Source organism: Gracilibacillus alcaliphilus (assembly GCF_016909015.1).
Lineage (GTDB): Bacteria > Bacillota > Bacilli > Bacillales > Amphibacillaceae > Gracilibacillus > Gracilibacillus alcaliphilus.
The window spans coordinates 57,672-115,342 of the sequence record NZ_JAFBFA010000003.1; the positions used below are offsets into that span (position 1 = coordinate 57,672).

At 39.0% G+C, this 57,671-nt stretch carries 51 protein-coding genes (2 of these 51 cut by a window edge); 12 read left to right on the forward strand and 39 right to left on the reverse strand.

The features are described 5' to 3' along the window. From cysC to JOD18_RS03250, 3 genes are all read left to right on the forward strand, one after another. Window positions 1-1,054: the 3' portion of an adenylyl-sulfate kinase gene (gene cysC / locus JOD18_RS03240; protein WP_204667504.1), read on the forward strand. 776 nt of this gene lie to the left of the window's left edge; the window shows 1,054 of its 1,830 coding nt (coding positions 777-1,830); its start codon lies beyond the left edge, outside the window; it ends in the stop codon at window positions 1,052-1,054. A 128-nt stretch (window positions 1,055-1,182) separates the two neighbouring features. Continuing rightward, window positions 1,183-2,460, forward strand: a complete 1,278-nt coding sequence (locus tag JOD18_RS03245; RefSeq protein WP_204667505.1) for an SLC13 family permease — start codon at window positions 1,183-1,185, stop codon at window positions 2,458-2,460. A 289-nt stretch (window positions 2,461-2,749) separates the two neighbouring features. Then, window positions 2,750-4,153 carry a sulfatase family protein gene (locus tag JOD18_RS03250; RefSeq protein ID WP_204667506.1) on the forward strand — a complete coding sequence of 468 codons (1,404 nt, stop codon included), beginning with the start codon at window positions 2,750-2,752 and terminating at the stop codon, window positions 4,151-4,153. 220 nt (window positions 4,154-4,373) lie between these two features. Here the strand turns inward: JOD18_RS03250 and JOD18_RS03255 are convergent, their stop codons facing one another. From JOD18_RS03255 to JOD18_RS03315, 13 genes are all read right to left on the reverse strand, one after another. Continuing rightward, a complete protein-coding gene (locus JOD18_RS03255; RefSeq protein ID WP_204667507.1) occupies window positions 4,374-5,744 on the reverse strand; it encodes a sulfatase family protein in 1,371 nt (456 codons plus the stop codon). A gap of 27 nt (window positions 5,745-5,771) precedes the next feature. Beyond that, window positions 5,772-6,692: a helix-turn-helix domain-containing protein gene (locus JOD18_RS24750; protein ID WP_204667508.1), complete on the reverse strand. Its 921-nt coding sequence runs from the start codon at window positions 6,690-6,692 to the stop codon at window positions 5,772-5,774. Between the two features lie 21 nt (window positions 6,693-6,713). Further along, a complete protein-coding gene (locus tag JOD18_RS03265) occupies window positions 6,714-7,724 on the reverse strand; it encodes a Gfo/Idh/MocA family protein (protein ID WP_204667509.1) in 1,011 nt (336 codons plus the stop codon). 3 nt (window positions 7,725-7,727) lie between these two features. Then, window positions 7,728-8,549, reverse strand: a complete 822-nt coding sequence (locus JOD18_RS03270; RefSeq protein ID WP_204667510.1) for a sugar phosphate isomerase/epimerase family protein — start codon at window positions 8,547-8,549, stop codon at window positions 7,728-7,730. A 427-nt stretch (window positions 8,550-8,976) separates the two neighbouring features. Next, window positions 8,977-9,816 (reverse strand): sugar phosphate isomerase/epimerase family protein, encoded by an 840-nt coding sequence (locus JOD18_RS03275; protein WP_204667511.1) that lies wholly within the window; start codon window positions 9,814-9,816, stop codon window positions 8,977-8,979. Further along, window positions 9,813-10,883, reverse strand: a complete 1,071-nt coding sequence (locus JOD18_RS03280) for a Gfo/Idh/MocA family oxidoreductase (protein ID WP_204667512.1) — start codon at window positions 10,881-10,883, stop codon at window positions 9,813-9,815. Before JOD18_RS03280 ends, JOD18_RS03275 begins: the two co-directional genes overlap by 4 nt. Further along, window positions 10,876-11,625 carry a TIM barrel protein gene (locus JOD18_RS03285; RefSeq protein ID WP_204667513.1) on the reverse strand — a complete coding sequence of 250 codons (750 nt, stop codon included), beginning with the start codon at window positions 11,623-11,625 and terminating at the stop codon, window positions 10,876-10,878. The genes JOD18_RS03280 and JOD18_RS03285 overlap by 8 nt, the downstream gene beginning before the upstream one ends. Window positions 11,626-11,646: 21 nt before the next feature. After that, complete coding sequence (locus JOD18_RS03290) at window positions 11,647-12,756, reverse strand: Gfo/Idh/MocA family protein (RefSeq protein WP_204667514.1); 1,110 nt, start codon at window positions 12,754-12,756, stop codon at window positions 11,647-11,649. 926 nt (window positions 12,757-13,682) lie between these two features. After that, a complete protein-coding gene (locus JOD18_RS03295) occupies window positions 13,683-14,069 on the reverse strand; it encodes a DUF4309 domain-containing protein (protein ID WP_204667515.1) in 387 nt (128 codons plus the stop codon). 506 nt (window positions 14,070-14,575) lie between these two features. Continuing rightward, on the reverse strand, window positions 14,576-15,403 hold the full coding sequence (locus JOD18_RS03300; protein WP_204667516.1) for a polysaccharide deacetylase family protein: 828 nt from the start codon (window positions 15,401-15,403) through the stop codon (window positions 14,576-14,578). 98 nt (window positions 15,404-15,501) lie between these two features. Beyond that, entirely contained in the window at window positions 15,502-16,377 is an 876-nt protein-coding gene (rsiV, locus tag JOD18_RS03305; protein WP_204667517.1) for an anti-sigma-V factor RsiV, read from the reverse strand. Further along, window positions 16,361-16,894, reverse strand: coding sequence for an RNA polymerase sigma factor (locus JOD18_RS03310; protein ID WP_204667518.1), 534 nt, complete (start codon window positions 16,892-16,894; stop codon window positions 16,361-16,363). The genes rsiV and JOD18_RS03310 overlap by 17 nt, the downstream gene beginning before the upstream one ends. A gap of 649 nt (window positions 16,895-17,543) precedes the next feature. Then, window positions 17,544-17,714, reverse strand: coding sequence for a hypothetical protein (locus JOD18_RS03315; RefSeq protein WP_204667519.1), 171 nt, complete (start codon window positions 17,712-17,714; stop codon window positions 17,544-17,546). 136 nt (window positions 17,715-17,850) lie between these two features. Between JOD18_RS03315 and JOD18_RS03320 the strand changes: the two genes are divergently transcribed. Next, complete coding sequence (locus JOD18_RS03320) at window positions 17,851-18,771, forward strand: SDR family oxidoreductase (protein WP_204667520.1); 921 nt, start codon at window positions 17,851-17,853, stop codon at window positions 18,769-18,771. Between the two features lie 140 nt (window positions 18,772-18,911). On the opposite strand, the gene JOD18_RS03325 is transcribed toward JOD18_RS03320, so the two are convergent. Together JOD18_RS03325 and JOD18_RS03330 are read right to left on the reverse strand one after the other, a co-directional pair. After that, on the reverse strand, window positions 18,912-19,385 hold the full coding sequence (locus JOD18_RS03325; protein WP_204667521.1) for an SRPBCC family protein: 474 nt from the start codon (window positions 19,383-19,385) through the stop codon (window positions 18,912-18,914). 202 nt (window positions 19,386-19,587) lie between these two features. Continuing rightward, on the reverse strand, window positions 19,588-20,376 hold the full coding sequence (locus JOD18_RS03330) for a DUF3891 family protein (protein WP_204667522.1): 789 nt from the start codon (window positions 20,374-20,376) through the stop codon (window positions 19,588-19,590). A gap of 208 nt (window positions 20,377-20,584) precedes the next feature. Here JOD18_RS03330 and JOD18_RS03335 point away from each other — a divergent pair, with 208 nt between their 5' ends. Further along, on the forward strand, window positions 20,585-22,078 hold the full coding sequence (locus JOD18_RS03335) for a BCCT family transporter (protein ID WP_204667523.1): 1,494 nt from the start codon (window positions 20,585-20,587) through the stop codon (window positions 22,076-22,078). 318 nt (window positions 22,079-22,396) lie between these two features. On the opposite strand, the gene JOD18_RS03340 is transcribed toward JOD18_RS03335, so the two are convergent. Further along, window positions 22,397-24,364 (reverse strand): ABC1 kinase family protein, encoded by a 1,968-nt coding sequence (locus tag JOD18_RS03340; RefSeq protein WP_204667524.1) that lies wholly within the window; start codon window positions 24,362-24,364, stop codon window positions 22,397-22,399. A 114-nt stretch (window positions 24,365-24,478) separates the two neighbouring features. Further along, window positions 24,479-25,990: a sulfatase family protein gene (locus tag JOD18_RS03345; RefSeq protein ID WP_204667525.1), complete on the reverse strand. Its 1,512-nt coding sequence runs from the start codon at window positions 25,988-25,990 to the stop codon at window positions 24,479-24,481. Between the two features lie 128 nt (window positions 25,991-26,118). Here JOD18_RS03345 and JOD18_RS24755 point away from each other — a divergent pair, with 128 nt between their 5' ends. After that, complete coding sequence (locus tag JOD18_RS24755; RefSeq protein ID WP_204667526.1) at window positions 26,119-26,880, forward strand: AraC family ligand binding domain-containing protein; 762 nt, start codon at window positions 26,119-26,121, stop codon at window positions 26,878-26,880. Beyond that, the gene (locus JOD18_RS24950) at window positions 26,832-26,969 is read left to right on the forward strand and encodes a helix-turn-helix domain-containing protein (RefSeq protein WP_204667527.1); all 138 of its coding nucleotides are present in this window, start codon (window positions 26,832-26,834) and stop codon (window positions 26,967-26,969) included. The genes JOD18_RS24755 and JOD18_RS24950 overlap by 49 nt, the downstream gene beginning before the upstream one ends. Before the next feature lie 8 nt (window positions 26,970-26,977). On the opposite strand, the gene JOD18_RS03360 is transcribed toward JOD18_RS24950, so the two are convergent. Beyond that, window positions 26,978-27,652, reverse strand: coding sequence for a helix-turn-helix transcriptional regulator (locus tag JOD18_RS03360; RefSeq protein ID WP_204667528.1), 675 nt, complete (start codon window positions 27,650-27,652; stop codon window positions 26,978-26,980). 201 nt (window positions 27,653-27,853) lie between these two features. Between JOD18_RS03360 and JOD18_RS03365 the strand changes: the two genes are divergently transcribed. The 4 genes from JOD18_RS03365 (at window position 27,854) to JOD18_RS03380 (ending at window position 32,659) form a co-directional block, all read left to right on the forward strand. Next, a complete protein-coding gene (locus JOD18_RS03365; protein ID WP_204667529.1) occupies window positions 27,854-29,311 on the forward strand; it encodes an ABC transporter substrate-binding protein in 1,458 nt (485 codons plus the stop codon). 223 nt (window positions 29,312-29,534) lie between these two features. Next, window positions 29,535-30,335, forward strand: a complete 801-nt coding sequence (locus JOD18_RS03370) for a carbohydrate ABC transporter permease (RefSeq protein WP_204667530.1) — start codon at window positions 29,535-29,537, stop codon at window positions 30,333-30,335. Then, window positions 30,328-31,155 carry a carbohydrate ABC transporter permease gene (locus JOD18_RS03375; RefSeq protein WP_239587895.1) on the forward strand — a complete coding sequence of 276 codons (828 nt, stop codon included), beginning with the start codon at window positions 30,328-30,330 and terminating at the stop codon, window positions 31,153-31,155. The genes JOD18_RS03370 and JOD18_RS03375 overlap by 8 nt, the downstream gene beginning before the upstream one ends. A gap of 43 nt (window positions 31,156-31,198) precedes the next feature. Further along, window positions 31,199-32,659 carry a sulfatase family protein gene (locus JOD18_RS03380; RefSeq protein ID WP_204667531.1) on the forward strand — a complete coding sequence of 487 codons (1,461 nt, stop codon included), beginning with the start codon at window positions 31,199-31,201 and terminating at the stop codon, window positions 32,657-32,659. 287 nt (window positions 32,660-32,946) lie between these two features. On the opposite strand, the gene JOD18_RS03385 is transcribed toward JOD18_RS03380, so the two are convergent. The 5 genes from JOD18_RS03385 to JOD18_RS03405 all read right to left on the reverse strand — a co-directional run bounded on the left by JOD18_RS03385 (window position 32,947) and on the right by JOD18_RS03405 (window position 37,440). After that, a complete protein-coding gene (locus tag JOD18_RS03385; protein WP_204667532.1) occupies window positions 32,947-33,912 on the reverse strand; it encodes a S66 family peptidase in 966 nt (321 codons plus the stop codon). Window positions 33,913-34,068: 156 nt separating this feature from the next. Then, a complete protein-coding gene (locus tag JOD18_RS03390; protein WP_204667533.1) occupies window positions 34,069-34,641 on the reverse strand; it encodes a GNAT family N-acetyltransferase in 573 nt (190 codons plus the stop codon). A gap of 352 nt (window positions 34,642-34,993) precedes the next feature. Continuing rightward, the gene (locus JOD18_RS03395) at window positions 34,994-35,935 is read right to left on the reverse strand and encodes an LCP family protein (protein WP_204667534.1); all 942 of its coding nucleotides are present in this window, start codon (window positions 35,933-35,935) and stop codon (window positions 34,994-34,996) included. A gap of 23 nt (window positions 35,936-35,958) precedes the next feature. Then, window positions 35,959-36,579 (reverse strand): helix-turn-helix domain-containing protein, encoded by a 621-nt coding sequence (locus tag JOD18_RS03400; protein ID WP_204667535.1) that lies wholly within the window; start codon window positions 36,577-36,579, stop codon window positions 35,959-35,961. Between the two features lie 195 nt (window positions 36,580-36,774). Further along, window positions 36,775-37,440, reverse strand: a complete 666-nt coding sequence (locus JOD18_RS03405; protein WP_204667536.1) for a YoaK family protein — start codon at window positions 37,438-37,440, stop codon at window positions 36,775-36,777. Window positions 37,441-37,977: 537 nt separating this feature from the next. Between JOD18_RS03405 and JOD18_RS03410 the strand changes: the two genes are divergently transcribed. Beyond that, window positions 37,978-38,505, forward strand: a complete 528-nt coding sequence (locus JOD18_RS03410) for an HdeD family acid-resistance protein (protein ID WP_204667537.1) — start codon at window positions 37,978-37,980, stop codon at window positions 38,503-38,505. Window positions 38,506-39,073: 568 nt separating this feature from the next. Here JOD18_RS03410 and mmsB read toward each other — a convergent pair. The 16 genes from mmsB to JOD18_RS03490 all read right to left on the reverse strand — a co-directional run. Next, a complete protein-coding gene (mmsB, locus tag JOD18_RS03415) occupies window positions 39,074-40,234 on the reverse strand; it encodes a multiple monosaccharide ABC transporter permease (protein ID WP_204667538.1) in 1,161 nt (386 codons plus the stop codon). After that, entirely contained in the window at window positions 40,234-41,769 is a 1,536-nt protein-coding gene (gene mmsA, locus JOD18_RS03420) for a multiple monosaccharide ABC transporter ATP-binding protein (protein WP_204667539.1), read from the reverse strand. Before mmsA ends, mmsB begins: the two co-directional genes overlap by 1 nt. Window positions 41,770-41,854: 85 nt before the next feature. Next, window positions 41,855-42,949: a multiple monosaccharide ABC transporter substrate-binding protein gene (chvE, locus tag JOD18_RS03425; protein WP_204667540.1), complete on the reverse strand. Its 1,095-nt coding sequence runs from the start codon at window positions 42,947-42,949 to the stop codon at window positions 41,855-41,857. Window positions 42,950-43,162: 213 nt separating this feature from the next. Further along, window positions 43,163-44,353, reverse strand: coding sequence for a response regulator (locus tag JOD18_RS03430; RefSeq protein ID WP_239587896.1), 1,191 nt, complete (start codon window positions 44,351-44,353; stop codon window positions 43,163-43,165). A 16-nt stretch (window positions 44,354-44,369) separates the two neighbouring features. Then, window positions 44,370-46,157, reverse strand: coding sequence for a cache domain-containing sensor histidine kinase (locus JOD18_RS03435; RefSeq protein ID WP_204667542.1), 1,788 nt, complete (start codon window positions 46,155-46,157; stop codon window positions 44,370-44,372). Between the two features lie 30 nt (window positions 46,158-46,187). Continuing rightward, window positions 46,188-47,186, reverse strand: a complete 999-nt coding sequence (locus tag JOD18_RS03440) for a substrate-binding domain-containing protein (RefSeq protein WP_204667543.1) — start codon at window positions 47,184-47,186, stop codon at window positions 46,188-46,190. Window positions 47,187-47,821: 635 nt separating this feature from the next. Beyond that, window positions 47,822-48,238 (reverse strand): cupin domain-containing protein, encoded by a 417-nt coding sequence (locus tag JOD18_RS03445; protein ID WP_204667544.1) that lies wholly within the window; start codon window positions 48,236-48,238, stop codon window positions 47,822-47,824. A 20-nt stretch (window positions 48,239-48,258) separates the two neighbouring features. Continuing rightward, window positions 48,259-49,095: a carbohydrate ABC transporter permease gene (locus JOD18_RS03450; protein WP_204667545.1), complete on the reverse strand. Its 837-nt coding sequence runs from the start codon at window positions 49,093-49,095 to the stop codon at window positions 48,259-48,261. Then, on the reverse strand, window positions 49,096-49,968 hold the full coding sequence (locus JOD18_RS03455) for a carbohydrate ABC transporter permease (RefSeq protein ID WP_204667546.1): 873 nt from the start codon (window positions 49,966-49,968) through the stop codon (window positions 49,096-49,098). An 81-nt stretch (window positions 49,969-50,049) separates the two neighbouring features. Continuing rightward, the gene (locus JOD18_RS03460; RefSeq protein WP_204667547.1) at window positions 50,050-51,342 is read right to left on the reverse strand and encodes an extracellular solute-binding protein; all 1,293 of its coding nucleotides are present in this window, start codon (window positions 51,340-51,342) and stop codon (window positions 50,050-50,052) included. Between the two features lie 45 nt (window positions 51,343-51,387). Then, entirely contained in the window at window positions 51,388-52,335 is a 948-nt protein-coding gene (locus JOD18_RS03465; protein WP_204667548.1) for a transketolase family protein, read from the reverse strand. 27 nt (window positions 52,336-52,362) lie between these two features. Continuing rightward, window positions 52,363-53,205, reverse strand: coding sequence for a transketolase (locus JOD18_RS03470; protein ID WP_204667549.1), 843 nt, complete (start codon window positions 53,203-53,205; stop codon window positions 52,363-52,365). Between the two features lie 261 nt (window positions 53,206-53,466). After that, a complete protein-coding gene (locus JOD18_RS03475; protein ID WP_204667550.1) occupies window positions 53,467-54,162 on the reverse strand; it encodes a FadR/GntR family transcriptional regulator in 696 nt (231 codons plus the stop codon). A 416-nt stretch (window positions 54,163-54,578) separates the two neighbouring features. Next, window positions 54,579-56,606 (reverse strand): hypothetical protein, encoded by a 2,028-nt coding sequence (locus JOD18_RS03480; protein ID WP_204667551.1) that lies wholly within the window; start codon window positions 56,604-56,606, stop codon window positions 54,579-54,581. A 46-nt stretch (window positions 56,607-56,652) separates the two neighbouring features. Then, window positions 56,653-57,474 (reverse strand): carbohydrate ABC transporter permease, encoded by an 822-nt coding sequence (locus tag JOD18_RS03485; RefSeq protein WP_204667552.1) that lies wholly within the window; start codon window positions 57,472-57,474, stop codon window positions 56,653-56,655. Between the two features lie 12 nt (window positions 57,475-57,486). Continuing rightward, window positions 57,487-57,671: the end of a carbohydrate ABC transporter permease gene (locus tag JOD18_RS03490; protein WP_204667553.1), read on the reverse strand. 703 nt of this gene lie beyond the right edge of the window; 185 of the gene's 888 nt are visible here — the last part of the coding sequence; its start codon lies off the right edge, out of view; it ends in the stop codon at window positions 57,487-57,489.

The following is a 57,671-nucleotide window of genomic DNA, read 5'->3' on the forward strand; positions in this document are numbered from 1 at the left end:
TGAAAAAGCAAAGGTAACCTCTATTCTTATCACCGATAAAGAGACAGAACATGCTGGATACGGACAGCCGATCACTATTCAGTTAGATCGAGAAGTGGATGTATCACGGGGCTGTGTATTAACCACTTCTGATCAAGTACAAGTAACCGATATGTTTACCGCCTCCCTCTTATGGATGGATGACACAGAATTGATAGAAGGAAGAAATTACTTGATTAAGCTGGGCACGCAAACTTTACCTGGAACAGTGCTGTCGATTAAACACAAAATAGATATTAACACCGGCAAAGAAGCCCCGGCAGACCGTATCTTTAAGAATGAGTTAATTGAATGCGATATCGCCTTATCCGAGAAGGCGGTCTTCGATACCTTTACCCATAATGAAGCATTAGGGAGCTTTATTTTGATAGACAGAATCTCCAATATGACCTCTGCCTGCGGAGTGATCAACCAATCGCTCCAACGCTCTGCAAATGTCATTTGGCAGGAGACAGATATCTCACGAGCAGTGAGGTCGAAACAGAAAAGCCAAAAACCACTGACAATCTGGTTTACGGGATTGTCTGGTTCCGGGAAATCTACTCTCGCTAATGAATTAGAAAAAAAATTAGTTGCCTTGGGACACCATACTATGCTTTTGGATGGTGATAATGTACGCCACGGCTTAAATAAAGACTTAGGATTCACAGAAGGAGACCGTGTCGAGAATATCCGCCGTATTGCTGAAGTCGCCAAGCTGATGAATGAAGCAGGTTTAATTACGATTACCGCTTTTATTTCGCCTTATCAGACTGACCGTCAACAAGCTCGTGAAATTATTGGAGAGGAATATTTCGAAATTTATGTCAGCACACCTCTGGAAGAATGCGAGAAACGGGATGTGAAAGGATTATATAAAAAAGCTCGTGCCGGGGAAATTCCGAACTTCACCGGTATCTCCAGTCCGTATGAAGTACCCGCAAAGCCGAAGTTACGTATTGATACAAGTAAACAATCCATTGAGGACGCAACAGAACTTGTACTGAAAGCCATTCTTGATCGTGTTCAACTTTAAGTGCCTACTCCAAAATGGCACCATAAGAAATATACTAGAGCTTTACGGACAGCGGTGTTTGCCATGGTATATTGGTTTTGAACACACACTTTAACAGCTATGTTCTTTCTAAAGGAGTGTGCAGCTATATGTCAATGGACATGTTATTTGTATTATTATTGATTATTACAATGCTGGCTGCCTTATTATTAGAATGGGGCAGACCTGCCCTGATCGTATTTACAGTATTAGTTATCTTTCTTTTAACAGGAATACTGACACCAGAAGAAGCGTTAAAGGGTTTTGCTAATCAAGGAATGCTGACGATTGCCTTATTATTTATCATGGCAGGGGCTGTTCAAAAATATGGAATAATTGATCAGCTAATGAAGCGCTGGCTTAATAAAAGCACCAGCATAAAAGGAGCAATGTACCGCTTCTTTATTCCCCTCCCCGCTTTTTCGGCATTTTTAAATAATACACCCATCGTGGTTACTTTTACACCATTGTTAAAAAAATGGTGTGATGAGCGAGGTTTATCACCTTCTAAATTTCTGATTCCGCTTTCTTATATTACTATTTTAGGAGGAACCATTACAATAATAGGGACATCCACCAATCTGGTAGTCCATGGTATGTTACTAGAGTATCATCTGGAGGGCTTTACTCTCTTTCAATTAGCTATTGTAGGCATTCCTATAACAGTGGTAGGCCTTATATATATCTTTACGTTTGGTTATAAGCTCCTGCCAAACCACACCGGCACACAGAAGCATGGAAATAGCGAGGCCAAAGAATACTTGACTGATGATGCAGCTCCAGAAAGCTTACAGGAGGATAAGGTGAAAGGCTGGTTTTCGATTGGATTGTTGCTAACGATGATTCTCCTTGTCACCTTTAATGTATTTGACATGCTTCAAGCCATGGCTCTTGCCGTCTTAATTCTTCTCTTCACTCGTCTTATCACACCTGAGGAAGTGAAACAGTATATTCAGTTTGATGTTCTGTTGTTAATCGCCAGCGCGCTTGGCATTGGAACAGCCATGACCAAAAGCGGGCTAGCTGCATGGCTGGCAGAGAATCTGCTGTCTATTAGTGAACCATTGGGGCTGTTCGCCATGCTTTATTGCGTCTATCTATTAACAAGCATTTTTACAGAACTTATCACCAACAGTGCGGCAGCTATCTTAATGCTGCCAATTGGGTTACAGATAGCGGAATCATTGGACCTATCTTATATGGGATTTGCCGTCATTATCACCATCGCCGCCTCTGCAAGTTTTATTACTCCGATTGGCTATCCCACCAACTTAATCGTTTATAGACCAGGAAACTATCAATTGAAAGACTATGTAAAAGCAGGGACACCTCTGTCTGTACTTACCATGCTTGTCACGCTAACGATCGTCTATCTAGTCTGGTTTTAACTATCATCAGCAGGGATAGGTGATCACCTGCTTGATGACGATAGCCCGGAAATCAAATGGAGAAAACTACAGCTGCTCTATGTCCCGATTGACCATGAAAATGTCCCAATAGATATCGCATTCTTAGTCGTTGTATCATAAACTTGATAGTAAGGTTGTTCAAAAAATTCAATAAAAATGCTGGAATTAGCAATCCGGCGACTAAAATTTTTTATGAAGTGATGTCTGTAAGAATATGTTAGTTTAGAAAACGTACCAGTTAGTTATTTTTGATTGGAGGGATTTACATATGAAAATTATTATGCTCTCGCTAGATTCGCTGCGAGCTGATCGTTTAAGCAGTTACGGATACCATAAGCCCACCAGCCCTTACATTGACAAAATAGCTGCCGAAGGAACCCTGTTTGAACAAGCTTTTGCCTCTGATATCCCTACAGAAGCAGCACATACTTCCATTTTCACTGGTAAGGTCGGCTTAAATACCGGCATTGTTTCCCATGGTTCCAGCCTGACCCATTTGGATAAAACACCACAATGGCTGCCTACACTCTTAAAACAAGCCGGTTTTACAACAGCTGCTGTCGATAATTTATATCAGCTAAAAGAATGGTTCGCGCGCGGTTACCGTTATTATATTAATAGTGTCGGCGAAAAAAGATGGATTGATGGGGAACTAGTCACCAGCCTTGCCAAAGATTGGCTAAAGGAGCACACGGACGAGGATTTCTTTCTGTTCCTGCATTATTGGGATCCGCATACTCCCTATCTGCCGCCAAAAGAATATGTTGAACCATTCTATGATAAACAGCGAGATCCTTATGATAAATCAAATTACAGTATGGAACCGGCATATAATCACACTGCCTATCCTTTTTTTAAGCAGCATCACTTTGACCATATCGGAGACGTCAGAGACACAGAATATGTCAATGCACTCTATGACGCAGAAGTGCGCTATCTGGATGATAAGATTAAAGAACTGGATCAATATTTAGAGGAATTGCATATCAAGGATGACACATTGCTTATTTTATTTGGAGACCATGGTGAAAGTTTAACAGAGCACCAAATATATTGGGATCATTGCGGCTTATATGATGTTACTGTACGTGTTCCGCTTATTATGAGATGGCCGCAGCATATACAGGCAAACAAACGCGTGAAAGGAATGGTTCAGCAGGTCGATTTGCTGCCAACTATTATGGAAAGTGTCACAAAGATCAAGGGAAAGCAGTTCGCAGACTTTTCGATGGATGGAAAGAGCCTCTGGCCCACTTTGCTTGGTCAAGAAGACAGCACCCATTCCATGATCTATCTAAGCGAATGTGCGTGGCAAGCCGCCAGAGGAGTTCGGACAGATGAATTTAAATTTATTAAAACATGGGACAGTGGACTTTTTACTAGACCGTCAAGAGAGCTCTATGACCTAAAAACAGATCCTGAAGAGACAAATAATATTGCGGAACAACGGACAGATATTGCCGATCAATTGGAAAACAAACTGCATACATGGGTAGAAACAACATTAAATGGCCAAGAGGATCCATTAGTAAAGCAATTAAACGAAGAAGGTCTGCCTTTTAAGAAACGAATTGAACAAGTGCTGCAGCAAGTAGGACTATCATGGGAGGAATGGTCGAAGAATCCTTCCAAGGCAGCATATGATCAACTCGTCCAAGCGAAAACAAAATAATATCGCGTCAACTAAAAGAAGTTGTTCAAAACTCCCCTAAAAATACATTAAACAATGGGAGCGGGCAGGCCCTTCGGCTTGTCCGCTCCCAGCGTCTATTCACCCTTATCACCTCAAAAGTATTCTTCATTTCCGGAGAGATGAAACACAAACCTGTAGAAAATTGCTCAAAAAACCACAACATCTAAATACAATGTTGCGGTTTGTGTGAAAGATATAACTAATCCTTGGCTTGTAAAGCTCTTGCTTTTACAATCGAACCAAGATATAACTTATCATATGCTTCCTGTGATGACTGGAAAGGCCCTGTTCCAAGGCCATGATAATTTTCATTTGTGATCATTGGATTGGTTCTGCCTGTTTCCTGTTCTCTCTTCCGGATATAGGCATTCATCCTACCACGCAGCCATTCCACTACTTCTGGCTCCTGTTCAGCCAGATTATGATTTTCTTCCGGATCCTCGACTAAATTATAGAGTTCTGTTGTCGGCTTGAAATGAAAGTCTGGTTCCAATGCTTCTATCAGCTTCCATTCAGAAGTGCGCCAGCCATGCTTACGCATCCAGGTACATTCAGTAATATAGAACTCGGAAATTTTTTCATACTCTCCGTCTTCTATAAACGGCAGCAGTGACTGTCCGTCGAAAGACAGACCGGAATCAATCTGTAGCAGTTCTAGGATAGTTGGCATAATATCCTTAATTAACGTGACATCTGTCACCCTTTTTCCTTCAGGGAGTTTGCCTGGATACTTTAGAATTAACGGTACAGATAAGACGTTATCATAGGTACCATGATGATCGAAATAACAATCGTGCTCATATAATGTTTCTCCGTGATCAGAGGTAATGACCACCAATGTTTCTTCTTCAATTCCCAACTCTTCTATCGCAGTGAAGATACTTTGGATACAAGTATCCATATAGGCAACAGCACCCTCGTATTGTGCTGTAACATACCGCTGATCCGTTACCCCTTCTGGAATCCATGATTTAAAAAAGTCTGCATGCGGCTTGAAATTATAAACCGCCTCCATCGAGTGTTCCTCAGGATCTTTCTCATCCCCGTCATAAAAAATTCGTTCAAATGGACTTGGCGGAAGATATGGAGAATGTGGATCCATATGGCGCATAAATAAAAAGAATGGCTGATCTTCTTGTTGGAGCCGTTTCAATTCTGGTATAGCCACCGCATTCAAATTCTCTGCTTTAGGGCATTTCCCTGTTTCATCCGGTACCCAGGACTCATAATCTAAATAGGTCTGAAACCCGCGAGCAGACGGATTATTAGAGAAGCCGATACATGTCGTATTATATCCCTTATCATTCAGCACTTCTGCCAATGTTTTTCCGCCAATCGCTCCTTCATGCCGTAATGCCACCACATCTGTACTAAAACAATCTAGCCCTGTCAGCATCGAGGCATAACCAGGTGTTGTTGGAATGCTTGGACTGAAGTGTTGTTCAAACAGGACGCCTTCACTTGCCACTTTATCCATATGCGGCGTCGTTAATTTACTATACCCATAACTGCTCATGAAATCTCGCCTCAGGCTGTCGATTCCAAACAAAATGATATTTGGTTGTTTCAAATCAATTCCTCCCTCTATTCTTCTCGTCTATGACGGATGAATCTCTATCCTTGATGGTTCCATACCGCTTTTTTCGCGGTATCTGCCAGGCGGACAGCCCACCTTTCTCGTAAACAATCTTGTAAAGAAAGCCGGATCATCATATCCAACATCCAGTGCTACCGCAATAATTTTTGCATCAGACTCTGTCAACAGCTTTTTTGCCCGTGAGATACGAATATGATGAATATACTCCACAACCGTTTTTCCTGTTTCTTCTTTAAAAATCCGATTCAGGTGTCTAGAGCTCATATTAAATAAAGAAGACAGATTAGCAAGTGTCAGCTTTTGATCATAATGGCGCTCCAGATAACCGGCAACCCTTTTGATAAACGTCTTTCGCTCCAGCTCTTTTCTATTTAGAGACAAGGTTGTATCTCCATGCGCATATATACGTGACAGCTGAATAAGCAGCTGGACTAATTGCAGACGAATAATCGTTTCATAGCCATTCTGCCTTGCTTCATACTCATTGGACATTTTGACAAACATGGATTGAATATCTACCGCTGCCTCCCCTCTTAAATTAATACAGCGGTGAAATCGCTCACTATTATCTAAGAAGGGATGGACATAGAAATAGTCCATCGAATGGGTAATACCTAACCCCCTTAATAAATCCTCATCAAATAAGCTGGGAGTAAACAAACAATTAAATATTTCAATCTTCTGATTTGCGGCTATATGATAAGCATGCTGTTCATCTGGATTGATGATAAATACATCTCCGGCGAATAATTGATAAGATTCACCATCACATACATGTTCTCCTTCCCCCTCAATCACATAGACTAATTCAACAAAATCGTGACCGTGTAAAGGTGGGGCATCTTGGTCTGTATGCACTGTGCGCCTAATCGAAAACGGAAACTTCTCTTCTTTTAGAAACTGGCTGCTTGTAAGTCGCACACCGGATTCCGCCCTTCTGTTCTAATCGTTGTGAGATGGGACTTCAATGACAGCTCCATTTTCCATCTGCGAACGAATAACTGCTTCAATCACTTCCTGTCCAGCCAGTGCGTCTGCTCCAGAAGCCTCCATTTCCCAAGGTGCTACACCATCTTCTATCTGTTGAATAAAATGCTGTAATCGGTTTTTAAACGTCTCTTGAAAACTACTAACTCCTCCCATAATCGAATTACGCAATACCAACAATTCATTTTTTTGATGCGGATAAAAAGTGAAATTCTCATAAACATTGTCAATCACAAATCTGCCTTTATTTCCGGCTACCTCACAATATTCAATTGGATGACGACCAGACATATCATAGCTCCCTGTTAAGTGACCCACTGCCCCTGAAGTAAATTCCATATTAATAGAAGCAGTAGACCATATTTCCCGACCAGGTGCCTTCGTCATAAAGGCTTGCACACGCTTAATATCACCAGCAAAATATCTCATTACATCAATCGAATGTGGATGCAATGCCCTTAAGTGGAACCATGGACTGGTTTCAGCAGGATTTTGAATCGTTAATTTCATATTCACAAACAGTAACGCACCTAACTCATCCTGATCTATTAATTCCCGGCCTTTATATGCTGCCGGCACAAATCGATGATTCAAGTTGCTGACAAGCCGGACATTTTTTTCCTTCGCTAGTTTCACCATTTTTCTGGCCTTTTCAATATCATTGGAAATTGGTTTCTCCACTAATACATTTTTGCCTGCTTCAATAGCTATAACAGCCGGCTCATAATGATCACCACCATTTTCGGCTCCTGCCGTAGCGATACTGACCACATCGATCTCCTCTTCACGCAGCATTTCTTCCAAATCCCGGTAACCTGCTACTCCATAATATTGTGATAATTCTGCTACCTTGTCTTCCATCACATCACAGACCGCTATTAGCTCTGCATTAGGATCCTCATTATAATATTTACAGTGCGTTTTCCCGATATTCCCCAACCCAACAACTGCTACTTTTTGCACCATATGTTATGCCTCCTTATTTTTGGTTGCTTCAATAATTAAACGAGATAAATAACCCCTGCTTTCCGCTGCTATCGCCGTCACTTGTTCTAATGGATAGGCATTTGCACCGATAATCTCCAGCACGGTTGCCCCCTGATAATCAATTTCAGCCATTTTATTAATAATACCTTCCAGCGGAACTGTCCCCCGGCCTGCGGTTTGAAACTCTGGTGCTGCAATAGCCAACTGGTCGATCATCGTGTCACGGATATGTGAATGAATAACATGCTCCTGTAACGCATCTAAAGCCTGAACTGGATCATCACCGACACGTCCTACATGAGTCGCATCAAAATTCAGACCTAACGCAGGATGTTGAAATGCTTCCAATAATTTCAGCGCAGATTTGGTATTATAAATACTTTGACCATAATGAAGTTTTAACGCATATTTAATCCCTGCGTCATGTGCTGCCTTTGTCAGCTCTTCCACAGCCGTTACCGATTGCTCAAAAAGTTCTTCATTATCTGATTCACCGGCACTGCCAGTAGTAACCATCGGTATTCCTAACTTCGCTGCTTTTTCAAATACCCGTTTTGTTCGTTCTCGGTTTTCTGGATCTAGTATATTTGTGGCCGCTTCCACACAATATAACTCCAATTCATTCTCTGCGATTAAGTTTCGAATTTCCTCAAGCTCCTGATCAGTTGCATTGGGAGTTAAATGCTCCACCATCCCAACAATCGAAGATAACTCTACTCCGTCATACCCACAGAATTTGATATTCTTGATCGCGGTCGGCAGATCATATCCACCAAACAATACCGTATTTACTCCTAGCTTCATTCGCTTTCCTCCTCTAAGAAAGTTACGCATGTGATAAATTTGTAAGTGTTTACATTATAAATTAAATAAATGATTCCTGCATAGCGCATATAGTCGCTAACATGGTCGATAAGGACATAGTTGTGTGCTGAGTATGTAACATGGTGCATTCCATAGCATTTCGATTCCCCCTTTTTCTTTAGCTGTCTTTTACTATCCAATTATAAGTATAGGATTTCGTTAGACATTACGAAACTAACATTTTTAACAAATAAAGGGGATAATCTTGACTATCGTAAATATCTTCATCTTTTCCGTAAAAAACAATACCAATCATCATATCGCACTTGTTGTTCTGATATTCACTTCACACTAATGGAAAGTGATATCCCTGCATACAAAAAGACCTAAGAGATTGCAAAAGCAAGTATTCTTAGGTCTTTATCTGCTATTCCGGTTTAATCGCATAAGCTTGCCTTACAGTATGTAATCCATACTGTGCCACCTCTAAGGCTGTTTTATCCCCATAGTTATCTTGAAATAACTCAAGCGATAAATAGCCTTGATAGCCATTCTGATGCAGTGTTTGAGCAATAAAGTGAGAAGGTGCTTTGCCTTCACCAGGAAATACACGAAAACTGTCATCGATTACGTCCCGGCTAGGCGAATCAGGATAATCATTAACATGAAATATGCCAATCTGCTCTCCCTTTAACATGTTCAATCCTTCGATTGATGATCTGCCAGTATACATATGGAATGGGTCGAGAAGTATTTTTCCATCTGCTGCATTGCTTTCTAACAACACGTATACCGCTTCACTCAATCGCGATAAAATCGGGGACTTGCCCCAAAACTCCACATATGGTTCTACACCCATTTCTCGTCCGAGGACAGCCACTTTGGCAAAATCATCAGCCAACTGATCCAGTGTGACCCCTTGCATATCGCCAAAAGGAGGAACTGCTATACCTTTACAGCCCAGTTGGTGCAATAACTGCATATCGGCTGCAAGGGAACGAAGTGCTTCTTTTTTCACGGCTGCCGATTGATCCCCCCATTTAAAAAAGGCAATTGTATTGACAAATTCCAGCTTTTTCTCGATCAACAGTTCACGTAAATCATCACTTGATCCCCCATCCGCCAAGTATTTCTTCACATCATCCAGCCATAGTTCGATCCCATCATACCCAGCCTCCGCAGCAACTTCGATTTGTGCTTCGACCGATAACCGAAATGGCAGTAAGGTAGACGTATTCAGCGCTGTTTTAAATGGAAAGATACTCATATAATCCCCGCTTCCTTTAGAGATATTTTTCGTCCTTCTTTACTGCTTTGATATGCTAATTCAATCACTTGAATTAATCGTAACGCCTCTTCAGCCTTTACTGCTAAGTCAGCACCCTCTATGAGATGATCATAGATATTCTGATAATAGGATGAATAAGAGCCTTGTTTCGTTTCTATTCTGGTTTCCATATCCATGCCATCGGATTCATGGCAGAGTAGCCCCCATTCCGCTGCTGACTCTTTACCCCAATGAACACCTGTAGGTACTTCGCCACGATTCAGTGCTGCTTCTTGCGGGTCTGTTCCTGATTTAACAAAAGATCCTTTCGTGCCATGCAAAATATATCTGGGACTTGGCTTCTTCGCAATCCTAGATGAATGCAGATTCACCTTTAGATGGTTAGCATAATACAGGGTTATATCATAGTAATCATCGGCAGAACCGCCATCCCGTTGAATATCCACATCGGCATACAGCGACTCAGGCAGGCCAAATAAACAAACGGCTTGATCCAGCAAGTGAACTCCTAAATCATATAGGATACCAGCACCTTCACCGCTGCTTTCCCGCCAATTCTCTTTTGTCACTGTTGGCGCAAATCCTTCCCAACTCATAGAAACTGATTTTAGTTCTCCCAGCCAATGATTATTGATTAGTGAGGAGATCGTTCGAAAATCCCCGTCCCAGCGCCGGTTATGGTACACACTTAACATCTTGCCATGTGCTTTTGCCAGTTCTGTTAAGTATCTCGCATCTTCACTCTTTGGTGTAAAAGGCTTTTCTACGACTACATGTTTTCCCGCCAGCAAGGCATCGCAAACGAAGCTAACATGATCTGTACTAGGGGTGGTAATCACAACCACATCAATATCTGGATCTTGGTAGACTTGCTCCACATCTTTCACCACTTCAACCCATGGATATTTCTTTTTTGAGTCTTGCCTGTGTCTTTCAACTACTTTCTTCAAATAAAAACCTGGTATCGTTGACAGAAATGGTGCGTGAAATATCCTGCCGGAATAACCATAACCAACAAGGCCAATATTTAATGTCTTATCAACCATAATTCATCTCCTTCAAGTTGTGATAACTTACTTCAATACATGTCATTGGGGCACGCCGGCACTGATCTTGTTCTACGATCAGCCATTTTGTCCCTGCCTGCTCAGCAGATGTTAGAATCTCAGGGAAATTCAAAATACCTTCCCCAACTTCAGCAAAGAATTGTTCTTCTCCTTTTTCCATATCTTTCACATGAAGAAGTGGACAGCGATTTTTTAGTTGAGATAAGTAATCTGCAGGGTCATATCCACCCTTTTTCACCCAGTAAGTATCTAATTCAAACTGGACCAGTTTAGGATCCGTTTCTTGCATCAATAGATCAAATCCATTCTTCTCTCCGAACGATACAAACTCATGGTCATGATTATGATATAAAAATTGAACACCGTGTTCTTGACATCGTTTCCCAATCTCATTATATAGTTTGGCTTGTTTTACAAAATCCGCTTGATCTTCGAATCTGGAATAAGATAAGACGAGATACGGAACTTGAAGTATATGCAGAAAATGAAGCAAACGATCAAACTCTGCTTCGATTTGCGGTAACATCGTATGCAAGCTGATCACATCCAAATTGATCTTCTGCAGGTGATCTCTAATCGCTTCTGCTTGGATATCGTGATTTGGCAGTCCTAGTTCTATCCCTTGAAACCCAATATCAGCAACTTGTGTCATACTCCCAAAATAATCCTGACTCATTTCTTCACGAATCGTAAATGGCTGTAAGCCTATTCTAAAATTCACTCTTCCAACACTCCTTTATTATTAATTATCCAAGACATTATATTTTAAATCTAAAGGCATAGGCTGCGGACGCTTCACCTTTGTTTGTAAAGAAACATATTGGCCGCTTTCTGATGATTCCATGATGCCAAACGTCGCTTCTAACAAATGGTGGGCTAGCTGGTCATTTGCCCGATGCTCCCTGCCTGACCGCAGGGCATAGGCCATGTCTGCAATTCCAATTCCTCGAGTATCTTCCCGATAACTATGGGTAAACGGAAACTCCTTGATCTCTTGGTTCTCCTTTTGAATCAAGATTGGCCCGCTAAAAAAATTGGGATCAGGAGCTTGCAGAATCCCCTCTGTACCATAAATCTCTAATTTCGGCAGGTAACCAAAACTAGCTTTGGAAGCTTGTAAATTGGCGACTACACCACTATCAAACTCCAACACGGCAGAAGCATGCATCGGCGCTTCGATCGGCAAGGTTTGATTGAAAAAAGCGGACTTGGGATTGGTTACGGTAAAACGTTCTTGTACATTGCCTGCCATCCCTGCTACTCGATTTATAGAGCCAAAGAAATTAATAAAGGCAGATAAATAATATGGTGCCATATCAAATAACGGATCCCAGCCTGGCTTCAACAACGATGGGAAAGAAGGGTGCATGGCGTCATAGCCATTACCCATGACAATTTGGCCAAATGCGGCATACGGCTCACCAATCCAGCCATCAGCTAAAATCTTTTTAACCGTTTGAATCCCTGCCCCCAGAAATACATCTGGAGCACAGCCTACTAATCTATTCTTGACTTTAGCCAATGCTAGAATAGCTTCTGCATCTTCTCGGTTTAATGCCAGCGGCTTCTCCGAGTAGAGGTGTTTACCAGCCTCCAATATTTTTAGACTTACTTCTGCATGTGCCTGTGGCACCGTCAAATTAACCAGAATATCAATCTCTGGAATCAACAATATTTCTTCTACAGAACAATACGTTGGGATGTTAAACTCTTCTGCTCGTCTTTTTGCTGCGTCTTCATATAAATCTGCACATGCGACTACCTCTACAATTTCAAACAAGTTCGTCAAATTCTCCAAATAGATTCTGCTGATATGGCCACAGCCAATGACACCTACTTTAACAGTATTCAATCTCTCACACTCCTTATGGATGATGGATTACTCTTGCCATACTTCATTTATAGCAAGAGTAATCCAACTTATTCTGGTAACATATTACTTTTCATAATTATTTTGGATAAAATCTTGTCCTAATCAAGTACCCCAGTTACACTGCGATAAAATCGTCGATGGAGACATTCACTCCTTCTGTTTGTTTTGTTTCAATGCTATGCAGTAATGTTTCATTTAATGTTTTTGTATATTCATTTAGAGTACCCTCTACATCTTTTTTGGTTTCTGATAGGTTTGGTATGATTCTGCCCTAATTCCCCGATTTCGTTGAATATTTGACTAACATTGCTATTTTACACAACAAGATTAGGCGGGGTTACCAAATTTGAGATCGCTTTCATTTTCTGCCGAAAACGATGAAAGCATGCTACCTTTTCGATTAATTGACAAAATAGCTCCTCTGGACCCGTTACCTCCATCAGAAACTTCCCACCAGCTACCTTCAGCACATCCTTATTATAATATAACATAGATAATACCATAATGAGTGGGACAGCAAAAATATATAGCACCACATGATCTTTTTATTCTTATAATGGAATAACGTTTCTTTCTCCCTATCCTTAGTCTGAACTTGACTGTACAAAATAATCCCTTCTTTCCACTCATTATATAGAGCAGGATTTCTGCTAAAAAGGAGGGGTTTTTGACAATCGAGTGGACTTTTTTCACCTGTATCTCGCTTTATATAATTAAGCAGCCATAAAACTGAACCTCAGATTGAGACCCATTTTATGGCTGCTTATTTTCAACAGACAAATACTTATTAGCACCAATTGGTGAGACTCATTGATCATTGGGACTGAACTATACTTATGGATTTTCCAATCGCGATGACGATAAAACAACCGAGTAATACAAAGAACGCAGGGAAGATATAGCTCTCAGGAATAAAAGTCAGCATGATAAAAAGAAGCCCAAAGCCTACCATTAACCTTCCTAGTAATCTCATCAGTTGGCGGCGGGAGAACCCCTCCATCCTGGGCATTCGTAAGTGCCTTCTGGCAGGCGGGAATGTCCCGCACTTCATCATTCACCATCCCGATATCCACCGCATGCGAAGAATACTTCAAAAAATGAACACCCTCTGCTTCAGTAACCTGCTCTGGTGCTCCCCAAGCCTCTTCTACTTGGTTGGCAGTTGTTTCGCCAACAACAAAGCGTGTGTTCGATATTTTTCCTTTTGCAGATAATTCAAAGATATCATCCAATGATATGGTCGGTTCTTCTGCCTTTTCAGCAGGAGAACTGTGGTCTGATTCTGGTTCCATATGATCGAATGAAAAAAGGCAATGACTGCTCCACAAGCTATAACAACGATCAAAACAGGTAAGATAACACGCTTACGCATAGCCTATTCCTCCTATTTTTTGTCATGCAGCCAAGTCTTCACCTCAAGAATCAAGATAATATCGAAGCAGTTAATAGATGAAACAAGTACTGACTGCCTGATATGTTTCGTTATGTCTCTGGCATTGATTGATGTTTATTGTAAAGTGCTTGATCAACCTTTTCAAGTTTTTCTGAACACACTAACGGAGATTTTGTCATACATACGATTAAAAGTATACCTATCAACTGAACGCCAATGACTGCCTCCTTCAATTCAGTTTGTGTATCGTCACTTGTACATCTTCATGTAACAGTCTAACTTTAATCACCGAAAGGATTTTCTCCATACTAAACAAAGAGACATGAGAATGTCTGCCCATGAATTTTGATTCGATGGATAATTGTAAAATTTATATCTTCAGCCTCCATAGGGTTGCTTTAAATTTTAATAGTTCACTTTGTAATATAGCCCAGTCCCCACATTTACTGATAAAGATAAGATCTCGCTAACAGTTACAAATTGATAGCCTTCATTGATGAGTGCAGATAATAATTCAGGTAAAGCATCAGCAGTTTCCTGATGGATATCATGCATTAAAACAATTGCACCCGGTGTGACGCTGTTCAGAATTTCTTCATTTATCATTTTTGCATTTCTCGTTTTCCAGTCCATAGAGTCTACGGACCAAAGAATAAGAGAGTTTCTCAACGCTGTAGCCGTTTCTTCAACACGCTTATCAAATTTACCGTAGGGAGGACGACTCATTGTCGGATACTGTCCGCTCGCTTCTTCTATATTTCTAGCTGATTCAGAAAATTCTTCTTTAATATCATATGTATCTAACTTAACTAAATTTTGATGTGAGTTTGTGTGATTACCAATTTCATGACCTGCCTTAGCAACTGCCCTGGCCATCGATGGGTTCGCTTTCGCTTGACTGCCAAGCATGAAAAAGGTTGCTTTAACATCATACTCTTCGAGAGCCTCAAGTACTTGAGGGGTGACGTCTGAGCTAGGGCCATCATCAAACGTAAGTGCAATATATTTCTTATTCCGATCCAAACTTTTTATTACTTCCGAATCCTTTTGTACCAGAAACTGTTTGCTGTGTAATACCGTTTCTTTTAATTTATGGTCTGCCACTTTTTTCGTTGTAGGAACAGCTTGTGAATTAGCTCCAATCATCGACCCAGAAATATAAAAAAAGGTAATCGCAATAAATATAATTAATACCCACCCTGGCCAACGAATTCGCCTAAGCACTCTGATCATTTTTATTTATCCTTTCTAGAAGGCTATCAGCAGAGCTAATAGCCTTACCTGCATATCAATATAGTTTCCCGTATTATTACAATTATGGGTACAGTATATTAATGAATGTATTCATTACTAACGAGCACTTCCCTTAAAACTTCAGTTGGAATTATGAATTCAACTGTTCCCATATACCCTGGTGCAACCTCATATTCATCAAAAGAGATGACAAGCTTCCCGTTATTATTAATATAAAATTGCTGTTCAGCTTTTATTGCTTTAAAAAAATCATCAAAGTTGTCCAATCCAGCATCTTCCACCCAATACACTTTATCAGTATCTGATTTCATTTGTTCAAGCATTTGATGCTTGATATTTTCGCTAATTACCTGAATATAGCTATCATCTTTGAATAACATTGGTAGTGACAGCAATATTTCATTCTTTTTATCAATCGTGTCATATTGAAGCGACGTCGAACTTGAACCGGCAATTCTACTAACATACCTCTCTAACACTAAAATTTGCTCATTATCTGTCTTCACTTCGAAATCACTAGAAATTGCATAATGATCGGACTCCCCCTCATTAACTAATTCCATAATAGCTTCAAATTCTTTATAAAGGGTTTTACCTTCCTCTAAATAGTCCTCATTTAGACTATCTTCAAGATTCTTGTTTTCTAAGCCTGTCACTGCCGGTACTTTAATATCTGCTGATAGAAGGTCATCTTCCTCTTCAAATTGTTTAACTGTTATAACCTTTACAACTTCTCCAACTATAGGTACCTCAGATAAAGCTTGAGCCATTGCTGGACTGACATTGACACTCGTTGTAAATAGTAAAGCAGCTGCTGCAACACCAGCAGACCATTTAGCTGTAAGTTGTTTAATTCTCCGTTTTTTCAGTGCCTCTTGTACAACAGTATCAAGTTCTTTTGGGATCACGATTTCATCATACTTTTTCTTTAAGGATTTAAAATTTCTTACCATGTTTATCCTCCTCAATAGTTAGATCTTCGTCCAGTTCAACTTTCAGCAATTTCAATGCTCTGTAAAGCCTTGTTTTAATCGTATTAACATTTTCATCAACAATTTTAGCAATTTCTTCTATTTTCATATCCTCAAAATATCTAAGTAGGATTATTGTTTTGTATTTATCTGGAAGGTGGTCAATCGCCGCTTGTAAATCTAAATCGTGATACTCATCTTCACTACCATTTGCCAAGGCCTCCATCACGGTGGCATCTACTACGCTTAGCCGTTTATACTTTCGTAAATAGTCTAAGGAAGTATTTACAATTATCTTATAAAACCAACTTTTTAAACTAATTTGATTTTCCAATGTGTTGATATGAATTAAAGCTTTATGAATGGATTCCTGTACGATGTCAAGTGCATCCTCTTGGTTTTTCACATAACTATATGCAATCCTATACAAACTCTCCTTATTCTCCAAAATAAACTTGGTTAATTCTTTTTCTGTTTTTGATTTTTTTAATAACCCCATCTAATTAAGAACTCCTTTTTCGGCGGTTAATTGATTATTGCATACTGGATGATTCGTGAGCAGTTGTGCCTAATCGGCATTATTTATGATAATCTGCGATCAATTTCTAACATGAGCTAAATAAAGTCAATGATGACAAGCAAACGTATTTATGCTATTTGCTGTAACAGATTAATGATGGATATTATTTCCCCAATTACTGGCCTAGATTTAAACAACTGCTTCAGTAAATAAGTTTATATACTAGACGTATAAACAAGAGAAAAAGTTTGCACATTAATGATTTTTTTAAGACTATGATCTTAGTAATATGCTGATTTTAAAAGAGCCCTAATTTTATTGTTAAAAAAATTTATGAAGGGATAGCAAGATAAAAATAATAGTATTAACAACTATTTATTCGTTCAGCATATTAGTCTGAAGGGCAGCAAAAATTCGATAATTTCCTAAACAAAGAAAAAAGCACTGTCCTAAACAAGACAGCGCTTCACAATAGACAAATAAAGTGAAACTTGGTTCAGTGGTTTTTCCCCACTGAACATTAGTTGAACCAATCGGGCATTACTGGCTGTTGGATCTCCCACTTTAGAAATAACGGGTTCCCTTATTTCTAAAGTGGGAGACTACAGCTAGTTACACTGCGATAAGGTTAGCTAATAGGATAATACTGTTTATAACGCGGATTAATAAAATATGGCGGTCTTGGTCCAATTTTAGGCAGCTGGAATATATGCTGTCCAGCCTCATACCGTACTCCCACCTTTTCATCTGACTGGTTAACTAACAATAGCTTTACTTCCGGATTATAATAATATTGCATGATGTGAACCTCCTATTCCCTTCTATTTCTTACTTTATTCAATTTCTTGTGATATGGAACTAGCAGATGAATGTTTCACTACATTCGCCTATCTCGCATAAGGTAATGCAACAAGATCATTTCGAGGAGGATGTACATGTCACAGGATAAACCAACAAGTCAAGACTATCCACTGTATCCAAACTACGGGAAAATTACACAATACCAAGATGTCCCGATCACCGTTCCGGAACAGCGCCAGTTTCGTCAGCCCGGTCTAGAAAAATGGATGGTGCCGAGACCGATTATTGAAAACCCAAATTATACAGGCAGTAATAAACTTACCGAAAAAGTTATCCTTATCACTGGAGGAGACAGCGGCATGGGTGCGGCCGCTGCCATTGCTTTTGCCAAAGAAGGGGCAGATGTTGCTATTGCTTATCTGGATGAGCATGAGGATGCCAATAGAACAAAAAGAAGAATAGAAGAACTGGGACAACAGTGTTTACTGCTTCCAGGCGATTTAAGAGATAAACAGCAGTGCACCGATATCGTAGAGAAAACGATGGAAACTTTCGGACAGTTAGATGTGCTTTGTAACCATGTAGGTATACAATTTCAACAATTGAGCCTGCTGGATATTAGCGATGAACAATTCGATGATACGTTTAAAGTGAATATATACTCCCATTTCTATACCACACGTGCCGCACTGCCACACTTGAAGGCAGGAAGTTCGATCATTAATACGTCTTCGGTTGTAACTTATGATGGCAATAAACAGTTGATTGATTATACTGCCACTAAAGGAGCGAATATTGGATTTACTCGAGCTTTGGCTAATAACTTGGTAGATAAAGGAATCCGTGTCAACGCTATTGCCCCCGGCCGGATATGGACACCGCTTATTCCTTCAAGTTTTTCTGCAGATGAAGTAACTCTAGCGGGTAACCCTATGCAGCGTCAAGGCCAGCCTTTTGAAGTAGCGCCCACCTTTGTATATCTGGCCTCCGATGATTCACGATTTGTGACCGGACAGACACTGCATGTTAATGGCGGCCAATGGACATCATCCTAATACATCTAAATGAATATTTCTTCGGTTATATATTGTTGATTTAACCATTGCAGCAACAACAGAATGCATGGCGTGTAATCCACATGCATTCTGTTCTATATCATTAAGATAAAGTGAGGCTTACTTCAGAAAAATGCTTCTCACTCCACAAAAGCAGCGAGATTTTCCAATGTTGATCTTAAACCAATATCATGATCCTCTTTTCTAATACCTGCTGGTACATTTTCGCAGATAATGGTCACCTTGGTACCTTTTTCAACAGGTTCCATCACCCAGCTTTGAACCATTTCACCAGCGAAAGCGGGATTCTCGGAGTCAAATAGAACAGCTTGAACTATTCGTTTATCTGGAACGAGCTCCACAAACCTCCCTTGGACTACATCTGTGTTGTCTGAGGTTTTTCCTGAGGCAGTACCATCTTCATAGGTAAGCGTAATTTGAAAGGAACCACCTTCAGCGGGCTCAAATCGATTCACCTGACCAGACATGCCTGTTGGCGGCAGCCATGTTGCTAATGATTCCGGATGGAGAAATGCTTGGTAAATTGTCTGTGAAGAGGCTTGTATAACTCTTGAGGCAATATCAATCCGCTTATTTTGTGATAGATTTGACATGATTCTCTCTCCTTTTGGATTGTTTCCTTTATTTCTTTTAGGATAGCATAGGGAGATATTCTATATTTCTTCCCGATTGCTCACCTTATCAATGAAGACATGGTTGGTCTTTGCAAGAGTCTGCTGAGATTATCGTTGTTTCGCCGTCTGTTCCAAGTCATACTTTCCCGCTGGCCTTTGTATTCTTCAAAAAAGCAGTCGCTTAACTAATAGCAACAGAACGATCCATAGGGGTTATCCATATCGTTTGTTCTGTTAGAGGAGCTTGCTCATACGCTTTCAACAGCCCTTGCTGCTGAATATCAGTCTTTGCTATACGTTTTTGTTTAAGTGTTATGGAAAAAGCCCTGGAAAAAGGGAACGGATTCATCACAATATGTTCTGCGTCTTGCCAACTAATAGCATATTTTGCTGGAAAATGAGAAACAGCAGAGACTGCAATAGATATTCCGCCCTTAAAGAATGAATGAATATGATCATCTGTTGTGCCTGGTCGATTCATACATACAAATAGAGACAACATATCGGAGAACTGCAATAAGGAGAAGTCTGCCTCCAATTGATCATGATCAAAATACGTCAAGTTATTGATTAATTGTTCTTGTCGCTGTGCTTCCTGCAAAACAAAGCTCCTTGCTTCAGGAAAGGAGGCTGTTGCCAGAAAGCGCTGATAATGCTTACTGCACAGTAATGCGGCATAATCATCTTTTTTCTGTATCTTCTGAATTCCTTGTGTATACAGCACTATTTTGGGGATATTAGGAAAGTCAATAAAAGAATAGGGATGGTTGGTACGGTCATTCCAAAAAGGCTGTTGGTCAAATGCCTGCCAGCCGCAATCATGCTGATAAGCGGCATAAATAACAGAATCCTTATAAACAATATCTCCCCAGTACACTTCCTCCAAATGCATTAAACATTCCCCAGACAAAAGCGCATGATCCGGCTGTGATATTAAGATAAAGTGTTCCCCTTCTTCACGAACAATCATGGATACTGTCTCCTTTCAAAATAATGGAAATTATAGTTGGATATTAGAAATAAACTATACCTTCCTATGTATTTATTTTATACAATGACCCCATTAAGTTCCAAATATTCGCAGCTCTCTGCTTTTTGCATCTGAATTTGCCATAGAGTATATTTTTTATAAAAATACAAAAGTTAAATAAAAGTCACCTATCTATCGGAGGTTTCATATGAAACGAGTTTCAAGTGTTTTTTATATAACTGTTACATTAGTTACCATATTTGTTTTTCTGGGTGCTTCATTACCAAAACAATTTGAACAGATAACAACCAATATAAATTCCTTCCTTTCCACAACATTCGGATGGTACTACATGTGGCTTATGTCGGCATTAATCATTCTGTCAATATTTATTGCTGTAAGCCCATATGGAAAAATCCGTCTTGGAAAAAATAATGAAAAACCCGATTTTTCTACTCCATCATGGATAGCCATGCTATTCTCTGCAGGATTAGGAATTGGACTCGTGTTCTATGGTGCTGCTGAACCGCTTTTTCACGGATTTTTGGATGCGCCATTTGCAGAGGTTGGTACCGATCAGGCATTCAAGCAGGGACTTGCCGTTACGTACCTTCACTGGGGGATACATGGATGGGCACTGTATGGCTTCATCGCACTTGCATTGGCTTTTTTCCAATTTCGTAAAGGGGAACCTGGCTTAATTTCCACGACGTTGAAGCCTTTGTTTGGGGAAACAATCATGAAAGGACCACTCGGAAAAATGATAGATGTACTTGCCTCGTTTGCAACCATTTTTGGTGTGGCGACCTCCCTTGGCTTTGGTGCATTACAGGTTAATGGAGGATTGAATCATCTTTTCGGCATAGAAGTTAATTTTACTGCACAATTTATCATTGTAGCTATTATAACCGTATTATTCCTTATCTCTTCCTGGTTAGGTTTGAGCAAAGGAATTAGATATTTATCAAATGTAAATATGGTAGTTGCCATCTTACTGCTTTTAGGAATGATAATCATCGGGCCAACATTACTAATTATGAATATGTTTACAGAAACATTTGGACTATATTTTCAAAATATCATCCAGTGGAGTTTCCGTACTGCCCCACTCGGCAGTGATAATAGGACATGGGTTGATGCTTGGACCATTTTTTACTGGGCATGGTGGATTTCCTGGGCACCATTTGTTGGAATGTTCATCGCCCGTGTATCACGCGGAAGAACAATCAGGCAATTTATGATAGGTGTTATACTTGCACCAACACTTATTATTGCTATATGGTTTGCAGCCTTTGGAACAACAGCAGGCCATATACAAAACAGCGGTGTTGACTTGTCACAATATACGACGGAATTAGTCCTATTTAATATGTTTGATCAATTGCCATTTTCATTCTTTTTATCCCTCTTGGCAATTTTACTTATTACAACTTTTTTCATTACATCTGCAGACTCTGCAACATTAGTACTAGGTATTCAATCAACAAATGGTTCATTGACACCTCCGAGAACTATAAAATTTTCTCTCGGACTTGCACAATCAGCTGTAGCTCTCATTTTACTTTATGTCGGCGGGTTAACGGCACTACAAAATACCATTATAACCGCTGCATTCCCATTTTCCTTTATTCTAATTCTGATGGGAGTTTCACTAGTTAAAGCACTTAATAATGAAATAAAACTAATGAAGCGAGAAAAATAAGCAGGAAGCATCAGGGCGGTGCTCCTGCTTCCAATGTGTCATCTATACCGAGTAGGTGTCGGCCATTACTGACCACACCACTCACAGAGCCCACACGTGCGGATCTTCGCCTGTGGCTCTTCCCATATATCACTTTTAGAGATAACGTTCTTCATATAGATGCAAAACCAACTAAACAAAGGGCTGAAAAGAATTCATTATCTAATGTTGAATGAACCATAGGCTTTTAGCACTATTCCATGCAACCATCCGGATTCCTCTCAGATTCTCTTCCCCCATTCTTTCTCACAATTCCATATCGGACTATATGCATCACACTTATATCTTTGGTTTCAGCAGCTTAATCACTGACATGATAAGTATGATCATACCAACGCCAAATCCTGCTGTGGATAAAGGAGCAAGTAAAAATCGCATGAGCTCACCTTGCACAAAAAAGCTCGCAAGCATGACAACCATACATATCACTGTAAAAATCCCAACTGTTAAACTTCCTATAAAATCATTCAAATGATGATTTTCCTCACGAACTATCGTAACTTTATTGTCCTTAAGAAGAGGCAAATCTAACAATTTCGGAATGTAGTCCTCTAACTGACCCTTAACCTTATTTAGATGATCCTCAGCCAACTGTGCTTTATCCATTTGATTCGCGTATGATTCACTCGCTGTAGTCAATGAGTATTCTTCATCTACAGATGACAATGTCCCATCCAGGGTAATGATTGCTCTAAATGCACCAGCAACAGTCGGCTTTAATGACAGCCCCATCTCGGTTATCATCGACATCAGCCGTTCCATCAGGACACTAGTTGGATCATGTGAAAAAGAGGCTTCTGATAAAAGTCTGCTGAGGCGCTGTTCTATCCTCTCTTCATCAAGTGAATCATCCCCATCACAAACCCTCAACAACCCCAGTGCCATTCCTTTTGTATCATTATTACTGTAACCCATTAAAAAACTTAACATACCAGCCCGTTCATCATCTGATAAATAACCAACTGAGCCGAAGTCAATCAGTGCAACTTCTCCATCAGTTGTCAACATAATGTTACCGGGATGTGGATCAGCATGAAAGATACCAATCATCAGTATTTGATTCAAAAATGCATGCATGATCATCTCTGAAACGTCAGTTGTCACTTCTTTTGTAAAACTATTTCCTTCCATGTATTCCAATGTTAATACATGCTTCGTAGAGTACTCAGAATAAACTTTAGGCACCCTTATACGAATACCGTGTTCCTTAAATGCTTTTCTTAACGTGTTTGTATTCAGCGCTTCAATTTCAAAATCGGTTTCTTCGAGAAGATTCTTTTTAAATCCCTTTGCAAGTTCTATTAAACCAAGCCTTTTAATTTTAGACGATCGTTCTGACAGCCATGACACAAATTGAATTAATAAATCCAAATCCACTGTCATCTTTTGTTTCACATTCGGTCTTAAAATCTTAACGACAACGGTCTCCCCAGTTGACTTAAGCTTCGCTAGATGGACTTGTCCAATAGACGCAGCCGCAATGGGTTGCATATCAAATGATTCATAAATTTCATCGATTTTACCAATTTTGTGATCAATAATCGTTTTAAGTTCATTTTCACTCAAAGGTTTTACTTGATCATGTAAACTAGAAAACGCCTTGATATAATTACTAGGTAACATGTCTTTTTTTGTCGATAATACTTGCGCAAACTTAACAAAAATTCCACCCATGTTTTCAAGAACTTCAGCAATAACATATGGCAGTTTCGCATGATCCTGTTGAATCAAATGATTTAAACCTTTTCGTGATACAATCCAGAAGAGCTGCATCATGCGTATGAAACCACGAATTTTATTCACTATATATAGGAGTGGGTTCGAGGCTTGTAATATTTTAAAATTGAAAAGACACAGAAGCATATAGGTATAGCAGGCGATAAAGATAATTAACAGCGGGTAATAGATAAACATAACTCTTAATATCTCATTCGTATCGGATGTATTGGAAATTTGATTGAAGTATGTAAATGTTAGCACGAGTGTCACGATGGCTGTACTAAATAGCACAGCCATCATTAACTTGAGCTGTTCATTTTTAAATGCTTTGATATTCGCTATTATAAAATAAAAAATGAGAGCAGCAATAATGATACTGTTCAAATAAAATTCTTCTAGCACTTGAACCAGCACACTAACAACAAGCGCACTGACTAATGATAGGATTACTTTGTAATTCGTGTTGAATAAAGAAGTAAGCAATAAGAATAGCAGGAACAACACAATGAACACACTTAAAAAGGACATATCTCATTCCACCTAATCACTTTAGTTGATTACAGTTTAAGTGATTAGGTGGATTTTGTAAACGTGGACTAATACTTAAAAGCAACAACCAATCTTGTTATGACTTTATTCTCTCTAAGCATGGGACACCCTCGGCATGGAGATTGACTCTTTTCCCAATTCAGCCCAGATATACTGCAACAATAGCTGTTGTTTCACATCTTGATGTGCTTCACTATCCCACAAATTATTTAACTCATTTGGATCCTCTTGCAAGTCAAAGATTTCCCCATAGGATTGATTATAATAAACCGTGATCTTGTATCTCTCGGTAATCAGTGTTTTTTGATGAATGGTTGTCGGCTCATGACGAAATTCACAAATAGCATGATCCCGTGCCTTGTCTCGGTTGCCCAGCCAGACATCTTTCTGATCTACCCCTGTCATCTGGATTGGAATGTCTGTACCAGCAAAGGATAAAAAAGTAGGCGCCAGATCAACCAGTGATTGGATAGACTTGGACGTTACCCCTGCTGGGACATGGTTCGGGTATCTGACAATAAACGGAAGTTTGATTAAATCCTCGTAATGAAAACCACCTTTGTACTGCAGTCCATGCTGGCCAAAGAAATGCCCGTGATCTGTGGTAAAAACAATAATGGTGTTGTCCGCTAAACCTAGTTCATCTAACTTATCGACTATTTTCCCAATATATTTATCCATCAAGCTGATCATGCCGTAGTAGGTGGCAACCAATTGTTTACGATCATATTCTGAAATATTCCGGTGGGATAAATAACCGTGAATAGCCATTCCCGTTTCTTGTAAGTAAGAAAAGTCAGGGTTATCCTCTTGTGTCTTTCTGAAATGTGGCGGATTCTGTTCATGTTCACCCGGCACCATTTCTGGAATCGTCAGATCCGCTGGATTATACATAGTATCCCATGGTTCTGGGGCTAAATAGGGCGGATGCGGATCAAAAAAACTAGACCAAAGAAAAAATGGTTCATCATTCGTTTTATGCTTTTCCAGTCTTTTATTAGTTTGCTCGGCAATCCATTTACTATAGTGAAATTCTTCAGGGATGTCCCATGTATGCCACTTATCGGGATCCATATTTCCCGTTGGCGGTACAAAATAATCCCGCCAATTGGTGCACCCATTCTCTTCTAACCAAATCGCATAATGTTGGCCAACATGCTGCTCATTGGTATGATTTCGCGCTAATTCCACATGGTCAAAACCATAAAAGGGTCCATGAAACCCTTTCCAAAATTCGAGATCATGAAGGACAGGATCCGCCTCTAGTGATGGGTACTCCTCTGTGCTCTTCAATGGCTGAAAATGGGCTTTGCCAATTAATGATGTCTGATATCCGGCTGCTTTTAAGTCCTCATTTAAGGTATGGGATTCCTCATCTAATTTAGTTCCCAACGTCCATGCCCCATGTTGACTTGGATACTGACCAGTTATAATCGATGAACGTGTTGGAGTACAAGTAGGGTTGGGACAATATGCCCGCTCAAATGTAGTGCCTTCTTTGATCAGCCGATCTAAGTTGGGGGTGGATATTTCATCATTAAAGGCACCAAGTGTATTCCAATGTTGTTGATCACTTGTAATTAGTAAGATGTTCGGTTTATTCATTTTGGCAATACCTCCTTATTCCCTATATTGTAAAGGGTGGATTGGCTTATAGAAATAGCATAATGTTATTTCTAATTGTCATTTTGTTAGATGGGAGGTAGAATAACCTCAAAGAGAGGAGCATAACTGTGAGAGAAGCTGACAAGGAGTTTGCAGATTATTTTTATTTAACACCCCCATCATTTAAGAATATTAGTGGTATTTGGCCATTAAGAGCTGGCAGAAATATCGCAAAAGAAAATTATCATATCGGTCCTAGGTTTATTGATAGTTATAGCTTTCACTTTGTCCTAGAAGGAGAAATAGCCTACAAATATGATGACAAGACGATCCTATTACAAAAAGGGGGCATGTTCTGCCTGCATCCAGATATTGCCTATGAATACTATACATTAAGCCACCATCTTCAACTAAAGATGGGATGGATCGCTTTCTCCAAAGCACAAATGACCGAAATTATCTCTTCTTTAAAACTGACAAAGCAGCAATCCTCCCTCCAGATTGTCGATTATCAGCATGTTCATCAGACACTAACGTCTGTCTTTCGCGTATTAGAAACATTCGATGATACAGAAATGGTTCAAGTCCTTCAATTACAACAACTTGTCTATCAATTAATTTACTTGCTATTGGATCATACGCAACAACCTAACCATGCGCGTTCCACTTGGCTGGAACGCGGCAAAGCATATATAGACCAGCATTATACAGAAAGGATTACCATTCAAGATACAGCAAATTATGTCGGCGTCAACCGCTCCTATTTTTCAGAGCAATTTTCAACCATTTATGGTATCGCCCCCATAAAGTATCTGCAAAAATTGCGCCTTGAGGGAAAGAGATGTTACGCACCACCTCTCACAGTATCACAGAAATCGCCCTATCATTAGGCTATCCGAATTTATATGCTTTTACCAGGGCTTTTAGTCAATATTATCAGCTGACACCGACACATTATCGGAATAATGATGAAAAATAGCTTTATAATTATAAGTTCATTGTTATTCTATACTGTTTTGGTGTACAGTCCATTATTTTCTTGAATGTTTTGGAGAAATAGGCAGAATCATAGTAGCCTAAAAATTCTGAGATATTAATAATGGCCATATCGGTATGAAGTAATAAGTAACTTGCTTCTGCAATTCTAAGTTGATGAACATACTGAATTGGTGTAACCCCATAAATTTCTTTGAAAATTGATATGGTGTAGTTAATACTTTTATTAATTAATTTGGCCAGTGTTCTAATATTGATAGGCTCTCTATAGTTTTTCATGATATATGTTTGAATATCTTGTGCATATTTCAGTTTCATAGGTGATAATGTCATTAGACTAAGTTCTCTTGCTATGACACCGATTATTTCTATTAGAATGCCATTGCATATAGTATGTTTATAACTTTTTTCTCCATTACTTTCATAATACAAACTCTCAAAACGCTGTCTGAAAAATCGGACATCCCTCACTGTTAAATGTAAGAATCTCTCCTGCCTTAAAAAAGAAATATCCTCTAAACATTGCCCTACTGCATGAAATAAAATAGTGATTTTTTGATGCGGCTCATGATTTAGATTATATGCAGATCGCTTGGTTTGTTCTGGAATAAATAAAATTTCTCCCTGTCCTATCACAATGTTTTTGTTATCGCTTCTTCCATACAATTCCTGCTATACAGGCATTTCAGACAGATATAATTTCAAATTATACGCACTCCTAATCTGAATTTATATAATATCCAAATAATTCATAGTGATATTGTACAAAGAAGAGTGATATTCTACATGAAACACGAACGGGATCTGATATATACTTGCACATAATGTAGGCGCTTACATTGATATATTAAAAATGGAGGTATCAAAATGGGGAAACACATTCGACTGATTTTTGTCTTATGGATCATTATTCTGTCCGCATGTAATTCGACAGATCTAAGCGAAAATGCAAGTAGTGATGGGAATAACTCAACAGATGAAGTTGTACTGAGGATAATGGACTGGAGTGATAGCGTAAAAGATATTAGAGAAGAATTCCATGAGCAATTTATGGAAAAATACCCTCATATCCAAATTGAATATACACAATTAACAGTAGATCAATATAAGAATACTATTATGACAGCTGTCAGTGCTGGTGAAGCCCCTGACTTATTTCCGATACCAGGTGGCATGCAATTAGAAGCACTCGTTGAAGATGGCTGGTATCAATCACTGGAACCCTATATCGATGACGAATTCAAAGACTTATTCGTGGATGGAACTTTCCAAAATGGAAGAACCATGATTAACGACGAAATTTATTCTATCCCTGAAGCGGCACCAATGCCCAGCAGTTTAATTTTTTTTAATAAAGATTTATTCGAATTAGCTGGACTTGACCCCGAAGATCCCCCTGAGACATATAGTGAGTTCAGAGAATATGCAAAAAAGATAACTGAAGCAGGCGATGGCAAGTTTTATGGCATGATTGAAGGAGGGGAACAAGTAAACCGTTGGACAGAAATCATTAGAGATTGGTCGTCCTTAGCTGGGAGCGGTATAAATGCGCACTCCCCTGTTAACTTAGCTACTGAAGACATGTCATACGATACAGAACCAACTCTTCATGTGTTCCAGTTAATAAAAGACATTGCAGAAGACGGCAGTTTTCACCCTAATACTATGAGCATCTCAGCCCCTGAGGCAAGAGCACTATTTGGACAAGGAAACGCTGGATTTATTGTGCAAGGGCCTTGGAGCATAGGCGTATGGAACGAAGAGAACCCAGATTTAAATTATGGAGTGATGGCCCCTCCTGTTCCGGATTCAGGCAGGAAAGGATCTATTCCGATTACAAGTTCGCAGCCTTGGATTGGCTTATCTGCTGGCAGTAAACATCCGGAAGAAGCTGCTCTTTATCTGAAAGAGTTTTATGGAGGAGACTTTTTTCAAAAGGCAAGAACAGAGAAGGGTGACGCCTATTCGATCGTCAAAGGAATTAACGAAGAATATTTAGTTGTCGAGCAAACCAATCAGTATTATGATCTGGTTCAAGAATATGGCAGGCAAATACCTGATCCAATTATCAGAAAACCAGAAGTTGCAGTTGTTTTTAATGAATTTCAAGATGTATCACCCACTCCGGGAGACATTTTAGGCGGCGTTGTTGCCGGAGCCTCTGAGGCCGAACCTTTATTAGCGACATATTCTGAACAGTTGGAAACAGCCTGGACGAATGCCATCAATGCTGCGCAAACGAACGGAACAGATGTATCTATGGAAGATTTTATTTTTCCAAATTGGAATCCAATGGAGGACTATACTTCTGAAGATTACGAATAGTAACCATAAAACTATTCAAGCAAATCCATTGTTGTCTTGCTTGAATGGATAGAAGGTAGGGGATGGTTTGAGTTACACAATATCGTCAACAAGAACTAAAAGGAGCTATAGAAGTTCAACTAATAGAAAAATAACACTTTGGTGTTGGCTTTTTATCACACCAAACTTGATTTTCTATGCTTTATTTCAAGGTTGGCCAATTCTCGTAAACTGGTACTACTCCATGTTAAATTGGTCAGGCTTAGAATCAAGTCAAACATTTGTAGGATTAAGTAATTATAAAGAATTGATCTTAGACACTTATTTTTGGAATGCGTATAAAAATAGCTTTATTTTCATGGCAGGTACCGTTCCGCTTCAACTCATTATCGCCTTATTCCTGGCCTTGTTGGTGAATAGTCCCCGGCTAAAGTTTGCCAGTGTATATCGAACCATTATTTTTATTCCGGTAGTTACTACTGCCAGTATTATCGGTATCATTATGGTTTATATTTGGGGTGCAGATGGTGCTGTGAATTATATTCTGCTTCGTCTAAATATATTAGAACGGCCGATCAATTTCCTTGCCGATCCTAAATGGGCGATGTTTACTGCGATTATCATCTTCGTTTGGAAAAACGTAGGCATGAACATGATCTATTGGTTAGCTGGATTGCAAGGAATTTCAAAAGATCTTTATGAAGCGGCGGATATTGATGGTGCTAATAAAATACAAACTTTTTTCTATATAACACTACCACAATTGCTGCCTATTGGTCTCGTTATTACTTTACTGAATGTGGCCGGTTCATTAAAAGTCTTCGACATGATTAAAACAATGACGAATGGCGGTCCATTCTTTGCAACAGATGTGGTGTCTACCTATATTTATAGATATGCATTTTCCAGTGAGATGGGTATGCCAAGGCTAGGATACGCTTCTGCCGCTGCCATTTTCTTTACATTGACTATCGTTATATTTGCTGTCATTCAAGTTATCGTCAATAAAAGGACCAATGCCAAAGGAGTGACGAAAATTGAATAGAAAAATAGGATGGACACTTATACACATTCCATTAATACTGCTTTCATTCTTGTGGATCTATCCCTTTCTATGGATGGTATCTGCTTCTTTTAAAACAGACACGGAATTTTTCTCGAATGGTTTACGTTTAATACCCGCCTCCTTCCGTTTAGATAATATCAAACGGGCATGGAATGTGGCTAATTTTGAACAATACTTTATGAATTCTGCCATTGTCACTGCAGCTGTCATTCTTATCGTAGTGGTTATCACGGCTACATGCGGATATGCTCTTGGACGTTACTCTTTTCCTGGCAAAAAGATATTCATCGCCATCCTTGGCGCCAGTATGTTCATACCATTAGAGTTTTCAATGATTCCTATCTTTAAATTAATCAAGGAAATGGGATTATTAGATTCATTATTAGGGTTAATTCTCGCAGAATCTGGTGGCGGACATGTTCTATTTGTATTATTATTCGCCAGCTTCTTCCGGCAAATTCCTAAAGAATTAGAAGAAGCCTCCATTATAGATGGATGCAACTTCCTGCAAACTTTTTGGCATGTAGGTTTACCGCTTGCCAAGCCGATCATCGGAAGCGTGGTTATTATGCAGTTTGTCTGGACTTGGAACTCCTTCTTACTGCCGCTTGTTCTCACGCTAAGCAGTCCAGAAAACAGAACATTAGCTGTCGGACTATATTCTTTACAGGGAGAACATGTGGTGGACTGGACAGGGATTGCTGCCGGCGGCTCCATTGCTCTAGTTCCGATCATTGTTATTTTTATCCTTCTACAACGTTATTTCGTGGACGGTATGGCAGGTGCTGTGAAAGGTTAATAAGTTATTCATACTAAAATTTTTAGCTAAAGAGGTGTTTATTTTGAAAATAATACTTTTAGATTTAGATTCAACCAGTCCCTCACATTTAGGATGTTACGGCTACCATCGCAATACTTCTCCCAATATTGATAAAATTGCACAAACTGGAATCAAGTTTACTAACTATTATACTTCGGATGCCCCTTGCTTTCCTTCCAGAACTGCCTTAATGACGGGACAATTCGGCATCCATAACGGTGTAGTAGGACATGGAGGCACAGCAGCAGATGTAAGACATGAAGGAGTAGAACGCGGATTTAAGGATAGATTAGCTACGGAGAGTTTTCCAGCTTTATTTCGATCCACAGGAATGAAGACAGTGTTAATCAGTCCATTTGCTGAGCGACACTCTTCTTACACATTTTATGCTGGATTCAACGAAATGTATAATACGGGAAAAAGTGGTATGGAGTCTGCGGAAGAAGTCACCCCTGTGGTATTAGATTGGCTTAAGAGAAATAAAGAGCAAGATGACTGGTTCTTGTATGTGAATTATTGGGATCCGCACACTCCCTACCGTGCTCCAGCTTCATTTGGCAACCCTTTTGAACATGAGCCGCTCCCCTTCTGGATTTCGGAAGAAGTATTGGCAAAACATAAAGAAAAGGTTGGACCTCATAGTGTACATGAAATCAATATGTTTAACAATGAAACGGATGAGAATTATAAAAGATATCCCGGCGAAATCCAAGATTTAGATGATATGCGGACTATGATAGATGGTTATGACTGTGGAATCAAACATATGGATAATCATATCGGCATGCTTTTACGAGAATTAGAAGAGCAAGGCGTGATGGATGAAGTTATATTTATCATAACAGCTGATCATGGGGAAAATATGGGCGAATTAGGCATATATGGAGAGCATGGTACTGCAGATCAAGGCACATGTAATATTCCTATGATTATCCGCTGGCCTGGCTACACGGAGGGGCAAACAGACGATGAGCTTCATTATCACTTGGACTTACTGCCAACTATGGCAGAAATGTTAGAACAAGAACCTTCTGATAATTGGGATGGTAAAAGTTTTGCTCCTTCGATAAAAGAAGGAACCAAAAATGGCCGTGAATTTCTTGTCATCTCCCAATGTGCTCATGTTTGTCAAAGAAGTGTACGGTTTGACGATTGGTTATATATTAGAACGTATCATGATGGCTATCATTTATTTGATAGAGAAATGCTGTTTCATATAAAAGATGATCCACATGAACAACATAATATTGCTTCGCAACATAAAGATATTTGCAAAGAAGCTGTCTATTTTTTAAATGAGTGGCACGATCATATGATGGATTCCATGTCATTTGACATAGACCCACTTTGGACTGTTATGAAAGAAGGCGGACCTTTCCACGCAAAAGGCGCCTTAAAAGATTATGTGGACAGATTAGCAAAGACCGGACGAGCACATGCAATTCCTGAGTTAAAACGACGCCACCCAGCTGAATTTATATAATGCCGCCTATAACGACTTGATCACATATACGATTGGATCAAGTCGTTTCTTTTATAGATGTAGATTACTAAAATACAGATCCTCGACTCTAGTAAAGAATGTTTAAAAAGGCCGCCTGAAAATGACATGGAAATGTCGGTGTTGCTGATAGAGGAACTTCTGCTAAGATTGTCTAAATGGTATGTACAACCAGAAAACAACACACCCTGTGCAAGTCCATTACTCCAAACTATGTCACCTTGAACTTTTGAACACGCTTTAATATAGCAAATTTTTTTCTACACATATTAGAAATGGACTATTTCTACTTTTCTCATATTTGAATTAACATGAATAGTGCCACCAATTGGCAGGGTAACGGATGGCTGTGTATGGCCAAAATCCATATCATAAAGAACCGGGATTTTCTTCAACTGAGGGTGCTTATCTAAAATAAAATACAACTGTTCCTCTGTCATACGAGACACTTTTTGAAACCTGCCAATTAATAACCCTTTTATTCCGTTTGCAGCCTGCAGCAGAGAAGCTAAATCTCGGGCAAAAGTTTCCGGATTTGTTAATTCATCATCTTCAATAAATAAAATAGATTCTGTTATATTTGGAAAATATGGTGTGCCTTGTAATAGATTCAAAGTGCAAAGATTACCTCCATATAAAGATCCTGTAGTCTCTCCAGCCGAATAAACTTTCCATTCCGTTTCTTCATATACACGATTTTCTTGATCTAAAAACCACAAATCATCGCTCCAATGTGTGGATGGGCACACTTGATAAGATTCTTCATTCATCAAACATTTTATGAAGTAATTTGTTTGATAATCTTGCAATCCTGTCATTTGAAAACTTGAAAAATGCGGTCCAGAATATGTAATCAATTGACATTTCGCACTAATAGCGTTAGCTAGTGCAGTAATATCACTATATCCACATAAGATTTTAGGATTCTCCGTTAACAGCTGGTAATTAATATAAGGCAATAACTCGTTACAGTTAAATCCACCTATAACGGTTAACACTGCTTTTACTTGTTGGTCTGAAAAAGCTTCATGCAAATCTTCAATACGTTGTTTAATGGAAGAAGACTGCTGTAAATCACTAATACCGGTATTTTTACCAAAGCTGACATTAAATCCTATATTTTCTAGCCGTTGTTTCGCTAATTGAATCCCTTCGTCAGATAATATCTTTATGCTGCGACTAGGTGCTATCACTCGAATTTCATCACCCTGTGTTAATTTTGCCGGTCTCTTCATCTAGTCTCCTCCTTAGATTCACTGTAAATCGTATTGCAGACAATTAGTGCCCTTGCAGAATAATTCATTTGTGCTAAGAATACAAAAGCAATTTCACAAGCCAGAAATTCACCTAGCTTTTTGCGCTATTTATTCGGTTCAAGCAAACAAATGCGCTCAGCCTCGTTCTGCTAAACCCATCTCTTTCAAGATATTTTCAAATTCATGTTTCAAGATACTCATTCTTAGGCGATCTACGTATTCCCCATCTCTATAGCGATCCTGCCTGAGAATTCCTTCATCGACATATCCTGTTCTTTGATAGGACTTTATTGCCTGCTCATTATCCACTTCGACTCTTAACCAAATTTTATTAAGAGCTAATGTCGTAAATCCATATTCTAACATGGCCATCATAGCAGATTGTCCGTAGCCTTTTCCCCAATGGTTTCTGTCACCTATTGCTATTCCTAGTTCAGCATGTTTATTAAATGTATCGATATTTTTTAAATCGACCCAGCCAATATGAGTACCATCTTCTGTTATAATTGCCTTTTGTTCATATCCATTAGTTTTGTTGATACACATTTCTATCCATTTGGCTGTTTCTTCCTTGGTAAACGGCGGATAGGTGTCCGGCAAATTCAAATGTTTAGTGACTTCCTTATCCAAAGACCATCGATAACGATCTTCTACATCTTCCATACGAAGCTCTCTTAAGGTAACGATAGGTAATGCTTTGATATCCATCCCTCCTTATCACTCTATTATCCAAAAGTCATTGTACTACTTGAATCCGAGATCTTTATACAAACAAACATGTTTTCACCATTATATCATCTGCTGCAATACAACAAGTTTCGCTAAATCAAATCTAGCTCCAGATCTACTACGAAACGTTAATTAAGATAAAGCAAGCCTTATCGGGGGTTTAGCCATCGTTCACCTTCTTTTGAATCCCTCAAGTGTGGACGATTGGATCAGGATAAATATAGCTCAACATAATCTATTTTTCAGTACAAAAAAAGATTTCCGTATGCCATTACTGATACGGAAATCTTTTCTAACGGTTCAAGTTCAACAAAGCTCAGAGCAAAGCTGTTTATGAATCAACCGTTCCTGATAAAAATTCTTGGAGTGCCTGTTTATTTTGTTCGATATCAACTTCCAGTACGGCCCCAACATCTGTCCGAGCATTTTGATAGGAGTTCTCCACTGGGATCCTCAATGTTTCCATCGGATGCTCACTTCCAGCAATTAAACCTTTACCGATAGAAAGAATCGTTTTATTATCTACATTCGTATCAATGTATGGATCAGCAACACCTAACAGTTTTGGCAGCTTCATAAAACTATGAATACTTATCGCTTCATCTTTCAACTTAGTCATTACTTCTTGCTGCCGTCTTACTCTTCCAAAGTCGCTTTCTTCATCTTTGCGAAAGCGCACATAACCAAGGAGTTCCTCACCGTGAAGTACTTGTTTACCTGGATGGAGTGTCATCCCTATCCCTTCTGACATCTGATGTGGTATATCCACTTCGATACCATCAGGAGCAATAATATCCGCGATCTTTATGAAACCATCGAAGTCAACAACAGCATAATAATTTATGTCGATGTCAAAATTGTGCTTTAGTGTTTGTCTGAGCAATTCTGGGCCCTCAAATGCAAAAGCGGCATTGATCTTTTGCATCCCATGGTCAGGTATTTCCACATATGTATCGCGCATAATGGAAGCAATTTTTATATCGTGGGTTTGCTGATTATAGTGAGCAATCATGATTGTATCTGAAAGACCTCGCTCATCTCCCCGTGTATCACTGCCAATCATTAAGATATTTATTTCTCCAAATTGTGGTTCAGCGCCATGAAAAGGATCGAAAGTTGTACCATCATCTTTATATCGCCCTTCTTCTGCTTCTGATAATCCTTGATAATATTGCGTTACGGTATAGACTCCAACTGCAGTAGCGCATGCGAAAATGAATAACAAAAGAAATATCCATTTACGTTTTTTGGGTTTTCTTTCATGTCTTTTCATCTGTCATACTCCTTATGTTTTCTTTAATTAGAAAGTGATTTTAAAGCAATTTTTACTGCAATTGCATCATCCACATATCCAATCGGAAATATATAGTCTGGAACAACGTCTACGGGAATAATAAAATACAGCAGGGCACTTCCTATTATGGCAAGTTGGCTTGGCGTTCTCTTACATTGCATAAATTGCACATAGAAATCCTTTAATTGATTAATAAATGGTCCGATGCTGCCTACTTCATCAAGCTTCTTCTTAAATTGATGATGAATGGTTTGTTTTCCATCTTCTGTTTGAACATATTGTTTATATCGATCTAATTGTTGGTGAACTGCCTCTTTACTAAAATGATCGTAATAAAGATCAGCGGATTTTAATGTTTGATCGATCTCTTTCATCGATGTATAGATATCTAAAGATTCTTGAGAATCTGTTGAATAGCCAGCAGCATGCATAAGCTCCGTGATTGGTACATCCAGACAGACAGCAAATTTGTTAAGGTGTTGGATATTTACCTTACGCTTTCCATTGATAATCCGTGAAATGGTCGCTTTATCGATGCCAGTTTGCTCACTGCATTTTCTAATTGATATTGCACGAGTATGTAATAACTCTTTTAACCTATTACCAAAGTTGTCAGCAGGCATATCTCTTATCCTCTCATAATTTATGGTCAGATTAGTTCGTTTGTCAAAATAACCCACTACCAAGATTTTTGCCTTTACATGTTAGACATTATCGTTAGGTTATATTAGACAATATAAATAAGTGTTGACAAAATGTCAACACTTAAAAAATAATCAGGTGAAATTTATTGGGATATTAGCACTTCTGTAAATAAGCTAAGCCCGTTTTGCGAGCAGCCAAATATAAACGATACCCGTAAGAAAAAAGGCCAGCCACAAGTTTAATTGTATTCCAAAAGATAAAACAATTGTACCTATTCCAACCCCCAACATAAATATCCCTACCCCGAGCAATAATGTAAAAAAGGTATGTAGTGCCTCTTTATCTTTTTTAAAAATAGCTAAATAAAGATTGTTCATCAAATTTTTTGTGTTTCCTGTCATAATACCGTTATTTATACTTGTCGATTTAATTTTACGAAATACTGTCAGCTCATATCCTGCAAGTAACCCCAACAAAAATCCGATAACAGAAGCTCCTACAAGCTGTTGGATGATCGCAATAATAAACAGAAAGATCACCTGAAGAAGAAGATAGCTGCGATACTTTCTCCAGCCGTATTCTTTAAAACGTTCAATCACTCCTTGGGCCATAAATGCTCCAACAGAAAAACCAACAAAGGATGCTAGATGAACAAAAGCTTCTATAGGATTTCCTTCAAACAACTTGGCGGCCAAGACAACCATGTTTCCCGTTTGCGCACTAGCAAACAAGCCATCTTGTGTAATAAAAGTAAAAGCATCAATAAATCCCATCAGAAAAATAGAAAAAATAGTTAAGATCGTAAGAATTTTATTTTGATTGATTTCAGACTGCATCATAATCACTCCCTCCTGCCACGATTTGAAATAATAGACCTGCATGCCATTTTGATTCTATACTCACAATTAGAACGATGCAATAATTAGATGATCTTCCTTTTATGAACAAATGTGCAGCAATTATTAAATAGACGTTATTTAGTTTACAATATCGGGTATTATTCTTTATACTTAAGTGTCAAAAAACAAAATTGATGAAGCTTTATACGATTAACTATCACTTTAGATACACTCACAACCATGTCAAAATGAAAGTCATCGTTTATGCGCATGTTTAAGTCTTTTGCCAAAAGCATATCGATCATAAAAAATAATGATTTCTTACGGTTAAGGTTCTCACATGTCAAATACACTTTACTGTCGTATAATGATCATAAAAGTAGTTTTCCCGTCTTTTTAGGATCCTTTCACCGACTACCATTATACTAGATTTGGGAAGGTACTTCTTTTTTTAAACACTTGGGACTCAAGAACTTTGATTTATGAAATGCATTCCCATAAAATAACTTAAAAAAGTCAAACGGGAGGTACAATCAGATGCTCAAAAATTTCAAAGAAAACTTTCAGCGCCACGCTATTCTCCGTGCAGTTATTTTTATATTAATTGGTGCAGCCATTTTTATTAATCCTGAGGGATTTCTGCGCTTTATCGGTTATTTAATTGCTGGGTATCTAACCTTATTAGGTGTGATTAAGATTTACCAAAACCACAAATTAAAACAGCAGACCGGTTCTTATGGTATGGGCTTAGCAGGCGGTATTATCTTAATTATACTAGCCGGCGTTTTCCTTTATTTTGCACCAACGCTGTTCTCAATTTTGCCGTTTTTACTAGGTTTGGCGATTGTCATCAATGGACTAATGCATCTGATTGTAGCCTTGAATATTAAAAGTACAGGCTGGACGATCTTTTGTATCCTGCTTGTGATTGGCGGGGCCGTTCTTGTTTTTAATCCTTTCCAGAGCACACTGATCCTTTTTCAAACCTTTGGTGTTATCCTGGCATGTATCGGAATCTCTGAAATTGTTGGACATTTTCAAAATAGCAGTACGCGCAAGAGCTAAAGTGAAACTTCGTTCAGTGGGTTTTCGACGCTTAGGATATGCTAGTGTAGACGTTGCGACACGACGTCACGAACTTAGTCCGTTTCCTCCTACCCACTGAACGTTAGCTGAACCAATCGGGCGATTACTGGCGTTGTATCTCCCACTTAGAAATGACTGTTCCTTTATGCTTGAAGTGGGAGTCTCACAGCCAGTTACACTGCGATAAATTCCTATTAATAGATTTTCAAAACACATTAGGAGCTGTTGCACAATGGGAGCTACATGGTGCGACAATCTTTTTCTTTGCACCACACAAAAGCAGATGACGAAGGACTTGTTCTTATGCCGGGGTTATCTTATCTTTTTAAACGCTAAGGAGCTGTCTTTTGATCAGTTGCCAAGGCTATTCTATCCTTTTCATGCTATGATTCTATTTGTTGAAGCCATGTTAGAAAGTTAAAAAAAGGATGTCTTATGTAAATACTTTTACCCATCCTTAGAAATAATCAAAATGAACCCTCCAACATACAAAAAAAGCTGTCGCAAAATGCAATATTTACATTTTGCAACAGTCTCTCTGTTCTATCTACCTCTTATTCTTATTATACACATCAAACCCAACGGCGATCAGCAAGACCATCCCTTTTATTGCTTGCTGCCAGTCGATTCCGACACCGATAAGGGACATACCATTATTCATCACACCCATCACCAGGCCGCCAACAATTGCGCCAATTACTGTCCCAACACCGCCAGCCATGGAAGCCCCGCCGATAAATACAGAGGCAATCGCATCCAACTCTAACATATTACCAGCTGCAGGTGTTGCGGAATTAAGCCGGGCGGCAAACATAAGTCCTGCTAAAGCTGCCAATACCCCATTATTGACAAACACCCAGAACACAACACGCTTTGTTTTAATGCCTGATAAATCTGCCGCTTTCTTGTTACCGCCTGTTGCATAAATATGGCGTCCCATCACTGTTTTCTTCATAATAAAGGAGTAGACAATAATCAGGACTAAGACAATAACTAGGACTGTTGGAATCCCTTTGTTCATGGCCAGCTGATAAGCGAACCAGTTAATCGCTAACAGTAACAAGGCAAGCTTGGCAATACTAACCCAAAGAGGGACGACTTCAAACTGGTATTGCACTTGTGTTTTTCTTTTATTAAATTCTAAATAGATAAGCACAAACGATAGAACCAGAGATAAGACAATCGTAAAAATGTGCAGCTCCCCGCCCTGAAAAAGATCCGGCACGAAGCCGCTGCTTAGCTTCTGAAAGGACTCTGGAAAAGGAGCCAGAGATTTACCATCCAGCAGCCATAACGTCAAACCACGGAAAATTAACATACCGGCTAAGGTAACAATAAAAGATGGGATACCTACATAAGCGATCCAAAACCCCTGCCATATACCAATCAGACCCCCGGCCGCTATGGCGATTATTACCGCCAGCCAAACAGGGACATTCATATTAATAATTAATACCCCAGCAATCGCGCCAATAAAGGCAACAACGGAACCAACGGAAAGATCAATATTACCTGTAATAATTACTAGAACCATTCCAATAGCTAAGACTAGAATAAAACCATTTTGCAAAATTAAATTGGTTAAGTTTAGCGGTTTTAGGTTAACACCATCTGTTAACAGAAAGAAAAGTCCAGTAATTAAGATAAGGGCGATAATCATTCCATATTCCCTGATATTATTTCGAAACAACTGAATGAGTACTTGCATTATGCCTCCACCTCGCTTCCTGTCATATAACGCATCACATTCTCCTGATTTGCTTCCTCTTTTGTCAGTTCACCTGTAAAACGCCCCTCATTCATCACATACAATCGATCTGATAAACCTAACACTTCAGGCAATTCAGATGAAATCACCAAGACTGCCATCCCTTGTTGAGCCAGTTCATTAATTTGTGTATAGATTTCAAATTTTGCCCCTACATCCACACCTCTAGTCGGCTCATCTAAGATAAGAATATCTGGCTCAGTAAACATCCATTTACTTAAAACTACTTTTTGCTGATTACCACCACTCAAATTTCCTGCTAGCTGCTCTAATGTTGGTGTTTTGATATTTAGTTTCATTTTTAATGCTTGTGCTTCGACGATTTCCTGATTCTCATCGACAATAGAAGCCCAGGAAATTCGTTTTAAATTGGCGGATGTAATATTACGCTTTATATCCTCGATCAAATTCAATCCATATGTCTTCCGATCTTCTGATACATAGGCGATACCGTGTTCAATTGCCTGAGCAACAGTGTTTACTTCTATCCTTGCGCCGTTCTTATATAGTTCACCGGATATGCGTTTGCCATATGATTTACCGAATATACTCATCGCTAATTCTGTCCGGCCTGCTCCCATAAGACCAGCGATCCCGACAATTTCGCCTTTTCGAAGATAAAAATTAACATCGTCAATCATTTTTCGATCACTTTGCTGTGGATGATAGACCTCCCAATTTCTCACTTCAAATATGGTTTCTTGGATATCCGGATGACGATCAGGAAAACGACTGGTTAATTCGCGTCCCACCATTCCTTTGATAATCCGTTCTTCGGCGATCTTTTCTGTATGGGCATCCAATGTCTCAATGGTTTGCCCATCACGTAATACTGTAATCGAATCAGACACAAAGGAAACCTCATTTAATTTATGGGAGATTAGTATCGATGTGATGCCTTGTTGTTTTAATTCTAATAACAGCTGTAATAAATTCTCGCTATCGGTCTCATTCAAGGCCGCTGTCGGTTCATCTAAAATCAATAATTTAACATTTTTAGACAATGCTTTCGCAATCTCTACTAGCTGTTGTTTTCCTACCCCGATATCCATTACCGCCGTTTCTGGTGAATCATGCAGCCCTACACGCTCTAGCAACTCACGAGATTCGGCATATGTAGCCTGCCAATCAATGATCTGACGCGATTGCCGTTCATTTCCCAAAAAGATATTCTCCGCTATAGAAAGATAAGGGCTTAACGCTAATTCCTGATGAATAATTACAATACCTAACTGTTCACTTTGGTTAATATCTTTAAAATGACATGCTTCCCCTTCGAAATTAATAGTCCCCTCATAGCTGCCTGCTGGATAAACACCGCTCAACACTTTCATTAATGTCGATTTACCTGCTCCATTTTCGCCAACCAAGGCATGAATTTCTCCTTGTTTTACCTTTAAATTGACATTATCCAGTGCTTTCACCCCTGGGAAAGTCTTTGTTATATTGTTCATTTCCAAAATAAATGCTGACACTTTTTTTCACCACCTTCATGGAATGAACTTAGTGGTGATCCATTTATCACCACTAAGTTCTTGCTGTACAGGGAAAAAAGAATAGTTATTCCAGCTCATCCTCTGAATAGTAACCGCTGTCGATTACAATTTCCTGATAATTGTCTATGTCTACAGAGACTGGCTCTACTAAGAATGTCGGCACTACTGTCACCCCATTGTCATAGGATTCAGTATCATTTACTTCTGCTTCTTCTCCTCGTAAGACTGCTTCTGTCATTTCTACGGCACTGGCTGCTAGATCACGTGTATCCTTAAACACGGTTTGCGTCTGCTCACCTGCAATAATGGATTTAATAGAGGCTAGTTCTGCATCCTGCCCTGAAATAATTGGCAATGGCAAGTCATCCGAGCCATAACCTACCCCTTTCAGCGCCTGAATCACACCACGGCTAATCCCATCATATGGAGAAAGTACTGCATCTACTTTTTCATCACCGGAATAAGCACTGCTGAGAATGTTCTCCATTCGTGATTTTGCTGTGTTTCCATCCCAGCGCATCGTTGCCCCTTGTTCAAAATTGGTTTGTCCACTTTGAACGACTAATTTCCCTTCATCTATATATGGTTCTAGCACACTCATCGCACCATCCCAGAAGAAATAAGCATTATTATCATCTGGTGAACCAGCAAACAACTCCATATTAAAAGGTCCTTCCTCGTTAGGCAGATCAAGTGCTTCTTCTAAATACGAGGCCTGTAAAACACCTACTTTAAAATTATCAAAGGTAGCATAATAAGTGACATGCTCACTTTCCATAATCAAGCGGTCATAGGCAATCACCGGAATATCTTGAGCAGCAGCCTCTTCTAATACATTGGTTAAGGCTGTGCCATCAATCGAAGCAATAACGAGTACATCTGCTCCTTTTACAATCATGTTCTCGATCTGTTCCACCTGTGTATCTACATCATCTTCCGCATATTGCAGATCTGTCTCAAATCCTAATGCTTCTAATTGCTCTACCATATTATTCCCGTCATCTACCCAGCGCTGAGAGGATTTAGTCGGCATGGCAACTCCTATCAAAGCATCCTTTGCTACTTCATCCCCCGATCCACCGGATGCATCATCTCCTCCGCATGCTGCCAGCAATAACATGAGACCAACGAATACTGTGATAAAACCAAACTTTTTCATATCAAGACCCCTTTCCTTATTCTGTTTCTATTGCTTGCTTTATAATGTAGCACAATTCATTTTGAAAGCCTTTACAATCTTTTAAACAGTTTTTATAAAAATTTAGTCAAAGACGGGATCAGTTACTTCACGAAAAAAAACGTCTGAATGTATATAACACTCAAACGTTTCGCTGTTATCCTTTCTTAAACTGTTGGTTGTCGCCACGATTGCTTATACTTGCTGTTTAAATTGCTTTGGCGTTACGCCTGTTACTTTTCGAAATGCTGTACTAAAATAATGTTGTGAATCATAGCCTACCTGCTCTGCCACTTCCCTTATATTATAATCTGTTGTTTTCAGCAGCTCCTTTGCTGCCTCCAGTCTCAGCTTAGTGACAATTTGCACATAGGAAATACCTAGTTCTTGTTTAAGCGTTTTACTCAGATACACGACAGAGATATGCAAGTAATCGGCCACACGTTCCAAGGTCAAATCTGGGTCTTGATAGTGCTCTCGTATATATTGCAATGCCTCCTTCACTAAGACAGGTAATTGTACTCGTTGATGGAGGGCTTGCTTTGCTTGATGGTAAGCCGTTGCTGCACTTATCTCTTCGATTACGGTTAACTGCGCTACCAGATGCTGGCCTAACTCTTCTGTGGCTGCTTCCTCTAATTGAGCAGTAAATGACTGAGGCAGCCCTTCCCAGAGAAAAACCGTCACCCATTGTCCTTGTTCCTTGTAGATAGCAGCATGATACGGCTGCAACTTTGTTTCCAGCCATTCACACAGTACTTCATCTGTTACCCTATGCGGATCATGTAGAAGCAGCTGTTGTGCTTTCTCTCCCTCCAGCCATTTAAAAACAAGTAAAGCATGTGGGAAAGCGGCCGGCAAATCAAAGAACTGGAGCTGATACAGCACCTCTGTTTCTGATAGATTACTGGATAACCAATCTTGAAAAAAGCGATTTCGCAACTGCATCCTATTTTTCTCCACTTGAGAGGCAGCTTGCTGGACATATTGATCTGTTGCTTGTTGTTGCTCCAACTGTTTTTGAACAGCTGCCAGAATATTTTCTAATTGTTGCGGATCAACCGGCTTTAACAAATAATCTTCTACCTGCAATCGAATGGCCTCTTGAGCAAAACGAAATTCATCATATCCAGATATGACTACCATCCGGCAATCAGGCAGCTGTTCTTTGATTTTCTTCATAGCTGTCATTCCATCCATAATCGGCATATTCAAGTCAATTAGCGCAATATCGATTTGATATGCCGAGGCTAGTTCCAGTGCCTCTTCACCATCCTCTGCTTCAGCAACGACTTCCATATGATAATCTGCCCAATTGATAACAGATCGAATGCCATCCCTAATCATAAACTCATCATCTGCGATTAATACTTTCCACTTCTGCATCTTGTTCCTCCTCATTCTATGAACGGTCGTCGGGCAATAAAATGGTGACAGTTGTTCCGACATTTTCCTTACTATCAATAGCCATACCATAGCCTTCGCCGTGTGTCAGTTGAATCCGTGCTTGGACATTAAGCATACCGTAACCTTTTTTATTTCTTGTTTCCTCCGGTTTTTCTGTTCGTTGTACAGCTTCTCGTAATGTGGCTCTCATGTCTGTTACTTGCTCTTCTGTCATGCCTTTCCCGTCGTCCTTTATTTGAATTTTTATATCACCTTTTTCTTGCCATGCCTCCATTTCAATGGTACCTGCACCGCGACGTTCTTTAATCCCATGATAAATTGCATTCTCAACAATAGGCTGTAAAATAAACTTTAGTACGGGAACACTTTTGATCGAGTCTTCGACCTGAATACGATATTGTAATTTATCGCGGTATCGTGTCTGCTGTATTTTTAAATAACTATCAATATGATCGATTTCTTCGAATAATGAAATAAAATCATGGCCCTTGCTTAACCCAATTCGAAACAGTTTCGCTAAAGAAGCCACCACTTCTGCCACATCATTGGCCTTATGTTTTCTTGCCATCCATTGAATAGTATCTAATGTGTTATATAAAAAGTGTGGATTAATATTGGCTTGCAGACTGCGAAACTCTGCTTCACGTTTCTGCCTTTCTTGCTGTTCCGTTACATGCATAAGCTGATTGATTTTTTTAACCATTTTATTAAAACTTTTCCCTAACAGACCTACTTCATCTTCCCTTTTCCCCTTATAACGCACCTGGAAGTCCCCATCCTCCGCTTTTCTCATAAACGAAACCAACTGAACCAGCGGCTTGGAGATCGAATAAGAGAGATAGTAAGAAACCGTAATCCCAAACAGCATGATCATAAAAATAAATACAACTAAATAAAAGTTAATTTCTTTCAAACCAAATACTGTTTCTTCAGCAGGAAAAACCGCAATTGTTGTCCAATTAATAAACGGAGACTCTTGATAAATAAATTGAACCTTCTCTTCATTGATTGTTTTGGAAAAAGAACCAGACTGCTGTTCCTCTAACCACTCTAGCGGCACAGTCGAGACGATCGGCTGCTGCGGTTGGAAAATATTCCGTCCTTGTTCATCTATTACCATCAAATAGCCGTTTTTCCCTAATGTAATATCCTGAACTTCTTCTGCAATGACGCGCAGTTTCAAATCAATCATGATTACGCCATGGGTCTTCTCTGTAAAAGGATCCACAACCGACTTGAGTACTGTCACTACATCATCGTTTGTATATTCCACTATAGAGGTAAGACGCCTCCCTTCAGGACGGCCGAAGACGCTGAATATGCCTTCTGCTTCAATGGCGGCTTGATACCAAGCTGTTTCTGTTAAATCTACATCATCAGGAGCATATAATTCGTTGCTGATAAATGCCCCATCGCTATTGACTACCATAATCCCCGCTACTTCCGGCGATACAGTGGTAAATGTCCGCAAAAAACGCTGAATATCATATCTGATATCTGCTGCCTTTGATGTATCTGTCTGATCAAAAAACTCCTCCACATTTTCATTATTGGCAATCATGTACGTGTAGCTCTGCAGATTATTCATATAAAACTCAAACGATTCGTTTACCTTGCCGATTAATTGTAAGGTATTATCGCTGACTTGTTCTTCCATCACCCGTTCAACCGTCCAGCTAATAAATAATGCAAGACAAAAAATAGGCAAAATACTAATGAATAAGAAGTGTGTAATTAACTTATAACGTATCGGCAAGTTATTTATTTGTGTCCATCGCTTCAATTGTATCCATCCATTCTCTGTATACAGCCGTTATTCTATGGCATAATAATCATCCACATTTTCTTCGGTCACAATCTTTATCCCTGTATCAACATATGGAGGTAAGGTGGTTTCACCGTTCACATCACTTACTACATTATGCTGCAAATGAAAGAGAAATTGTAAGGACCAATAACCCATCTCTCTTGTTCCTTGAGCCATTGTTGCTGAGATCACACCTTCCTTAATCAGATCCAGTGTCCCCTTATCCGTATCGAAACTGATAATGTGTAGCTGTCCTGCCTTGTTCTGGTCTATGACTGCTTTTCCAACACCGACCCCGCCATTTGCCTCTGAAGCAAATATACCTTTAAGATTGGGATACTCGCTGAGCAATTCCTCTGAGACCTCTTTTGATATCAGCTGATCCCCACGGCCATCCTTTATTTCAACTACTGTCATTTCAGGATACTTTTTCTCAATGGTCGCATGAAATCCATCTGTTCGTTCTTGATGATTGAGCTGATAAGGATGTGTGATAATTCCCACCTCTCCTTTCTCATCAAGCAACTCTGCCATTTTATGTGCTGCTGTGGCACCTGCTTCAAAATTATCTGTTCCGATAAAGGCATATGCCTTACTGTCAGGCGCATTAGCATCAAACATGACCACCGGAATTCCGGCCTCTACCGCCTTATTAATAGTAGGGTTCATTGCTTCCGGATCCATCGTCGAAATAGCGATACCTGCTGGATTTCTTGCAATTACTTGTTCTAGAGCCATAATCTCTTCATTGATGTCGTACTGTGTTGCCCCACGATATTCAACCGATACATTGAGTACTTCTGCTGCGTCTTCAAACCCCTTTAATGCCCGTTTCCAATAATCTATCCCCGTTTGAAAGGTGATCATCACATAGGTCTCCTCCACGGAACCTTGTAATTCATGATCCTCCCAATCATTACTTGCCGTTTCATTAGTTTGATAGTGATATACATACACAACAAATAACCCAATCAAGATGATATATATAAATAATAGTTTTTTCATCTTGCAACCCCTTTCATTATAAAGCAAAACTGCCATCAGTGAGGTTTTTTGCGCATCCCCACTGATGGGTAGCGAGACTTATCGGGGTGTTAGCGTCCGTTATTACCGCTTAGACTTCTTTGCAATCTCTCCAAGTCTGAAGTGTACGAACGTTTGCACCGAGATAAACTAGTGATGTTCAGCATCACTTGATAGAGTAATGTCACGCTATTATTTCTGGACACTATTACTAGCATGTTATGAATAGAATGTGAATCTTATGATAGAATTGTGAGGAAATCAGGCGCTTATCGAGTTCTATAGGACTAACTGTTCAGCGGGGTATCTTCAACCATCGCTATTATCGTAGCTTGGATGGCAGGAGAATGCAACTTTTCTATCCAGAGATAATTGTGAAGAAAAGGTAGCAATCAGTATAGTACCTTAGTGTAAAACAGATTTAACTTCGTATAGAATAGGCGGCGAATTTTCTACTTTAAAATAGATCTACTTTATTTCAGACCCGGTTATATATTAAAAACATAGAACAAACTTCTGATGCCATTATGTATCAAAAATAGGCTATTTATCATAAAAAAAGTGATCACAAACAACTATCTGTTCATGACCACTTACAAAATCCTTTTTCAGCTACATCATTTATTTTTTTTCATATTAACTATCATTTCTTTTATTGTGTTAATCTCTTCTTTATCCAGTTCAATTATCTCACTATTCTCCATACTAGTGTCCGGTTTTTCTATCAAGACTAACTTAGTGTCCTTAGAGGTAATTGTGTTGTGCCATACCCCTTTTGGTATATTATATACTTTGTTTGATTCCATGTATACACTGCCAAATTTCCATTGATTATTTAACTGTTCACCAGATACTAGCGTACATTCGCCTGATAACAGGACAAATAATTCATCTGTTTCATTATGTTTTTCTAGGTTAGTGAATCCATTGATATCATTTGCTAGTTTCCAATTTTTTATGCCTACCATCCATTGATTATTTTCGTAAACTTTCTTCATTCCCTCATCTTCAAACACATATTGTTTAATCAACATTCATTAGTCCTCCTATACTTTTATCCTTTAACAGACCCTGCGGTCATTCCTTCAATTAACTTCCTCTGCGCAAAAAAGAAGATGATACATACTGGAATAATTGTAATAATGCCCCCAGCCGTTAATAGATCCCATTGAACACCTAGCTGACCGATTAAATTTTTCAAGGTAACTGGTATAGTACGTGTTTCCTCATTAGTAAATAACACAGCAAATGTATATTCATTCCAAGATTGAATAAAAATATAGACACCTGTCGCAATGATAGAGGGCATCAATACAGGTAAAATCACTTTAACAAAAGCCTTCGCACGATTGGCGCCATCAATCATTGCAGCTTCCTCTAAAGAAGAGGGCAAATCTTTTAAATAACCTGTCAACATCCATACAGAAAAAGGGATGGTAAATGTTGCATAAGCAATAACCAACGAAATCGGTGTATATAGTAGATTCAAACTGCGCATTATTGCAAATAATGGAATGAGTAACAACACATTGGGAAACATATTATTCGTAAGAAAGAGTCCCATAAATATCTTCTTTCCCAAAAACTCAAACCTTGTAAATGCATATGCGGCAAGTGTTGATACAGTTAATGTTACAATGGTTGTAATCGTTGCTACTGAAAAACTATTAAACATTGGCAGTAAAAAATTAAATTCACCAAATAATTTTTGATAAGCCGTAAATGTAATATTCTCTGGCCAATATGTAACAACTGAACCATATAACTCACTTTCCGGCTTTATTGAAGTTATAAATGTCCAATAAAAAGGGAAAAGCAAAAATAACATAATCGCTACGAGAGGTAGATACAACAACAATGTTTTTTGAAGTAAGCTTTTTTGCTTCACCATTTATCTCTCCTTAAATGAATTCCTTAAATACGGGATGGCAACAATAGCGAGCATTAACATTAAGAACAATGCCATGCTAGAGGAATAACCTAAATCTAGTACAGTTGCTTTATTGAAAATATAGACACTTAAAGTCTGGGTAGAATAAGAGGGGCCTCCACCCGTCATATTATGAATTATGTCAACTGAATTCGCGACCCAAATAACCCTTAATAGAATCGTGATAAATATAACATTTTTCAAAGAAGGGATAGTAATCCTCCACAATTTCTGTAACCTTGTTGCACCGTCTATATCAGCAGCCTCGTACATTTCTGTAGAAATCGCTTGAAGACCTGCCAATATCATAATGGCGAAAAACGGAATACCTTGCCAAATGATAGTCACAATGACAGAACCGAAAGCTGTAGAAGTTTGTGATAGGAAAATAATAGGTTGATCAATCAAACCCAGCTTCATTAATAAATCATTTAATACACCATAACTGCCATCATAAATCCACTTCCACATTAAACCAATTAATACACCAGGTGTTGCCCATGGAATCAGACTTACAGCTCTTACAACGCCTCTTCCTTTGAATTGCTGGTTTAGTAGCAAAGCTAACAAAAAACCAAAAACAAACTGAAGTCCTACTCCGAAAACAACCCAGATGACTGTGTTCTTCAATGCTTGCCAAAACACTGGATCACTAAACATTTCTGCAAAATTCATAAAGCCAATATATGCAATTTGATCAGGCCGGCGTAAATCATATTGTTGAAAACTCATAAAAATAGCTTCAATTACTGGCAGAAATACCACAAAGGTTACAATCAATAATGCTGGCGCTATCAGTAAATATGGCCATATATTAAATTTTTTTCTAATCAAAAGCTTTCACCTCTGTTTGAAAATGGCAGTTATACAGTATAACTGCCATTTAATTGAATGCGTTTACATTTTGTAAAAATTTCACTTTTCGTTCAATGCTTTTTGTAACGAGTCCATCGCTTCTTCAACCGATTGATCACCTAATAAGGCCGATGAAATCGTATTTGGCCAAGCTACATTAATCCATTCTGTTGTCGTATCCTTAATTGGAACGATTCCTGCATATGGCATACTTTCAATCGATACCCTCATAAAATCATCATCTTGGAAAAAATCTAACTCTTGGACTGTTTTACTAACTGGCACATTTCCAGTTGCTACATTCCAATCCTCTTGTCCTTTCCCGGTTGCTAAATAAGAAACCCATTCAAATGCTGCCTCCTTATGTTCCGTTGATTCGAAAATAACATTATTCGTATCCCCCATTGAAGTCCATTGTCCTTCGCCGCCAGGGAAAGGAAAGGCTGAAACGTCCTCACCAAAAGTCTCTATCATTTCTGCGGCTGATCCAGTATGGTGAATCGTCATTGCAGTTCTGCCAGATTTAAAATTTGCAATAATTTCATTAAATCCATCAGTAGTAGCAGTTGGTGGAACAAACCCGCCACTATACAAATCAACAAAATCTTGCATCCCTTGCTTTGCTTCCTCACTGCTTAAATCTTCAAAATTCCCACCTCGAGCATAAATAAAACTGCCCCATGGTTCGTGACCTCCTGTTGCACCACGCATACCAAAACCATATATATCTGTAGTACCGTCACCATCTGTATCCATTGTTGTCTTTTCAACAGCTTTTAAAAACTCCTCGTATGTTGTTGGCACCTCAATACCTGCTTCTTCAAAAATGGATGGTCGATAATAAACATACAGTATTTGTGTATTCCAAGGCATTACGTAAATACTATCTGTACCACTTGCGTCACGCATTACATCATATAAATTCTCTTCAATATCGTCTTTATCTTCCCAATCATTGATAAACTGATCGAGATTAACCAAAAGATTATTCGCTGTAAATAATGGGGTTGCGGTCAATTTAAAGGCAGCTACATCTGGTCCTCCGCCACCCATTGCAGCAGTAAATAATGTATCACTGTATCCACCGCCATCCCACGGATATTCTTCACCTACTACAGTGATGCCTTTATCATTTGTTTCATTAAACTCTGTAATAATGTCTTGCATAAGTTGGGAATACTCCGAATTATCTGCCCAATACCAATAATTTAATGTAACCTCTCCATCCGAGTCACTTTCATTTGAATTATCCTCATCTGTTGTTGTCCCTTCTGAAGAATTTATTGACGCTGTACATGCCATTAACACCATACTCAATATAAACAAAACTAGTAATGAAGTAATTTTTTTCACTTGTCTCTCTCCCCTTGTATACGCATTTATAAACTATGTGAAATTTTAAGCATACACAGACTTCATAGATATACTTTTCTGACAGGCTGCTATAATCTCCTTACTTGTCAAACCATATTTCTCAAGCAGCGCTTCTGGTGGCCCAGATTCACCAAAGGTATCCTTGGTTCCCACTCGTATCAAAGGAACTGGATAATTCTCAGCCAATACCTCAGCTACAGCTCCGCCTAGACCACCAATAACAGAATGTTCTTCAGCGGTAACAACACAACCAGTCTTCCGGGCAGCTTCAATAATAGCTTCTTGATCAATCGGTTTAATGGTATGCACATTAATTACAGCAGCATGAATACCATCAGCTGCTAATGCTGCAGCAGCTAACATTGCTCTTTCTACCATAATTCCACAAGCAAAAATAGTAACATCTGTTCCTTCTTTCATATTCCTTACTTTACCTAACTGAAATTCCCCAGCATCCTTTGTCAGTTCTGGAACTGGCGTGCGACCTAATCGTAAATATACCGGTCCGTTGTATGAAGCACTTGCTTTTGTTGCTTCATACGCCTCGGCAGCATCTGCAGGGACAATAACCGTCATGTTTGGCATTGCTCTCATCGAAGCAATGTCTTCAAGCGCTTGGTGTGTTGCACCATCCTCACCAGTTGTCAAACCTGCGTGGCTGACAGCTATTTTTACATTTGCCTCGTTATAACAAGCTACTAACCTAATTTGTTCATTTGCCCTTTGGGCGGCGAAAACAGCGTATGTAGTAGCAAATGGTATATATCCTGATAAAGCCAAACCAGCAGCTGTACCTATCATATCCTGTTCTGCTATACCAATTTGAAAGTATCTTTCAGGATATTTCTCTGCAAACCAATGTATCTTTACAGACTCCGCTAGATCAGCACACAATCCCACCACACGCTCATTCTCTGCTCCTAATTCTAATAATGCTTGTCCAAATCCATCCCGTCCTGCTCTTTCTGCCATGTAAAATCCTCCTCCTACCATGTTTAATTAATTTAAAATTAAATCGCTTTCAAAATTACTTTCGCCAATTTCTTTTAGAGCAATTTTCTCTTCTTCTGCTGATGGTGCCTTCCCGTGCCAAATTGGTTCATGTTCCATATAAGACACCCCATTACCAAGAACAGTTTTTGCAATAATGACAGTTGGTCTTTCTTTCGTTTGTTCAAATTGATCAAAGGCAGCTTGTATCTCTTCTATTTTGTGTCCATTTATAGAAATAACATTCCAGCCAAAAGCTTCAAATTTTTCATCAAGAGGTTCAATATTCATTACATCTTCTACACGCCCATCAATTTGAATATTATTCCAATTAATAATCATCGCCAGGTTATCTAATCTATGATGGGCTGATGTCATCATTGCTTCCCATATTTGGCCTTCCTGCAACTCGCCATCACCAACTAAGCAGTAAACCTTCACTGAACTTTCACGTAATTTTTGCGCCATTGCCATGCCATTAGCTACAGAAAGCCCCTGCCCTAATGGACCGGAAGCGGTTTCAATTTCAGGTAAGTCATGTCGGGAAGGATGTCCTTGTAACCGTGAATTAATCTTCCTAAACGTTTTCAATTCTTCGACATCAATGTAACCCTTTCTTGCTAAGGCAGAATACAGTGCTAGACACGTATGCCCATTACTTAATACAAAACGATCTCTATCTTCCCACTGAGGATTTGTAATATCTTGCTTCATGCGATGAAAGTATAATTCTGCGATAATTTCAGCGGCTCCTATCGCTCCACCAGGATGCCCTGAATTCGCAGCAGATAATTGAATAATATCTCTTTTTATACGGGTTGCAATTTGTTTGAGCTCTTCTACATTTGTCATATCTTGATTCCTCCTCTTCAAACTAAGACTTGCAATAAAGTGAAATTTCGTTCAGTATTTTTTTCCACTCCCAACAATCGGGCCGTTACTGGCTGTTAAATCTCCTACTTAGAAATGATGTGAATTGGGAGGCTTACAGCCAGTTACACTGCGCTAAATTTTTTGCTGCTGGCTGCTGCATCCATACCTTCTCAACCAGATATCCCCTATTCTGGATAGAATAGGAGGAGGTACAAATAGTTAACTAAATGATAAGCCTATTTATTTTGATTCCTTATTTGAATCTAAGTAAGCTTCAATTCTTACTCGTACATCTTCAAATTGCTTTTCCATTAAGTCTTGTGCTTGTTGTGTATCCTGTATCACAATTGCCTCATATATTTCACTGTGCAGAGCTGCAGCTTGTTCTAAATTTTCCGAACGATGAAACTCTTTCATTTGTTCAAAAATCTCCCAAAATGAGTTTAGCAGTTGATCCAATAACATATTCTCGATTCTAGAATACAGAATCTTGTGGAAAAGCTGATCTTCCTCTTTAAAAACTTCTCCACGCTTAGCCTTAGCTTCCATCCGATTGATTAAATCTCTCATCATCTGTAAATCTGAAAGTTCTAAAGAGTGAATAGCCAATGGGAGATAACCTTTCTCTAACATGTGACGAATATCTAATAGTTCTAACAATGTTTCAGGTCGAGCCCGTAATAAAATGTTCCATCCTCCTACAATGGAATTACTTACATTTGGAAACCTCACCTCCCTTCCTCTTCCTTGTGTTGCAACAATTATTCCACTAGCTTCAAATTCAGCTAGTAATTCCCTTAATACCGATCTACTTACATCTAATTGTTCTTTAAGCTCTTTTTCAGACGGTAAGGTGTCACCGCTTTTTAAACAATCAACAATAATATTGATAATTTTATTTTTACTAGCAATTTTCTTATCTGTTAAATATTCCATGACTAAGCTCTCCTAATATTTTTATTTGTAGAACAAATATATTATATTGTCAGACAACTTGTCAATAGGTCATATGAATTTTAATATATTTAAACCTTTAAATAATTGGTAGGACATATTTTGTTGCACACTTATCAGCTACTTGTAATTACTAACAGCCCTGCTAAAGTCTATTTCTTTGGACTATTTTCGTATAAATTACTTATTCATACATCTGAATAGTTTTTTATCCATAAAAAAAAAGACAGTACCATTTGTTAGGTATTGCCTTGTCATAAATCCTATTTCATAACTTAATTTTTATATTTAACCCATAATACTATCCATTCTATAACTATTTCTTTGATGAGTTTTCCTTCCATACATTTGGAATGTATTTCAAATATATATTACACTCAAATGCTGCTTCAAAAAAATCAACTGTCAAAATAATTTCTTTTCAACGTTATCTCGGCCAGTGAGGCTGCTGCTGCTCCGTTTCCCCAATCAAATATGGTGAACTCACCGACTTGATTCTTTGAACCGCTATCGGCATGGTTAAAGTTCTCCATATGAAAGCCATAATCCATCTGATTAAAGTGTGGATGTGTTGCTTCATATAGCTTTTTGACTTCCTTATTCTCTGGACAGTACATCATATAGAAAGAAGCCTTCATCGCTAATAATCCACGATATTTATACCTGTCTTTCCCTGTAATCTGATAATAATCCAAATAAGTTAAAGAAAATAAGCTTTGTCTGGCATCATTCCATTCATCATCACTTGTCATCACACCGAACCCTCCGATTGTCGGAACGGTATAGAATGGCGGCTGCCAGATTTGTTGGAACAAGGACATTTCTGCGAGAACTTGCTCTCCATATTCCAAGTAATCGCCTTTATTGGTAGCTTTAAATAAATCTTTCAATGCCTCGGCTGTCCAATATATACCAAAATTACATTGATTATATAACCCGCTTCTGGCATCTTTTTTTCGATATTGTTTGCCACTCCATTCCCTCGAACAAGACCAATAGGTTTCAAAGTCTTCCCATCTTCCCTGAGAAACGATATGCTGCAGCACATATTTACCTGCCTTTTCAGCTGCTTCAATATAGTCTGGATCTGGATCGATTTCATAAAGCAGGCATAACAACATCACATGTACCGAAGTTTCTGGACTTTCTTTTAAATATTCGGAAACATCAAGATCTGTCGGTCTCACCCAAGCAGGAAAATTTCCATCAGAATATTGCAATAACAATAAACGTTCCACATATTTCTTTACATATTGCAGAATGATTTCTTTTCTTTCTATATCTCGATACCATTTCAACAGCCAATAGCACGTCCAAGACGCATCTAATAAATGAACATAATCCTGAAGACTTGGATCAGGCTGTCTGTCAGAAGACATTCGCCAGCTGCCATTTTCCCATTTCTTATCTGCCCCAGCTTCATAGCAGCCTGGAAACAGCCCGTTCATTTGCGGAGCACTTAAGGTGAATTGTAAGCTTTTCTCAGCCTTTTCTATTAAGCTCTCATCCTTCCAATGTCTTCCCCACAATGCATAGCCATAGGTACTTCTTATACTGGAAAACCATGCTTGATTCCAAATACTTTTCTTTTCACGCCAAACTTCTTCTGATCCCTTGCCTGGCTTTTGATTTGCCGTAACAATAAATACGTGTGAGCCGACCCTACTGCCTTTCTGATCAAACTCTTGCCAACAAACAGAAGCCCAATGATGAAAAGACCAGTTATACGTATGTCTGACGTATGGTTCCAAGGCTTGTAAGCTGACTGATGGATTCTCGCCCACTTCTTTGACAAGCGACTCGTTACAAGCAAATTTTTCCCATAAATATTTCTCTAAAGGGCGATAGTCACGTTTACTGCCTGTTTTTCTTTTCTTCCATTGCACGAGATAAAACTGAAAAGTTATTTCATTTCCGACCTTATTTTCTCTTGGTCTGATCCGGTAATAGACATGACCAGTCGCTTCATAATTACTAAGGCCATACATAAAATAATGTCCTTGCTGCACATAGTCCATCACATGCGGGATTACCCTGTTTTCTTTGATATCATGGAGATCTGGCACCAAGGTACACATTCTCTCTGCATTTTCTGCTACGATAGTTGGTGAACGAAACACTCTATCTCCAATCACCATATCAGGTTCCGGTGCTAAATGCGTTTTCCATGTGCATGTATAAGCCTCTGGTATAGGCATAACCAGTTGGATGCCGCTGATACGATCTGTCTCTACTTTCACCTTTATTTTCTCTAGTACCTCTGCTTCTTGTGATTCTTCTTGCTGTATTTCGACCTTGATCTTGGTATGATCTGCTGTATCAACGTATAATCCGTTCCAATCTGCTTGTCTAGTTAAGTCATATAGTGTCCACTTTCCGTGTTCCAACCATTTTATTTTGATATTCTCATGCTTTAACAGACTCATAGATACACTTGCTCCCTTCCAATTATTTATCTAAGTAGCTAGCGGCTTACTTAATACCAGAAGTGGTTACACCTTGAATATAGTATTTTTGTAATAATAGAAAGATAATCATCGTTGGGATGGAGGCGATAGTAGAAGCAGCAAAGACCATTCCCCAAGATGTATATGTTTCTAGTGAATAGGAGGCAATCGCAATTTGAATCACTTGTTTCGCATCGTCACTAATTACAATCAACGCCCAAAGAAACTCATCCCACTTACCAACAAAAGTGATAATTCCTAGTGTAATAATAGCCGGCCAGCTCATGGGCACGGCTACCCTAAAGAAGATAGTCAGCCATGAAGCTCCATCTATCCGGGCTGCTTCAATTAAACTCCTTGGTATATCTGAAAAGAATTGAACCAGTAAAAAGATCCCAAAAGCCCATACAATTTGAGGCACAATCAGAGCTGTATACGTATCTAACCAGCCAAAGTCACGGATAATCATATATTGCGGCACCATAATGGCTTCAAAGGGGATCGCCAACGTGGACAAAAAAATAACAAAAAGAGATCGTTTTAAAGGAAACCGCATCTTAGCAAATGAAAATGCGGCAAAAGAATTGACTAACAGCCCCAAAAATGTTCCTGTCACAGCAATAAATAAAGTGTTGAGCATATACCTGTCTAACGGCCTTTGGTTTTCGGAAAATATATCCCGGTAGTTTTGCAATGTCCAATTCTCCGGAATTAATAAATGATAACCTAATTCAGTGAATTTAAATATTTCCTCTTCCAATCTAAAGGAACTTAACACCATCCAACTGACAGGCAGCAGAACGATAAATGCTATAACGGTCATCAGCATCACTTTTATTACATTCAACATGATCACTCCTTAATACTCTACATCTGATCGCAGAACCCTCATCTGAATAAGAGAGATGATTAAAATAATAATAAAGAAGATAAAGGCAGCCGCTGTGGCATATCCCATATCCATATGTTGAAATGCATGATTATAGATAAAATAAGCAGCTGTTCTAGTAGAACCTGCAGGCCCTCCGCCAGCCATCGTTACAT

What these genes read in the sequence shown, in the direction of transcription:
- JOD18_RS03245 (WP_204667505.1), top strand. Translation starts at nt 1,183, where the DNA reads ATGTCAATGGACATGTTATTTGTATTATTATTGATTATTACAATGCTG.
- JOD18_RS03250 (WP_204667506.1), top strand. Translation starts at nt 2,750, where the DNA reads ATGAAAATTATTATGCTCTCGCTAGATTCGCTGCGAGCTGATCGTTTA.
- JOD18_RS03265 (WP_204667509.1), bottom strand. Translation starts at nt 7,724, where the DNA reads ATGGTGCAAAAAGTAGCAGTTGTTGGGTTGGGGAATATCGGGAAAACG.
- JOD18_RS03270 (WP_204667510.1), bottom strand. Translation starts at nt 8,549, where the DNA reads ATGAAGCTAGGAGTAAATACGGTATTGTTTGGTGGATATGATCTGCCG.
- JOD18_RS03275 (WP_204667511.1), bottom strand. Translation starts at nt 9,816, where the DNA reads ATGAGTATCTTTCCATTTAAAACAGCGCTGAATACGTCTACCTTACTG.
- JOD18_RS03280 (WP_204667512.1), bottom strand. Translation starts at nt 10,883, where the DNA reads ATGGTTGATAAGACATTAAATATTGGCCTTGTTGGTTATGGTTATTCC.
- JOD18_RS03295 (WP_204667515.1), bottom strand. Translation starts at nt 14,069, where the DNA reads ATGGAACCAGAATCAGACCACAGTTCTCCTGCTGAAAAGGCAGAAGAA.
- JOD18_RS03300 (WP_204667516.1), bottom strand. Translation starts at nt 15,403, where the DNA reads ATGATCAGAGTGCTTAGGCGAATTCGTTGGCCAGGGTGGGTATTAATT.
- rsiV (WP_204667517.1), bottom strand. Translation starts at nt 16,377, where the DNA reads ATGGTAAGAAATTTTAAATCCTTAAAGAAAAAGTATGATGAAATCGTG.
- JOD18_RS03310 (WP_204667518.1), bottom strand. Translation starts at nt 16,894, where the DNA reads ATGGGGTTATTAAAAAAATCAAAAACAGAAAAAGAATTAACCAAGTTT.
- JOD18_RS03315 (WP_204667519.1), bottom strand. Translation starts at nt 17,714, where the DNA reads ATGCAATATTATTATAATCCGGAAGTAAAGCTATTGTTAGTTAACCAG.
- JOD18_RS03320 (WP_204667520.1), top strand. Translation starts at nt 17,851, where the DNA reads ATGTCACAGGATAAACCAACAAGTCAAGACTATCCACTGTATCCAAAC.
- JOD18_RS03325 (WP_204667521.1), bottom strand. Translation starts at nt 19,385, where the DNA reads ATGTCAAATCTATCACAAAATAAGCGGATTGATATTGCCTCAAGAGTT.
- JOD18_RS03330 (WP_204667522.1), bottom strand. Translation starts at nt 20,376, where the DNA reads ATGATTGTTCGTGAAGAAGGGGAACACTTTATCTTAATATCACAGCCG.
- JOD18_RS03335 (WP_204667523.1), top strand. Translation starts at nt 20,585, where the DNA reads ATGAAACGAGTTTCAAGTGTTTTTTATATAACTGTTACATTAGTTACC.
- JOD18_RS03340 (WP_204667524.1), bottom strand. Translation starts at nt 24,364, where the DNA reads ATGTCCTTTTTAAGTGTGTTCATTGTGTTGTTCCTGCTATTCTTATTG.
- JOD18_RS03345 (WP_204667525.1), bottom strand. Translation starts at nt 25,990, where the DNA reads ATGAATAAACCGAACATCTTACTAATTACAAGTGATCAACAACATTGG.
- JOD18_RS24950 (WP_204667527.1), top strand. Translation starts at nt 26,832, where the DNA reads ATGTTACGCACCACCTCTCACAGTATCACAGAAATCGCCCTATCATTA.
- JOD18_RS03365 (WP_204667529.1), top strand. Translation starts at nt 27,854, where the DNA reads ATGGGGAAACACATTCGACTGATTTTTGTCTTATGGATCATTATTCTG.
- JOD18_RS03370 (WP_204667530.1), top strand. Translation starts at nt 29,535, where the DNA reads ATGTTAAATTGGTCAGGCTTAGAATCAAGTCAAACATTTGTAGGATTA.
- JOD18_RS03385 (WP_204667532.1), bottom strand. Translation starts at nt 33,912, where the DNA reads ATGAAGAGACCGGCAAAATTAACACAGGGTGATGAAATTCGAGTGATA.
- JOD18_RS03390 (WP_204667533.1), bottom strand. Translation starts at nt 34,641, where the DNA reads ATGGATATCAAAGCATTACCTATCGTTACCTTAAGAGAGCTTCGTATG.
- JOD18_RS03395 (WP_204667534.1), bottom strand. Translation starts at nt 35,935, where the DNA reads ATGAAAAGACATGAAAGAAAACCCAAAAAACGTAAATGGATATTTCTT.
- JOD18_RS03400 (WP_204667535.1), bottom strand. Translation starts at nt 36,579, where the DNA reads ATGCCTGCTGACAACTTTGGTAATAGGTTAAAAGAGTTATTACATACT.
- JOD18_RS03405 (WP_204667536.1), bottom strand. Translation starts at nt 37,440, where the DNA reads ATGATGCAGTCTGAAATCAATCAAAATAAAATTCTTACGATCTTAACT.
- JOD18_RS03410 (WP_204667537.1), top strand. Translation starts at nt 37,978, where the DNA reads ATGCTCAAAAATTTCAAAGAAAACTTTCAGCGCCACGCTATTCTCCGT.
- mmsB (WP_204667538.1), bottom strand. Translation starts at nt 40,234, where the DNA reads ATGCAAGTACTCATTCAGTTGTTTCGAAATAATATCAGGGAATATGGA.
- chvE (WP_204667540.1), bottom strand. Translation starts at nt 42,949, where the DNA reads ATGAAAAAGTTTGGTTTTATCACAGTATTCGTTGGTCTCATGTTATTG.
- JOD18_RS03430 (WP_239587896.1), bottom strand. Translation starts at nt 44,353, where the DNA reads ATGCAGAAGTGGAAAGTATTAATCGCAGATGATGAGTTTATGATTAGG.
- JOD18_RS03440 (WP_204667543.1), bottom strand. Translation starts at nt 47,186, where the DNA reads ATGAAAAAACTATTATTTATATATATCATCTTGATTGGGTTATTTGTT.
- JOD18_RS03445 (WP_204667544.1), bottom strand. Translation starts at nt 48,238, where the DNA reads ATGTTGATTAAACAATATGTGTTTGAAGATGAGGGAATGAAGAAAGTT.
- JOD18_RS03450 (WP_204667545.1), bottom strand. Translation starts at nt 49,095, where the DNA reads ATGGTGAAGCAAAAAAGCTTACTTCAAAAAACATTGTTGTTGTATCTA.
- JOD18_RS03465 (WP_204667548.1), bottom strand. Translation starts at nt 52,335, where the DNA reads ATGGCAGAAAGAGCAGGACGGGATGGATTTGGACAAGCATTATTAGAA.
- JOD18_RS03470 (WP_204667549.1), bottom strand. Translation starts at nt 53,205, where the DNA reads ATGACAAATGTAGAAGAGCTCAAACAAATTGCAACCCGTATAAAAAGA.
- JOD18_RS03475 (WP_204667550.1), bottom strand. Translation starts at nt 54,162, where the DNA reads ATGGAATATTTAACAGATAAGAAAATTGCTAGTAAAAATAAAATTATC.
- JOD18_RS03480 (WP_204667551.1), bottom strand. Translation starts at nt 56,606, where the DNA reads ATGAGTCTGTTAAAGCATGAGAATATCAAAATAAAATGGTTGGAACAC.